The organism is Oligoflexus tunisiensis, from assembly GCF_001748245.1.
In the GTDB taxonomy this organism is placed as follows: Bacteria; Bdellovibrionota_B; Oligoflexia; order Oligoflexales; family Oligoflexaceae; genus Oligoflexus; species Oligoflexus tunisiensis.
This window is the reverse complement of record NZ_BDFO01000001.1, coordinates 2006172-2063842: the sequence shown is the minus strand read 5'-3', so window position 1 is coordinate 2063842 and position 57671 is coordinate 2006172. Positions and strand designations below refer to the sequence as shown.

The following is a 57671-nucleotide window of genomic DNA, read 5'->3' as shown; positions in this document are numbered from 1 at the left end:
AAGGAGTCGCCTATGGTGCCCGCCAACAATCTTTCGAAACTACAAGAATATTTAGGAGAGCAGACAGCGACCAAGAATCGTCTCGGACAAGATCAGAATTTTTTCTTAGTTGGACTTTTATTTGCACCACCGCAGGAACAAATTTCAAAATCAGAAATAGTTCCGATGCTAGATCAGTACCATCATTCGTCAGGGACTCATGCTTATTTCCTCTGTGCTGGATATTCCGCATATGACCCTGAAGCTGAACCAGTTGCAACAGTAAACAACGAGCCGTGGGGATTCTCGGCAAAGAATTTTGCATCTTTCGTCGATGAAGTAGAGAAACTTACAAAATGGAGATATGGCGGGGGGTCTGAGCTTCTATTATTTGACTCGTTTTCAGACGGCAAGACTTTCAGACTTTACACAAAAACCGCGTTATGCCTCGACTTAAACGCAATTTTAAAAGATGGCTCGTTCGACACAATCTCAGGGCTTTTTCATCATATATTTAACTTCAAGAAGGACCGGGGTCATGCTGTTTGCTCTGACTTGAGCGATAATTTGGGACTACTTATGGGTAAAGACTATTTTTTATCACAACTGGGCGCACTTTGGAAAACAGCCAAACACTTTGCAGTCAGGGACATCACAAAGGACGCTCAGGTAAACGTCATTAGAGGACGTCGTAAAGGCAAAGCTTCCTAAACTAGCTATCGATTTTGGGGGGGCGCCGCTCTGTTCTGCAGTAACACATCATCAATCACGATTAGGTTTCGGTTAGCGTTGTTGAGGGAACGAGGTTGCGAAGTGGCTGACCACGATAACCGGATTAATCCAATTCCCCGGTCGCAAATGATTTCAGCCTCATCAGATTAGCGCCATACAGATTTGTGCGGCAAAGGCTTGGGAAGCCCGATGAAGGATCAAGATTCCTTTACTGGCCAAGTCGTCTTTCCATCCCCAGAAGCAATATTGTTTAGCTGAAAATCTCCACATAGCCCTCCCCTTCTGAACTGAATTTACCTAGACGCCTCAGTCTCCAATCCTTCTGATGCTCGGATCCAAGTTCCAACACAATTTCTTGTCTCGATGGCGTCCGTCTATAGGCTATCTTGACACTAAAACTTTGTTTTCAAGAAACTTTTACCAATAAAATTTGTAAGTTAAGAGAAGTTTCTCTCATGCAATATTTTGAATGGAAAGCTGTCTTTGCGTTGTCAATTACAAGGAACTGCAAGAGATGAACTGTCTCCTTGATATAATTGAACTCCGCGGGCGCCTGCTGGCCATCGTTCCGTTTCTGGCCAGTATTAAGCCACCTCCTATCACATGAGGATCACCCTTAACAAAATGGAATGCAAATGCAAACATACAGTAAACTTCGAACTGTGGGCTTGATTTCAGCGTTTTTTTCTGTCTTGATGATGGCGTTTCATAGTGCCGAAGCCCTCTTGCTCCGGTGCGCATTTTTCATTCTCGCCATTTTCTTTATCAGAAAGGCTCATTTTGAAGAGAAAATGATGCGTGGCGACAATCTAGAGGAAGATAAAAAGAGAAAGCGTCTCGCCTATATTATCGTAGGTGTCTTATATGGCTTCGTTATCGTTGTATTCATTGTTTCACGATTTCTTGTTAAGAGCTCGTAATAGCGTTCGAGACTAGAACCGCGCTCTTTTTCGAATTGGAATTGACAACTGCGAGTTAGGGATAGGGACCGCGGCATTTTAAGGAAGTTTGTGAGTTTAGTATGCAGTTTCTGCTCTAGCCCCTTATATAGTCTGCGATTCGTAAGCAAAGCAGGAGAATTGCACATGCGATCATCAAGAGAAGGCTGAAATCAACGAGGGCCTGGCCCTTCCTTTTACGCGCGTTTACGATAAACGCTATGAAGGTTGTATACCCACCAATCATCGCCCAATGCCGAAAGCTCTCGTCGATGAAGCCCCAGGCATAAAAGCTAAGCAGATTACAAACAATATCTTTTCCAGATGTGTCACCACGCACCTCCCAGACACTATATGTTGCAAACATTCGAACTATCCAGTCCGTTCTGGAGATGGGCAGCCCCCAAAGTATCACCAACCGAACGAGTGCGATAAGGATGCAAAGAGGCTGCTGATGTTGGTCACCCAGTCGCAACAAATACCAAGCTCAACATTCAGAATGGAGCGGCCCTGCGTGAGAATTCCGGTTTACATTTAAGATTCCTTTGCTGGCCAAGGCGACTTTCAGCCCAAATGCAATATGAGTCTTGCTGGAAATTTCCATATACCCGTCCGCAAACTGAATCACTTAGGCTGGTGCCATTTCTGGCTTTTGATAGGAACTCCGTTCGCTTACTTTGCAACTTCTCCAGCTTGTTCTTCCGGGGATAGCTTGAAATCAATTACAACCCTATGATTTTCCTTCGAAGAACCTTGTTTGTATTTCCATTTTTTCGCTGCTTTTATCGCTTCTTGGTCAAAGAAACCGGGAGGGTCTGATTCCAAAACCCGGATATTATCGGTAGCACCAGACTTGTCGACATCCAGCAGTATAACTACCCTGCCTGATATCGGGGCGTCTGAATTTGTCGTAGAGCACGACGCAACCAACAGCAGTAACAATAAGATTCTCAACGGCATCTCCGTCAAAGTCTCACAAATTGATTCCAGCAAAGGAATGGTACGACCGTGCTCTACTCTTCCTTGCTCTCCGCCCATTTTCCACTTCCCACACCAATCACGCCATTCTTAGTGATTTCGATGTAGCCCCTGTCATCCTCAAAGAGAAGTTGCGTTGCTGGGCAATCGACCGGGGCATCGTTCTTATCTATGTTGTTTTTGTCCATACCTACCTCCGGGAGGAACTCTCGCAGGGTCAAGCTCTGGAATGCAATCCAGGAACTGCTACAAGTTAGCCGTACGGCTCTGAATTCAAAATATCTGTTCGGAAGTGGCAGCCAAATTAGGAACACGGACTAAGACAAGACCAGTTCTGCAAATTACCGGACCAGCCCTCATGAATGGCGTAGCATGCAAAGTTGACAACATTGACCAAAAATCTAATTTGCCTTATATCCATTCAAATGTATGGATAAAGGAAGAGTCCATGAATGCTACGACACAAAGGGAATTGTTGAGCAGGGAGACCCGGGAACTGTTTGCACTTGGGGCGAGACTTATTACCGAAGACTGGGTGAAATACAAGGTAATGTGCGACCTCGCAGGGATCGCCACCCTTGACGAGGCTCTGCATCGAAGTTATGCCAAAATAGACTGGAACAATCGGGATGCGATTCTGCCTATCATTCCGACTCTGGAATTTATATACAGCAAAACCCCAAATACCATGATACGCCTCCCTCAAAAGCTGGATGAAGCTCTGGCCAAAGACGGCTATAGGATGAAGAACGGAAAGCTGGTCAGGCTAAAGATATGAACTCGATTTGGAAGGCCAATGAATCCTCAGATGACCTCGACACCCCTAATGCACCTCAAATCTGCTGCGGATTGTCTTGAGCACGAACTTAGGCGGCAGAATCACACCCATCCATTGCTACATAAGGCGAAGAAGAAACTGGATATCGAGCTGGAGCGATACCTGAATCGACAGTGGTGTACCAGCGTAATCTTTTAAAGGCGCAGAATTAGTAAGGAATGCTGGGTTATGATTGAACTGTGACTTTACTACTGCAAGCCTGACTGGAGCATAGCGTCCTTCATGCGGAAACTTCCGCTGGCTAACTGGGGGGGAACCCAGGGCTCCGGCCTTGCCCTACCCGTTATAGTCAAAGACAATCCGCATACCCTCAATCTAGACCTTCCGCGAAGGTTCGCAGCGTCCGCCGTAAGGCAGACGCGTTAGAAGGAGAATAAATATATGGTTTCAATTAGTTAAACCTTAGTTCGTTCTACCTTTCACCAGCAATCTCTGTAGGCTGAATAATCGATTGAGTACCATATCGCCCACTTATTGCGTTGGTCGAGGACATATTTGCAGTGAGCAGCAGCCCTCTCATAGTAATAGTCAGAACTAGTGGACCCACTAGCGTCTTTAACGGCACTGTCCTTGATCAGTCCCCACCAGCCTGGCAACTTTTCTACATTCTCTAGAAGCCATTCGCAATGGGCTGTTGCTCGCTTATCATGACAAACGGGGTTTGCAACGATACCTCTGCTTGAGACAGAACGATCGTATTTCGGAGCAGGCAAAGTCTGAATGTTACATATACCCCTAACATTAGACGGCAAATTACCAATAATTCCTTTCAGGATTCCGCTCCCGACCCACTTATTGAAAGCCTGTTCATCTGCAAATCGACAATAGTTCCCATCACCATAAGTGTAGATATAGACGTCAGTGTTTGATCGATATGATCCTTGCGGGAGCGGATTTTCTTTAGGGGGAGGTGGGCAAGAATTGGTGTGAGTCCTCGAAACAACTTGCCACTGAGATGAATTATCGCAATTCGCTGTACCACCTTGATTACAAGTAGCATTAACAGAGTTAAAAGCGTCAGTTTTTGAAAGGTAGTAACAGCCGTCAATCTTGTCCCTCCGACCTGAAGATTCCACGGTGGTTCCAGCAATATACTTATAGAAGGTATTAGTCCCACATGGAATTTCTCCTGCTATCTGATCATTGCAGTAACTTCCAGCCGGAGAGTTTCCGAATAAGGTCGACTTCTCTTTTTCAATTTTTCCGCATGAAACGCTTAGGCCCACAACAATGGAAGCTCCGCAGAAAAACACCACAGCTGAAATGGAAATTTTGGCATTCATGTTCATCATTTGGCCTTTCTGACAGCTAATTGATATCCAACTTTATCTACGAACCGAATCCCTTAAGCATATTGCAGGCCAATTTTTGGTTCAATATTCTACTAATCTTTTCAGATAGTTATACTAAACCCAACAAACCGCATTAGCACACCAAGCAATTGACGCAGACAGGTGTCAAGCCGCTTTGCATCTCTTTTTGAGCAATGATATGGTGAGCGGAAACGACGCCTGATACACCTAAAAACACCGTAGCTGAGTCTCTTGAGTGCGAACTTAGGCGACAGAATCACGGCCACCCCTTGTTACATAAGGCAAAAAAGAAACTGGATGTCGAGCTGGCGAGATACCTGAATAGACAGAAGGCTTTGGATGCTTGTGGTGTACCAGCCCAATCCTTTGAAAACGCTGATTTGGTAAAGGAATGCTGGGTTATGATTGAAACTGCGACTTTACTCCTGCAAGCCTGAATGGAGCGTTGCGTCCTTCATGCAGAAACTTCCGCTGGTTATTTGGGGAAGCACAGGCCCCGAGGTCTTACGCACTCTCTGTTATAGCTAGGCACAATCTGCAGGCCCTTAATCTAGACCTCCTGCGAAGGTTCGTGACCTCCGACTAAATTCATAAAAGCAGCCAACAGTGAATCCTCTTTGGCTGCAACATTTTTTAATGGTGCTGTGTTTAAAGATTGCTATTGCAGGACGCCATTCAGCAATCGGTCAAGTTCGCCTTGTGAGCCAGCGATGAAACTATAATATTTCGGCCCACACGTTTTATCAAAGTAGCATTCATTGTAGACGACATAGGTCATGCGCACCTGATTTTCCAAGACGCCGTTATTTCTTTTAACGACCTCGGGCTGTGCTTCGACTTCAACACATGGATCTTCATAGTTTGGATTCGGTGTTCCCATGGATCCATGGGCGGATGCACACCAGCCCTTTTCATTCTTAACCCCGCCGTTGTTGGGATAATAAGATCGCTCGTATGTTTCAACCCCAATTCCAATATCAATTGACTTGGAAAACCATTTCTTCACAGCCGCAATTAAATCTTGTGTTGCCTGAATTGCCTGCTTGACTCTTCCGTCTGACCTTGCCTTTTCCTGGTTCTGCTTGTTTTGCTGGTCCTTTTGAGCCTGTGTTATGGCTCCGCCCCCCGATGGATCCTCAGGCGGCTGCCCACAGTTCGGTTCTGCGCATGGCATGTCAGGATTTGGTCCGCCTGTGCTACCGGCAATGGGACCAGGGGTTGTGTAGGGAAGACGTGAGCCTGTGACAGTCACTGTCTCACTTGATGTCTCTTGTCCATGAAGCGTTGGAGCAGCGAGGAGTAGCAGCGCAAAAGCGATTGAGTTCCACATTTAGAATCTCCAAATACTGATTGAAACATCAGCCCCCGAAGACAATTCTTCGAAGACGAATCGTACGTGAGAGGAATACCCAGAGTCCCCAAATCGAGAAAATTGCAACGACTAAGGCTACAATGTTACTTGCCTCAAAGCTTTCTGTCATAAGCTGGCGAGAATTATTTAGCATGTGCATGGCGATGGCCCAGGGAAGGCCAAGAAGTAAGAACGTAATTCCTTGAAGCACTCCCAGAATGAACATTGGCATGAGCATCACGGGAGGATAGACATCAGCATGAACAGCAGCGAAAACAATCGACGATATTAAAAGTGCCGGAGCCCTCCCAATGAAGTAGGCAAGTGTTCCGAGCACGGCCATTCGATAGATGATTTCCTCGACTGCTGGGCCCGTGACCATGACAGCCAGATTTAAAAGGTACGATCGTTCGCCTGGAGGCGGCAGGACTCCGCCCTCCATTACCTGTCTTTGCGCGGGCTGGGCGGCAGTTACGAGTTCCGCCCATCCACCGGCCAGAAGTGTGGCAAGCGTGATGCCCCCAAGAACAAAGAGGAATGCCCAAGGTGGACTGAACTTCACAGGCTCATGCTCCAGGTATCTATAGAGACTCAGAACGCTTATGGCAGCAATTCCGTCGATCGTGAGCAGCCACGGGAGAGGAAGGCCCGAGAGGAGGGGACCAAGTAATATGTAAATACTCGCAATAATAAGAATAAATACCATGGCGCGATCTTTTTTCATTTCAGCTTTCCCTTTTCTGTGCTGGCATTCGACCTGAAATGTATTGTCCACACAATGCCTCGTCAACAAGTAGCATCCCTCAGCCACAGATAGGTACCAACCATGCGGAAAATACTTATAATCAATTACATCAAAACCACATAGAAATGCAGAGTCCGCTTAAGTAAAAGGCTGCGGCCCCGAAGGGCTGCAAACAGAATTGTAATTCGTTTTGGTGGGAAAACATGAAAGACCGAAATCAGCTCTTCTCCACAACTCAAAATCGAATCACTCAGTGAAACAGGTACAACTCAGAATTTGATAAAGCGATACCCGATCACCAGAACGAATCTCCAGGATCAAAAGACTAGCAGAGTTTCTTGAATCACAGAAAACATTCACCACAGCGGATAAGCGAGGAATAGCGAAGTCAATTCTTTCTGCCAAGCTTCCAGTGGAGTCTGATCGAAATTGATTCATTGATGAATCAGCAATTAAGGATGACCGAGATTACTTTCTTCAAAATGAGATTCCAAAAATAAGGTGATTCATTGAATCAAACAATCCGCGCCATCTTGAGGCTAGCCGTTTCAAAAACACATAATCTGAATCGACTAAAATTCGGAATATTTATATGCAGAACGCCCATCTACACTGATTTTCATTCGCGGTGATCAAGAGTTTTGGCTATAGATTCACCTGATAAGATATTCAAAGGTGGGCGGGAAAAGCAAAATGACGCTTAACATTTGCGATTATTTGCGCGATAGAATAAAGAGCTTTCTTGCAGCAAGAGGCGAAAGTATCCGCTGGCTATGCAAACAGACGGGCGCTGACTACTCGACTATTTACCGCCTGCACAGTGGTGAACAGAAGAGGCTGTCATTTACCAACGCAAAGAGAATTCTATACGTTATTGAGCCAGCAAACGCTGACAGCATATTGCATGATTACTTTCCACGAGAGACGTCAGAAACGCGGGAGCTGGGCGCCAAGACTGAATCCGACGCATTATCAGCGATTCTTGCCGAAGATCTGCAATTATATAAGGTCTATGTATTCGCAGAAATGGAAGGGATCGAACGCTGGCACATAAAAGAACAGTTCGGTAACGAAGGCCTGAAGCATCTTGATAAATTGCTGCGTCTTGGAATTTTGGTAGAAGGTTCAAACTTCAAGAGCACCATGGAAGGACGCTCCTATCCACCAGAGGATGTCATCAAGAAAACTGCGATTCATCATTTCCACATGGTTCCGCTGAACGTCCCAGGTTCGATTATAGAAGACATCCGGGGAGGATTGAGCGATGAAGGTATTCGCGACTTATACGAAGCTGTCGTCGAGCTCCGGGAAAAAGCGCTGAAGATCATGAAAGAAAAAAAGGGCAATCGACTGGTGGTTATGTCTGCAATTGCTGGGCCGGGAGAGATTCTATGAAGTTTCAAAAAAAATGTATCATCCCTTTCCTTACGTTTGCCTCAGCGGCATTGGCAGGCGGCAGCCAGGGTGGTGGGACTCCACCAGCGTTGTCTGATTTGAGCAAGGAAATAATGATGGCTGAACCCGGAAGGGCTGGGCTCTTCGACAACGGGGCTGGTGACATTGGATTGCTTGCCAAAGGCGAATTACTTTCAACCCTAACCGTCAGCAAAACGTCTTTGCATTCAAGAAGCATTTCCGCTGGCAGCCTCGCGGTGTCCGACGAAGATTTTTCCCTGCTTTCTATCAGAATAAAGGCCTTGGATGCGATCGGTATTAATGGTGAAAATTCCAGCTATAGAATTGAAGCTGGGAAGACACTGGATGAGATTATTTTGAAAGACCGCCGTGAAGTCGCACGGGCAGCGGCTGGACAATAGAGACCTATGAAAGTGCCTCGTCTGATGGCTAATACAAAGGATCTTTCTGCTATAATCTTATCAAAGTAGCATACAAGCCCCTTGAAAATCGCAGGGGGCCTGTAAACTTTGACTGTTACTGCCTACAAATCCAAAATCCATTCGAATCCATATAAGTTCCGATTAGGTAGCCGAACGGGCAAGAGTTCCATGAAAATCCACCCCAATATGTAGCGGAATAGCTCTGAACCTTATATGCAGGACCACTGTTATTTGTGACGTCGCCCACAAAAAAGGCGCTATTTACAAAGTCAGGCCGTGCACACAACCAAAACCCGTTTGAATGGAAATTCGTACCAACCAGCTGATAGCCAGCTGGGCAATAATTCCAGCCGGCAGTGCCTGCAAATCCCACAGAGCCATTTGAAACCGAATATAAATATCCTGTGTTAAATCGAACGTCGCCTATGTAAGCGTCAGGGCCAGTGTAGACAATATCTCCTTTACATATCCAAAAGCCATTTGAGTGATAATCGTTCCCTACAAGGGCGCCTGTCGGGCAACTATTCCAACCCAAAGAACCCATGCCGGTTGCACTGCCATTGTATAGCTGAAAAGCAAACCCAGTATTGTTAACAACGTCCCCAACTATGAATCTTCGATTACTCAAGTCATTTCTGACACACAACCAAAAGCCATCAACGGACATGCTATTGCCGATGTAAGAATAACCTGAAGGGCAAGAGTTCCAGCTTGAAGTATCAAGCAAAAGGCCCTTACTACCGCTGACGACGTAACGGTAGCCAATGTTATTTCGTACATCACCAATTATTGCTTCTGGTGAGGATGGCAATGGTTCACTCAAGCAGACCCAAAACCCATCAGGATCCATTTTTCTAAACGAAAAGGTCCCGACTTGACAATGGTTCCAGCTAGTTGATCCGTAAGCTACCTTGTATTGCTTATTGATAATGTATTCACTAGCAACATTCTGCTCGACATCACCGATTACGATATTTCGATTACTGTACAGGTTATTCAAGCATGTCCAAAATCCAGAAGGTGTAGACTCCTCTCCAGCCAAAGTTGAATTATTTGGGCAAGAACGCCAACCAGCACCTCCCAATGGAACATATTCAGAGTTGAAACTGCCATAGAGCTCACCAAAGTTATCCGTCACATCGCCAACGAAAACTGGCGAATTAGCGAGAGCACTACTAATTATAGTGCTCAGCAGAGTTTCGGATCTGGTGCCAATGTTAAAATTAAACCACAAAAACTCCGCAGGACTTGGAGAGTTTCCGTTCAAAGAAGCAAAGAAGTTTTTTGTTCTTTGGAAAATGGCAAGGATCCCTTCCTGGCTTATGCCGGCTGCCAGTCTGGAATTAATAAAATCCTTTTCTCCAATAGAAGGGCTTCTGCCAAACATTGCAAGGAAAGATTGACTAAGAACGGTAAGCTCCTGGGCATGTCTGTGTCCCGCCAACTCAGTTATTATGGTCGCAATATGGTGAGCAACATAATCGTCATCCAAGAGGTCTTGATGTGTGGTTCTTTGGAGCTTCCACCCTGGTTTCGCTTCAAGGGGATTTTCGACACGTCCTTGGCAGCCAAACTCAGCCCATGTGCAGTTCTCAGTCAAGTTGGTCCCATCGGCATTGCGACGGAAGTTGTTTTCTCTTTGATCGCAGGAGGAGTATGCATTGCAACTGATTGTTCCATCTTCGTCAAAGTCGTCTGGGAAAGGTGCATTCAACTGCCAAATATTGTGGAAATACTCGACATGATTACCTACGGTGTGCTTACTAAGAGACGCTCGCATTCCTGCTGATGAGACCGGATCTATGACAGCCAAGAGGCGAATATTAATTCGAGGATCATTATAGGTAGACACCAAGTCAAGGAGGGAATCCCCTCCCCAGCTGTGTCCTATTAGATAAACGTCCGTTCCATATGGCAGACTATTGAAAAATTGAATCCCTTGATTTACGAAAATGGAAGTGCCAGAAAGGGTGCCGATACCTGTCTCCAAACTTTCACTCTCAAAGCTATCCCAGGAAGTTCTGCGAAAAATCATGTTTAAGTTGCTCGCAGTTTCCGCCACTTCATTTCCAATCGTTGAGAAGTTCCATGCACAGCAGTCCTGCCATCCATTAACGAAAACAATTACTGGCCGGGGTCGGGCCTGCGCTAGAAGTCCGGTCGACCAGAGCACAGCAATAATGCTGAGAAGAAGCAGATAGACCGATTCAAAGCGCGTTCTCATTCTAAGCATCTCCTTACGTTTACACTTATTCCTTGAATGTTTTACGAGTATTTCAAAAAGAATTTCAGGAGCAAGAAACAACCACCCATACAATCAGCAGGCCAATCGATACTTGGGCTCACCATTGACGAAGTCTGATAGACTAGGCTAAGGTTGTAAATTTAGAATGGAGAATTTTCGGCATTTCTTGGCTTGACCTTCAATTGTTTCTTTTTTGGCTATCAATCCGCCTGCTTCTTGTCGCTATTTAAATTCGTTACATTGAGTAATAGATCACGAAAACGGCTTAAACAATCCAGATCAGAACAGGTGTCAATTTTTCTGACACCTCAAGCCTATCACAGACCCATTAACACACTAATTTAACTAACTTATTTTAAAGAACCCGGCTTGCATATTGAACCTGCCATTTGCTGGAAGGTATTCCTGAATTGCCTGATGGCACTATACTTTGGTGAGGTAGAATTACATGCTAAAAAATAAGCTTAGTAAGGAATGGGGTTCGTGCACACCCCAGGAATTGGAGTCCTTTGAGAGAAATATAGGCTTCCGTTTCCCTGATGATTATCGGGCCTTTATTCTGGAATCCAACGGTGGAACACTAGATTCCGCGATGGTCTTTAAGTGCGACAACAAAGGCAGGATGATTGAAGAGGGCATAGAAACCTTTTACGGGCTTGGAGCACCAAACTGGGCTGACATTCAACGAGCCTATCAAACCTACCATATTAATCAGAGAAGGATGCCGGATTATCTGATAGCTATTGGAAGCGATGCAGGGGGAAACCAGATTGCAATGCTTTTGAATAATCTGGCCTTTGGATATGTGGTCTATTGGGATCATGAAAATGAGGTGGACTTTGACGATCCTGAGGATGCGAAAAACCCGTTGAGAAATTGCTCACTTATAGCAAAGTCGTTCACTGATTTTGTAGCCATGCTCCAACCTCAGGTATTCGATTGATCTGAAAGCGCTAAAAATGAAGGGATCGTGGATACGCGGTCCCTTTTTTTAGAGCCAATGCGGGCGTCGTGTGGCTCCGTTCAGACTTCATAGTCTCAACTGATTGCAGAATGCATGGATAACCCTGTCCGTGTTCGGGGTATTTAAAAAGTCCTGAACGTTATGTGAAAGAGAGCTATCCACCCAAGTCGCGAACCCCAGACAGAGGCAGTCCCAGCCTCTGTCTTTTGATTGGTGGTACAGCTCACTATACAAATTCGAACACGCCGTTGCCCTCGAAGACAGACATCATTCTGTACTTTCTGGAAGTTTGTCAAGCGTGAGGCGTACTGTAATGCTGACTCCCAGCCGGACAAGTGGCATCAATTAAATTAGATGGAGTGGTTCACTTCATCTTAAAAGATCGTATATGCCGCCTAAACGATAAGGCTTTTAGGCGCTTTTGTACGCCAGGCAGACATCATCCGAAAAGCATCTAAATTTGCTCACATCAAATGCCTGAGGATGTCTGTGAGAACCATTCTTACGTCCGTCATTTTCCTGATCGCGTCTCTGTCTTTTGGTAATAATGCAGTCGCATGCGGATTAAGTCCGCAATTCGCACTAAATGGTTCGTCGCCTGCGAGTGGCGGCAGCGGCTACATGCCAGTGGGTTCGGATCAGGCTATGAGCTGCACTGCCATCCATTTAACGTGTGGATGGAAATTGAATTTCTCCAGCCCAGATGGCAATGGGACAGGCACATCCGACTGCGGCGTCTCGAACTCAATAGATGGGACAGAGGGTACTGGTTACTGTTCAGGCATCGGCCAGGTCCAGATAACGCGACCAGGAGTCACCCTCGCAGATTTGCAAAGTGCCGTGGAACAAACGATCAATGAACTCAATGCACGAAACTGGGATCATCCACCGGATGCCGGGACCTATTCGGGATCATTTGGTGGATATTTCGATTGCCGCGCCCTTTCCGAATTCGCAGTCCCAAGTGCGGCTCAACAGGATCCTGACACGTCCAAGGATGAGTGCGGGGGAATAGGAAGCACCCAGAAAGGATCCATCATCGGCTGCAGGGATCAAAGCCTTGCGCAAAAGGTTGAAATTTCTGGAACACCGTTTCACCTGAGCTATAACTCACTACGGATCAACAAGTTCAAGCGTCCAACAAAAAAGCTCTACTTCAAGGTCCCCCGGTTCCCAACCGGATTTGAGCAGGACAACCGCTGGAAGGTTGTAGGTGTATCAGGCATCCTCGAAATAGCTGGCCGGCAAATCACAGTGCAAGCTACGGATCCGGACGCCACGAGCTGGGATCTTGAATTTTCATGGGATCGCAAGGATGCTCTAGGGAATGATGTCACCACTTATGCAGAAGGTGAGGTAACGATTAGTTACCAGTACGTTTCCGGCTGGGTTGCAGGCAGCCCTAATACCATCATACAGAAACATCCCGTGCGGCTGGCGCCTTTCGGCTATCCTTCAGACACTAAAATGGGCCATTGGACGATCAGCGAAGTCCATAGTTATGACGCCGAAACGGGCACCATATATCTTGGCAATGGGGCCGACATCACGGATGCTACAACATTTTTCCAAAAAAATCCGGACAGCCAGGGCTATTTCATTGTCCCTTCTCATGATGGCGGCAGCATCTATAGATTTGACTCAAATCGGAAACATGTTGCTACGATTGACGTGCTTACTGGTGTGATTCTCTATAGCTTTCAGTATACGGACGGACTCTTGAGCCGTATCGTCGATCGGAATAACCAAATCACGAGAATCCTGCGCTATCCGGATGGCAATGTCTCAGCAATCCGAAGTCCATATGGAATCACTACAGCGCTCGCCTATGACAGCAACGGGAACTTGGCAGAAATAAAAAATCCTTTGGGCTTCACAAACACCTTCACCTATTACGATGGCAATCGTGCCCATCTCATGGCATCGATGACGGACGCTCTTGGAAAGACGAAATCCTACATCTTTACCGAACATGGCAAACTCGCCGAGGCTATTGATGCCAAGGGATATAACAAGAGGATTCAGGCTTCAAAAAGCGAAACTTCCCAGTCATATTCTGAATATGCGACGTTTTCATCACCTATGGGTTTTGTGACCACTTATGAATCGACCTATGGCTGGGACAGAACGAAAAAGAACATAAATCTCCTGCCATCTGGCTACTCGGTGCAGGAATCCTTCAACGGCGACCGCTCGCAATTGCAAGTGCGGGATAATCACGGATATTCATCGACCACCCAGTACACGTCTCATCCTCTGTTTGGCAATCGCCAGGTCGAACAATCGAAGTACATTGAAGGACAGGGTGGCGGTATTGTGAATTTTGAGCGCCAGTATACTGTGACAGATCCAGCCAATCCCTATGACATTGCAACGATGATAGAAAACCAAACGTTTGACGGGATTGGCACATACAGCACAGCCTTTGACAAGGCCACTCGCACTTTCACGACGACAACACCCATGGGGCGCCAATACAAAGAAATTTTGAACGCCAAAGGCCGGCCGGTAAAAATGAAGTCACCGGGGATTCAGGCGGTAGCATTGCAGTATAATACAAAGGGTCAGCCTACTTCGGTCACCCAGGGGACCCGCTCCTACTCGATGACTTACAATTCCCAAGGTCTTCTGGCGACCATTACAAACCCGCTGAACGAGGTGACAAATTACTCCTATGATGCTGCCGGCCAGTTGACGACACTTACGCTGCCCAATAATCAGAGCTATCAGTTTGCCTACAATGGGAACGGGGATCGGAGCGGAATAACCACTGCCGCCTCCGGCACCTATTCCTATGGCTTTGATGACAACAGAAACCTTGTTTTAAATACCGAACCCATGATCCGTTCTCGTACTTTTGCCTGGGCATGGACATACAATCTTGATGATCAGCCCACACAGATGACTAGACCGAATAACACTACGGTTGATCTTACCTACGATGACAAAGGCAACCTTCAGACTTTGACAGGTCCCGGCGTTAGTCGCAGCTATACCTGGAGCAATGGGGCACTGCAATCGATCTCAACCAGCACGAACGTTCAGGTTTCCTTCGACCAGGGACGCCTTCCGAACTCTACAACTTGGTTCGGGCCAGTTAATGGCAATCTGTCATACGAGTGGAACACCTTCGATCGTCTCTCGAAACTGCGGGTAAACGGAAGCGACGAATCCACCATATCTTATATGTACGACGCAGATGGCGATCTCACGCAAGCTAATAATCTCGCTTACACCAGAAATCCAAACACGGGACGTCTGAGTCGGTCGGCACTCAATGGGATCGTAACCACGCACATATATGATACGTATGGTGCTGAGGCGGAATCAGTCCTTAAAGTCAAGGGTAAAGAATTCCTCCGGTTTCAGTACAGTTATGACGAATTGGGTCGCATCGCAACACGAACACGCGTGGCCAATGCAACAAGCTCTGTGACGCAGTATGCCTATGACGCCATTGGTCAGCTCATAAGCGAAGTTAAAGATGGCATGAGTCAAACGTATTCCTATACGAGTACCGGCAACCGGCTCACAGGGGGCGGGCAGGAAGTATATGATACCCATGATCGGCTGGTTTCAGATGCAACCTGGACCTATACTTACAATTTGGGCGGACATCTCAAGCGAAAAGACAATAAGATCGACGGCAGCTGGGTTACATACCGATACGATGCACTTGGAAACCTGCTGGGGGTTAACTTCTCCAACGGCACAACGGTTAGATATCTCGTAGATGGTCTGAACCGAAGAATTCGCACAAGGACCAATGATCAGTTCACCGCTGCATTCATTTATCAGGATGGCTTGAGACCGGTTGCCCAATTGAATCCAAATGGTTCGGTCAAGGCAATTTTCGTATATGGTCAAAAGAGAAATGTTCCCGACCTTATGATAAAATCTGGCGTAAGCTACCGCATTATTTCAGATCACCTCGGGAGCCCCATATACGTGATCCGGGCTGGCAATGGTCAAATCATGCAGGAAATCGAATACGACACATGGGGGAACGTGCTGTCGGATTCTAATCCTGGGTTCCAGCCATTTGGGTTTGCCGGTGGTCTTTATGATTCGACAACACGTCTTCTCCGGTTCGGCGCGAGGGACTATGATCCTTCCATAGGACGATGGTTGAACAAGGATCCAATTCGATTTGACGGTGGTCTTAACTTATATCGCTACGTCGAGAACGATCCTGTGAATAATATTGACCCAACAGGCTTATATACTGAAGTTCAAATTTGGAGTCCGGGAAAAGATATTGCGTCAGCATTCGGCCATGTAACCGTAAACGTCAACGGTAAGGTCTATAGCTTCGTCCCTAGTAAAATGTATACATATCCTGCTGACTTGTTCATAAATGCAAGAGTTGGAAATGGCGGAAACGCAGTTGGCCTTATACTTGGCCTAACTCCTGCACAAGAGTCTCAATTAGTTGACGACCTTGGCTCTCAAAGTACATACAATATCTTTACTAACAATTGCTCGCAGTCTACTGAACGGAGCCTAAAGAAAGCAGGCGTGAATATTGGTGGTTCTTTGTTAAACATGTTTCCGGCAGGGCTGGGCGAAACTTTGTTGAATTCACCTTCTCTCATTGGAGTCAAATTTTACGGTATTGGTGGACATTAATGGTGAATAATACCAGGAAAATATACATAGGAATCGCGCTGGCTATTATAGTAGCAATTATCTTTTGGTATTCGAGCAAGCGTGAAACCAGGATTATTTTTATTAATGAAGTTAAGGTCATGTCAGAGCCTCAACCTGAATTTTGTTCAAACTGCCCTGGTAACATTGTTGTTGCAAAGATATCGGCCGGCGAATCAGCGATAATTTTGGATGAGGATCATAACAAAGACTGGCACGTTTTGAAGATCAGGACTAAAGACGGGTCAGAAGGATATATTTTCGGTGATATAGATTACAAGAGAGTGAATGAATGATTTGTTCTAGAAAAACACGTCACTTTTGCCATGAATTTACCATATGACATCAAAAGTGATAGCATCGGATATCTCAGATTGCTTCAGTTCATTTCTTGAGGTTTGTGGCTCCAGTTCCTCAAACCTCTTACTCAATGCCTTTATAAAATCGTTCGAAATACTCGTCAGTCGCCTCCTCCACTTGGCTATCAAAATGCCACGCTGGCTTTGTTTTCTTCTCACCTTTGAGAAGGTATAGAATTCTCAGATGCTTTCCGTTCATCACGCGCTGAAAGATTCCGACATGGGGATACGGCTTCCAAGAAGGATTCTGCGAGAAGTCAAACTTGAACACATCCTTCCGACCGCGCAGGGCATTGGGGAACATCCCACGCGGGATAAGAGCCCGGGCTGATGCTCTTGCCCCCCTGGGGATTGCAACATAGCCCTTGGGCTTCCACGTTTCACCGTCCTGCTGCTTGACCATGTATTCATCCACTGAATACACACGCGCATCAAGGTCATCGCCTGACGCCTGATCCACTCGTATGCCTTTTCTCGTCCACTGGTTCCGCATCGTGAACCGCTGAGAAAGGTCGGCTTTCACTGCGGATGCCGCCTTGTCAGCGGTCCGGTTCAGCGCCTTTTGCAGGCGCTTGACCTCCAAGGTCATCTCAGCCACCGACCAGTTGGCAGAACGATCGTCGTCAATCACATCAATGATCAGCATATGGTCTCAATTCAGCGGATCGTCCAGAAATCCCCGGAAAGCTTCGGCTCCTCGATATAGCGGTATGGGAGGTAACCATAGCCTTCTTCGCCCCAGTCCTCACCCCAGCTGTTTCTGATGATCAGTGCTTCCTTCGCGTCGTCATAGCCGCACACGAGAACAGCATGACCACCCTCACGCTTTTCGCCAGCCTTGGGCACCGGGATATGTCCGGTCTTCTTCACGTTCCGGTCATAAATTGAAGGGTAGACCGCAAAGCCGAGAATAATGGGGTGGCCTTCGGCTATGACTTCCCGGAAATGATCGAGATCCCGGCCGAGTCGCTCATACGATTTGATTCTTTCCTTCGCAGCAAGGCTGATAACCTCCTCCGGAGGACGGATCGTGAACTTTCGGATATCGTAGGGCCATTTATCCTCAGGCGGGTAGCCCCAGGTGGCAATGGCCTTGATCGTATTGCGAAGAGTTGCACCGGAATCTGAGTGCTTCGTTCCTTCAAGAGTCCGGGTTGCATAATAGACAAAAATCCTTGAGGGCACGACTACCGGCATGTCCCTGTCATAGACATCAAGGAACATGCAGGCGGCGCTGGCAGCATGGGCTGTGCATGATCCAAGATCGCCCTGGTCCCATGCCCTGAAGTAGCGCTTTCTATGGTCTACCACGCTTGGGAATTGCGCCGAAGTTTTCTTTGACTTGTATACGAAATCTCGTTCATCAAATTCATCGGGCAGCCAGCCCAGGTTTTTGCGTTTGCTCATGCTATTATCCTTCTTAGAGAGCCCGACATCAGGCTTTCGGAAGGATAGCTCCAAGTAGTGGATAGGAAAAGCAGGCGGATATTCGCAAAACAAGCGAACGTCCAATTAAGCCGAAAACACTTGCTTCAGCCAAACACGCTTTTAACCAAAGTCTCCATTGTCCGAGAATCAACCTTCTGATGAACGATTTCAAACACAAAACCTTGATTTTTCAAAGCCTCGATGCGTTCTATCGCGTCTTCATAGTTATCTTTTGTTGAATGATAGGAACTGGATGTATAATCAACGCTATGTTCCGAGTAGGGTTGAATGTACTTATAGTCTTCCCCAATGAGCTTGAATGCGTCAAACCCAAGAAGCCTCTCACGCCCATCTTTCAAATGCTTCAATACGGCAATTGCTTCATCTGGATCAAAAAGCACCATTTGACCTCGAAGGTAATATTTGGGGAACTTTATAGTGTTCATTAAAGAACTCCCATCGGATCGTCATCATTTTTTCGCATCATCGCAAATGGCTTCGATGAGTGCATCACAAATCCGCCAAGTCAGAAGGAACACTCACCCACTTTTCTATTAAGCAGCGCTAGATTCTCGAATAGCAAATTGCTCTTGTATAAATAATAAATCTCAAAGAATTCCTGCCTTTTTTCATGCGCCGCAAGGGCCACAAGGATGCACTCAAGAGCAAAGACTCGTGGCAGCCGCCTTCCGGACTCTATATCGGCTATGTAGCCAGGCGAATATCCAGACTTTCGAGCAAGTTTACGCAGCGAATATCCACGATCCTCGCGAACCGATTTAAGCAAGGTACCTGGGTGCATACAAGCCTCAAAAGAGAGGTTTAACTTTGGATAGGATCAGCATCAAAAGCCCTATTGCAGCCACTACGGCAAGGGCTGTGGACAACAGAGGGCGAGGCGGAACCAGAGCCCGTCCTCGATCCTTGAAAATCAAAGGCTGGCTCTCGGAACTCAAAAGGACATTGGCAAAAAGTTTCGTCTTTAAATCACGGTTCATATCTTCCCTCAGGCTGAAATGGCGATTTCTATTATACGTTTCTGCCAGCCAAGGCCAAAAACGTTGAAGTTCTCAAGTCCCTGATAGAATCGGAGCCTCTCAGTCAGGAAAGCCACGAGAACACGACGAGGAGCATAGGACTTTGCAACCGCCACCGTCTTCCCGCCAATGATCCCGTCCACAACCAGACCCGCCCCAAGTCTGTTCAGAGCCATCTGCAAAAGTTCCCCTGCCTTCCTTGGACCATGGTTTACGGCGGCATCAAAGAGCGGCAGCGCCAGCCGCGGAGAGAACCGGCTGAGCTTCAGCGGGATCCAGTATTTGGACCGGTAGATCCCGATGGCCTGCTCCTCGGTGAGATTTCGGATTCCAACGGGCCCCAGCTCCGGATGAGCACCCAGGGAGATTCCATACTTGGTCAAGCCGCCCGGATCATTGGGGTGGGAGACGATCTGCCCCCCACCCTCCATCTCCAGAACGAAGCGGACCGCGTTCTGGAAATCCATCAGGCGGCCCGCCCGATGTTCAAGAGAACTGACTTCGTCGCGCGAAGTGCAAATTCTGCGAGGTCAATCATCTCAATTCCGGACAGGTCCTCCACTTCGCCTGGGATCGCGGTGAAGCCAGCCAGGGCCCTGGCAAGCTTCTCCTGGAATTCCGGCGACATCACCACTTTGACGGCATCCGTCCACTGAAGCCCATCGCCCTTGATTTCGGCCGCCAGCAGCTCGACCAGGGTGAGCACGAGCTGAAGAACCTCGATCGTTTCCTGTGTTCCTTTTTTCTCAGACATAATTGTTTCCCATCTTTCGAGAGACTGACCAGATTCAGCCTGCCAAACCACTGGCAAGCCTTGCCTGGATATTTTCCACGGTCATTGTTTGCTCTGCATCTCGGCCAGGACGATCCCGGATCTCCCGGTTCATCGTGCGGATGTCGGCCTTGATCTTTTTGATAAGGCTGCCAAATGCGTTGCTGAATGCCTTGCGGTTGTCCTCGGCCTCCTCGAGCTGGACAAGCGCACGGGACATACGCGTCTGAAGGTCATCAATGCTCATTTCATAAAGTTCATCCGACGTAACGTTTGTGTATTCATGGGACTCGCGCTCGATCTGTTCAAATGCTGTCATTGGTTTCCACCTTTCCCGGTCATTTGGTTTTCAAGTTTTGTGATTCTTGCCTGAAGGGTTTTGATTTCGCCCTGGTAGGTCAGCTCAAAGACAACCTCAAGCTTCTGGAGACGAGCTGATAGGTTTTCAAGCTGCCCCTTGAATGCGTCGAAGCTGTCTCTGAGCGATTTCATTGAGTTCAGTAGAAAGAGCGTCAGCGGCACACCTCCTGATGCTCCTATTGCCAGTGATTGCAATGCGTCTGCGTTAAATTCCATCCCATCCTTTCATGCATTGAAGTTTGTCCCGCAGGGCTATTGATTCAATTCAGGTACGAGATACTCTCTCCATCCTTTAGTCCGAGCACCCTCCCGGCTTCCGGGATCAGCCTGTGATAGGCTTCATCACTTGCAGCTGAAAGCTGCTTCAGAGCTTCCCTGACCTCAGGATTGTTGATCCCCAGCCGCTCAGATCTTTGCTCCATTGAGCCGGCGATTCCCCGAATTGAGGAGATCCCCTTCTGGAGACCAAAGACGTCCTGCTCGCGCTCGTTCATCTCTGCCCTCTCCAGCTTTTTCACCCTGGCTATATACTGAGGGCCTTCGAAGATGTTCACGCCAGCAAATTCGAATTCCACAACGCTGTGCCGGCACTTGCGTCTGCCCTTGCCTTTGTTTTCGATGAAGTCGATTGAGGCCTGGAGTTTCGCCTGAGCTTTGATCAGCTCCTCGTCTTTTGACCTTAGTTCCTGGATCAGGGCTGTGTTCACACCGGCAAGGCTCTCATTTTCCTTTAGGGCCAAACTCAATTCCGCGATGGTGATTTCGTGTTTGGCTTGCAGTTCAATATATTTTGGCTTCAGGACCGCAAGCTCCCGGGCATCATTCCAAAGCTGCCGGTATACTTCCCAGGCTTCGTCGGTGTCGATGACCTTTACAAGAACTTCGATTCCTTCCCTTGAGACGAAAAGGCCTCCGTGAGACTTGATAGGGATGACATTTGAATCCTTGAGGCTATGCTTTATGTGCGCAGACAGTGTGCGCGCACATACGGCATGCTTCTTAATATGGCTCCGGACAGTACTTTCAGCAACATTCAATAATTCGGCGATCTGGGTCGTGATCAAACCCTCCTCTTCCCCTAGCCAGATGATCCGGGCAAGTCTGGTTTCGCCATTGACCAGGATCTTTCTTTCCTCGACCTTTGGAGGGGTCTCCAGAGCAAAGTCACTCATATTCAATCTCTCAAAGAAATATTGTTATCCGACCGCCTCAACACACGGCAGAACTTCAAGCTCAATCCATCCCGGCACTCCTGCTGGCGCATATTTTTTGATGCATTGCCCGTCCACGATCCGACTATCGTTCACCCAGAGGATGCCTTCGAGGGCATCGCCGATCAGCTTTTCAATATTGTCATAGTCGGGCTTGGTATCCGCCCAGACCTCATGCTTTTTCGTCTTGGGTCTTGTCCGCCATGCGGTGATAAGAAGCCGCAAGGGACAGTCCAGTGGCGCGTCCTGGTATTGGAGACGAACTGAGTCGGCAATCGCTTCCATTGCAGCCCGGGTTCCCGGATCCTTGTGGACTCCAAAGCGGGTCCGCCGAGCTTCTTTTTTCCCTTGCGGTTCAATCGGTATGATAAACTTCAATGGCACTCTATATCCTGTCTCTTGACTGAAGCAGCGCCCGACCAATCGCACGGGGCGGGCGATTTCAATACGGGATGTCTCCAAGATCGCCGTCGCCCATCTTATCCGGAACGTTGAGAGGTCGCCGTGCCCGGCTACGGGATTCTGCCGGCGGACTTTCTTCGCGCCCCTGCCGACCTCCTCCCAGAAATTTCACTGTCTCGGCGACAACATCTGTCGCATACCGCTTCTGTCCGTTCTCTTCCCAGGAGCGGGTTTCCAGCCGACCTTCCACATAAATGGAGGAGCCCTTTCCGCAATATTTAGCGGTATTTTCAGCAAGCTTTTTCCAAACAGTGACATTGTGCCATTCAACCTTCTCCTGCTTTTGTCCCTTTTGGTCAGTCCACTGCTCCTTGGTCGCAAGGCTCAGCCGACAGAAGGCAGTTCCGCTTTGCGTGTATTTCAGCTCAGGAGCTTTGCCGAGATTTCCGACCAGTATGACTTTATTGACACTGCTCATGCGTTTCGTGCCGCCTTCCCGCTGAAATACCCAATCACAAATCCACTCGCAAAAACGGCGAATGGGATAAGGAATAGAAAAATGAGCGTCGCAATCATCCAGCCTCTCCTCCGAAATCGACGTTTAATGCGTTTTGAGCAGCGGCAGCGGCCTCATCAACCCTGGCTCGCAACTCACCGCGCGGACAACCATCGAGCGTCTTCATAATAGCCGGCCAAAGTCCTTCGTCGATCTCGAGCTGCTGGAGGCGCTTTTCGATCCAGGCCTTGATACGTGGATCTGCCACCGATACCGGTGAATCGTTCGATACAGATTGCCGCTCGGCTTCCGGCTTCAGCTCCTCGGCCCGCGACCAAGCGAGCAACTCCCGTCCAATTGCCTCGGAAGGGACGAACTCGGGGCGGCCGTGGAAGATGCCGGCGCGATCCTTTTCAATGGTCGCCATGTGGTTTCGATTGAGTCCGATGTTCACGTCCAGCTCATATTCAAAGCCCTCGCGCATCTCGGACTTCATGCCGACCTTCTCTACGGTTTTTCGCCCTCCGGATTCATTCAAGGCGTATTCGACCTTGCGCCTTGTGCAGACGATAGTGTGCATCGGGCATTGGAGAATGGCCCGGATGAACTTGTTGTGGTGCGGCGTGATCTGCTTCCAATCGTGGATCGACTTATTGATTCGCTCTTTTTGCTCAAGACACCACTGCCACTCGTGGCTCGCTGAATCGAGGATTACAACCTCCATCCCGGCATCAGCGGCCAACTTCATGGCCTCAATCCAGCGCGCAGGGGAGAAGTGGTACTCGTCATCACTTTCGAAAAGGTTGATCACCTGAAATGGGCCCAGAGCCTTGTGACCAGCATATTTGTCACCCGACCCTTCGGTATCAATCAGACAGACCTTTTCCCAGGAGCTGGCGAGGCCTCGGGCGATTCGGAGGCTTGAAAAAGTCTTTCCATGGCCACTGGGGGCAGTAATACCGATTTTTACGTGGACTTTTTTTCGTTCCGCTTTGCGAAGTTTCATCGATTATTCCCACCATTCGCCGGCTGATTCATTTGAAATTTCATCCTGAGCATCTGAGCTGTTTTCTTCCTCTGCGTGCCGCCGCGCATAACGCTGGACATCGAGAGCTCGAATCTCCTCGGGCAGTCCTGGCCATGTGCCATTCTCCTGGCAGCGTTTGAGGGTGGAGAGGCTTCGGCGGATGAACTCGCGTCCAAGCTCGATGTCATCCTCCGTCGCCTCATAGGCGGCTGTGAGGTAGGGTGATTGAGGCTCAATGGCGAGGAAAATATAGCGCTCAGGCTTGATCCCGGTTACGGCGTGAACTCCGTCAATAGTCATCGCGGCCGAGACGTAATAGTGATAGCGCCTCGCTGATCTCCGAAACTCGTCTTCGGTAGCGTCCGCAGCAGTTTTGAAATCGATTATGGTAAGTTGATTGGAGGAAATCCAGTCAGGTCGGCATTTGCAAAGAATCCCTGTGGCCTGATCAATCCAATAGTAGGATACCTCAAAGCGACCCGGCTCCGAGAGAAGGTCACGCGCAGGCCCATACTCAAGGAGTGCCTGCCGCATGGACTGAATCTCTGCTGCTTCTTCCAGGGCCATGCAGATTTTTCCGGGATGAGCTTTGACAAATTCCTTCCACTCTTTCTGCCGCTTGTCCTTCACCGCTGGACCAACACGGCACTCGTCATCAAACGCACCTTCCATGGCAATATGAAAGATGCTGCCAGTCTGAAGGGATTTTGTTGGTTTGGACACGCGGGGATTATCGATAAAATCCCGAAAAGTCCGGGCCGAACGGCTCAGCCTGCAGGCTCCGGTCTTCGATAGACCATCCGACAGATGATATTTTTTGATGGGAAGGTTCGGATAGACCCCGGGCTCGGCTTGAAATTCTTGGTCGGATCGCAATGGTCATCCTCATACCCGAGGCGAGCAATGCGCTGATGATAGGATTCAGAAGCATTTGTCCTCGGATGAAAAAGCGATCCCGGGGACGGACCCCGGGATGCGAACTACTGAAAGGCATCCCTTGATGGGAACTTTGATTGCATTGATTAAAGTCATATCGCTTTCCTTTCAGTAGTTGAGGGCCTTCCCCAAACGGATCGGCAAAGGGGAGGCCCGGGTAGCGGCGGCTCAGGTCGGCTTGCGTCGCTACAGAGTGAATATACAGTCGACAATGAGTCAGGTTCAAAGTGATCTTAGGGGTATAGTTACTTTTCATTCATAGATTGAACGATATTTTCTCACCTCCTGAAGTTTCGATTGAAAAATCTATTTACCACAAAAACGTGCGAGACACATTTTGATAAGATGATAAGATGATAAGATGTAAAACATAACCTGAAACGGAGGCCGCATGTCAGTTGATAAGATAGTTATCTCCGATCCACTCCATGAACAATTTCGAATATGGTTATCTGAACAAATGAGTGCAAAAGGACTTACAGCCGAGCCGGCCTACATTTTCAAAGGTTTCGAGACAATTTTCCTGCCTTATAGGGCTGATGAACTGGAAATCTGCTTTACTCATAATCAAAAGATGGAATCAAATAATGTTCGATTTTCAGATGGCAAGATAACTTTTTTCCTAACCGACTATCTCGCATTTCATTCGAATGATCCCTCGATTGATCCGTCTCACATATTAAGGTCCCAGAAATTGGAGGATGGCGTCACTACAGCACTTGGCCTTTTCGACGAAAACATTTTGCACGCAATCGGAACAAGACAGCTTCCTAACATTCCCTCATGCATCGATCTAAAAAAAATCGCCGAATTGAAGCTGCAACCGTTCCTGCAAAACCTTGGATTTTCCGGCTCAGAGGTTTCGGCTTATGATGTCGCCAAAAAATATGTTTTTAAAAAAGGGGATATCGAACTCATCCTAACTACAGCCGGACGTCTCGACGATGGTTACGTTGGCATAAAAACACCCAGCGGGTTTTACAATTATGATGATCTGGTCAAAAAGATTTCTTCCGAATCCGAGACAGCTGGTCACTTGGTATCTCGCTGGGCAGAGGGTGGTCTTTACCTGGGCGACTACTACAGGGTATCAAATCTGATCAAGCGAACTCTGCCGGAAATATTGGAAAAGGTACTGCCATCATTCTCCAAAACCTAAATGGCATTTCCTGATAGAATTCTGTCAAAAAATTTTTGATGCGCTCTATTGGAGCGGGACACGATCTCGACTATGGCTTCGACCGGAAGTACTGATCCTAAGCGGGCAGCAACATCCAATGATGGTGTGTGTCCGCGAAGGATTGCAGAGATCTCTGCCGGAGAAACTTCCGTCAGCTTGGCAAGGCGCGCTGACGTTCTGGACGGATGCGCATCAAGCCAGTTCTTAATCAGATCAGCAAACGACATGGGTTATCCTCATATGAGAGAAGGCCTATGCAGTAAATGCCTTGACCAGTTGGTCTTCATAAATGCCGAACCTCAGGAAGGATCGCCTGATGCGCGCCATCGAGTAGCCGGTGGCGACCCGATCTTCATCGTGGAGGACCCAGCAGCGTTGGGACGTCACATGACAGACGACTCCCCTGCGACCATTGATCTCGACCAAATCGCCCTTTGAGATGTGATGTTTCTGATCATTCATACTTATATCCTATGATCTTCGTCATGCAGCGTGGCTGGCTGTCCGCCTCAAAACTTTGCGCTTGAACATCAGCTCATGGTTGAGCACGAGAGCCTCGCAGCCCCTCTCGGTCTCTTCAAAGGATTGAGGACCAAGCCATTCCAGCTCCTGAATTCTTTTCCATATCCCTGGGCTTTCCTTTTCCATAATCGGCCACTCCTCGGACGCGATCCGGTATTCCTTGATCAGAGCGGTTATTCTTGAGCAGGCCTCGTCGATCACATCATCAGCTGATCGGGTAATTATGATTTTCGCCTGCTTCGCTTCAGTCATGATTTGATTCACTCAAGGACTTACTGATCAGTGGATTCGAGGAATATAGGCAATCCGAAAATACTCCTCATCAAAGAAATAATCAACATCATGGCAATTAGCTTTCTATGAGAATTATCAGGGATATTTACGCTCTTTTATTAAAACAACAATTGCCAGGATATCCCTGAATGAGGGAGGTTTGGTGCATGCATCTCAGTTCTGATGAGCGATTCACCCGATTTCGGAGAACCTCTTCTTTGAAATTGGTAAAAAATTCCTGTGCTTAGTGATCAGCTTCGCAGGCTGTGGCTGAAGGTTTATGATTTTCCCGGTCCAGCGGGTGACTTTCCGAATTTTGAACGCAAAAATCCAGGGCCCTTGTATTGGACCCTGGAAGAAGGAGAGGATCAAATCGCTGGCTAAGGTGGAGTCGCCACCGCCTTCGGTGATTGTTTTATGAATTCCTGCCCATGACTGCGGCGGGCGTTTACGACCTCGAGCATTTTATCGAGTGAAGCCTTGTCAATAAACCTGATCATCCGGCCGTTGGATTTTCTCTTGCCCAGTTCGAGCCCGAGCAATGACAGAATTTTTTGAACAAACTGCGTGGCTCCACGCGGCGGGCGTGCAGGATCAATAACGCCTTTGAAGAGGTGGTTCAGATGATCAGCATTCTCGATGGACCACTGAAGCACTTTACGTGAGTCAGCCTGCGTAAATTCGCCATCAAACGAGGGGGTGATACCCAGGTCACGGAACATCCGGCCGAGGACGGCCTTTTTTTCTGCCGCCCGGTAGCGCTCTGTCGGGTCCTCGCCCTCCTGGCTCCACTCAAAACGCTCGACATCGCGATCCGATGAGGTGACAACCTCCATGAGCTTCACTTTCCCGAGTCCACCGTTGTCGAGGAATTCAATATTTTCCCGGGTCAGATCAACACAAAGCCGGTTTCTCACCTGAAAGGCGGTCATGGCTGCGGCTTGCTCGTCCGTCGGGAGCCACTCCCGTCTGAGCCCTTCGTATTCACTCTCGCTGATCCCGGGCTGCATAAGTATCCGGTCCATGCGCTCATCGTCGATCTTTTTTCCGAATTCAGTGAGGGCCGTCCTGATTTCCTTTGCCGGTTTCTCAGGATCCTTCTTCATCCTGACCTTGTGACATCCGAGCTTCAAAAGGTTCAGCGTCAAAAGCAGGAGGTTGTCCCGTGACTCGACCTCGTGCCGAGCGGTCGCCATTTTGAGGTCAGAATAAAGCGTGGCTCCTTCGATAAGTTTTCTCTCTGCCTCGGCCGCCAGCTGCCGCATGCGGACCGATGAGCCGCGCACCGAGATCAGCCAGCGCCGGGCTGTCCGGTCACGTGCCATCATCTGAAGAATGTCGGTCACCTTCACGGCACCGCAAAAAATTCCAAAGTGCCTTGTGAAGTGCGGCGCCGTAATCGATACCCCGGCCGTGATCACTGGCGTATAAATCAGAGCATCGTATTTCACGCATTCCCGGTTTGGATTTGAGAACGCCGTGGCCATGAGGCGCTTCTGATCAGGATTCGGATCCCGGTGCGCGTTCAATAGGCGAACCTGCGGGAGGCGCTGGCGGATAAGTCGCTCGATCTTCATGGCCATTTTTTTGTTATCGGTTGCAAGCAGGCACTTCTCCCCGGACTCAAGGCAACGAAGGAGTTCCTTGCAGACCTCTTCGGGCGACTCTGTAACATCGATGTCCCAATGCTTCTCGACTTCGGGCGGGTGCCTTACCTCAACGACTACAACCTCCCTTCCATGATCCATGTTCCTTAGCGCATTGACTGTGTACTCGCTTGCATAAGCATCCGCGACCAGCACGGCCTTGGCTGTGCTCACGGCCTTGATCATGGCACGAGTATTGCCCTTGCGCCGCTCGATTTCGCCGAGCTGGACCATCTGGGAGATCGTCTGGGCTGCTTCATCAAGGCAAAGAAGGTCGAGCCTTTCAAAAAAGTTCACACCGTTCGAGTTGAACCGTGGAGCATCCAGGGAATTGACGCAGGTGATGAGCTGATTCTGCCAAACCACGTCCCGCTTCCCCACTTCACTGTATTTCACCTTCGAGAGACGGGTCGATGCATCATCCACAACGGATACCCGCGGCAGCACGAGTGCCGCCCGCTGAACTCGTGCCATGGCCTCCTTAATCACAATCTCGGTTTTCCCGGTTCCCATTGGTGATACCAGGACCACCATGGCTCCTTTCGCCAAATGCTCCAGAACTGCCTCTGTCGCTTCTTGAGGGATGATATAATGCCCTGCCGGATGCCGGACCGTTTTAAAGCTCAGGCGCCTGTCTGCGGTCCGGATACTCATGAGATCCCTTGCCGCCTTCTCGCCGGCCCAGATCACGCCCGCTATTTTCCTGGCAACCATGCCAGGACTAGCGCGGCCTTCGGTGGCTTCGCTGACCGCCTTCACAAGCTCATCCTTCGAAAACTTCCAGCCCGCTTTCGCAGCGTTGGCGAGCTTTCCAACAAGGGCGTCATGGTCCTGGGTTCTGGCATATCGAAGGAGCTGCAATAGAAAGGCGGATCGATTCCCTGCCGGTTTCAGCCGGCATTTGGGAGACTTGAGAACTTCCGCCAGCCGCTCGAGACCTTCGTTGAGGTGGATGTCATTCGCATCGGTTGGGTGGCCTCCATTGGCCGGCGGCACGATAATGGACGTCCGGCTTCTGCGGGCAGCCTCGAGCGCCTTGAAAACGCCCGGGTTCCCCTTGTGCTCCTCGCCAGTCGGGCGGACGTCGTTATCCGCCACGATCACGATGCGCTTTCCTTCAAACCTTTCCCGGATATGACAGGCGACCGGCTCCAGGTTCCCGGCGCTGATGGCAAAGACCACTGCCGATCCCGTAGCCAGGTGAACGCTGGCGGCGGTTGCAAAGCCTTCAGCTATATGGATGACGGCCGAGGCCTCGGGATCGCCAATGATGGCGTGAGCGCCTTTGTACTGTCCATCCCAGGCGCTGGTCGAAAGCTTTTTGGACCCGTTTGCCCAGATCCGCTGGATGCCGACATATTCCCCGTTTGGACTTTGCAGCGCGAAAGCCAGCCACGGCTCGACCGATCCACGACCAAATACCTTATAGTCACTGAGCACGCGAATATCAAAGGAGGTGACAAGATCCGCAATGCCTTTGCGTTTCAGATAGGGATGTGCGGCATCAGCACGCGGCGCTGCGGCGAAGGCCGTTTTAAAGGCGTTGAAAAGCTCGATCCGGCGTTTCGCACCATCCTCCGGATTCTTCGTTTTCGAGGAAATCGCGGCAAGCCTTGGGCCTCTTCCGCGGCCATGCGAAACCCAGGTCCGGGAAACCCCGCCATGCTTTTGCGTGTGAAAGGTGATACGTATGAAGGTGCCGCCAGTGGCCGATGTTCCTTCATCGATCCACATGACACACTTGCCTTTGTATTTGCTGGCAATGACCGGCAGGCGTTTATGGATACCGGGCCGAAGGTCTATGACCTGGTGCCAGTCGATACCGCATTCGGCAGCGAGTGCTGCGAGCTCGGAAGAGTGTTCAGATAGAATATGGCTCACGGAGTCACCTCCAGACCATTGCAGCTGCGCGATGAAGTGCAGCTCAGGAGGAGTTTAGCATCCGTAAAAGTGCCAGAAGGGAGTATTGCCAAAGCCAGAGTCCCATATGAAAGGTGTTCTGTGAACTCAACGCTGCGAATCTCTGTTCCGTGAAAACATTTTCTTCGCGCGCCAATCCATTGAGACGACAGACGTTTGCCTGCCGCATCGGAAGAACGGCTTCTATTGCTCTTAGATTTTTCTTGCTTTGGAAGGCGGGGCAGGAGATACAAAACCTACTTGTATTTAGGTTTTTGCTTCTGCACTCGCAGAACACTTCAGCGGCTATTACCAGTAGCCGCTGAACCTCTCTGCTTTATCCTTCACTTTCAACGTCAATCCCTCTCTCTTTCAAAGTTATTCACGTCTCTTCAGCTTCAAAAAGCACCCTCCTGTAAATGAAGAAAACCTCCAGCAGGATGGTTTCCAGGACTGACCCTTTCTCTTCGGTTTCGAAGCAGCACCTTCTTTGCTTAAGAAGAACTCGCTTGCAACGCACACGAAAGCGTGACAAAAGAATGCATCGATCCATCTCCAACCTCTTGCGTACCAGTAGCTCCGATCACAGATCGTGGCACCACCCGACACCCTATACTGTTCGTCTCTTTTCACAAACATCATTCTTTTGTTTGATGTCGATTTTCCCATGATGGTATAAAAACTTGGACATCATGGGGTTATATAATGGCAGAAAAAAAAGTTAAGGATCTGATTAAGAAGTACATCCAACGTTGGCTGGGACAGCCTGGAAACAAGCTGGGGATGCTAGCTGAGCTGACTGGACTGGAGTACAAGACTCTGCAAAGACTCTCCCACGGAAAGAACGTACCAACCTCTGACTCCGTTCTACCTCTCTGCGAGGTCATTTGTTCAACTCCAGAGATGCTGGAGATACTCGACGTGTTGTCACCACACGTCGCCTCACTGCTGCGACTCTGGAGGAAGCACGAGGGAGCTCCGGCTACGGGCCAGCTGAATCAAATTGCAGAGAATTCCATTGAATTCTGTATCTACAGCTACTGCACGAAACTTATAGGAACAACCCACTCCGAAATAAAAGATCGGTTTGGCTCACTTGGCCTGGAAGTTCTCGACAAGTTGATTAGCATGGGCCTTGCATCTCATAAGAATGGAAGGGTTATCGCGGCTGATAATGACACCGTGATAAACGAGCGGACAAATCGCTTTGCCATTAAGCATCTGAATGATATGTGTCCTGAGAAATGCAGCCAAAACAAATACGCTACAAGGTGCTGGCAGGTTCAGGGTCTAAATGAGCAGACCACTGCGAGGATAACCCGTTTGATCCGAAAGCTTGAGCGGGATATCAAAGAAGAGATCGAGAATCCGGAAAATCACGGCGACATAACCTGGGTTTTTACGATGGTATCGGAGTCGTTTTTAAATTACTCTGCCCAAGATCCGACTGAAGGAGCATTCAAATGAAACATGCTGGACCGATGTGTGTTTTTTCCATACTGCTGATATTCACTTCCTTTGATGGAACGTTTGGAGGCGGGATTGGCGGAGGCGCGCCACCAGTTGTAAAAACCGATCAATCCAAGCTCATGACGCTAAAAGACGCCGCGCGAAATGGCGAGATAATACGCTACTCCGTGCCCGGATCAGACCCAATTTACCTGCAGCCGGATATTGCAAATATTAAAAGACACAGTCTTTCAGCCGTGAATATCGCTTCTGGCAATTCAACTGTCTTTTATGCGAATACTGAAGCTGATACACTACAGCACGCCTTCAGTCAGAACCTCGCCAGGACAGCAGTCTCCACTATCCCTGGGGTTCTGCCCATCATGAAAGAAGATGCGAAGATAATACTGCAGCCAAAAATCGAAGTTGTTTCGGCAGCATTTTTTGAAGAAGGGTTACGGACAAGTCAAGGCCCAGAGAATTGAAAACGTAGCTAAACCTGGATCAAGATAGGCCGCCCAGCGGTGGTGTTGGTGGAGGCAGTCCTGTTATATACCTTTGTCCAGGGAGTGGGCGGCGGTGGTGGCCCACTCCCTGGACACAGTTCACTCATATTGATGAGCTAGGCGAGGCAGGAAACCGCATACATGGAACGGCAAGGCAAAGACCGCTCGCATCCCTTCTAGCTTAGGAACAGGGCTCTTTCGCTCAGGGATGGCAGGGTGCAGTGGCTCTTTCTTCCAAATAGACGATAGCGGTTGCGGGCGAACCAATCATAGGCGCCGTCGCGCATGCCGGCGGGGAGCAGCCTGAAGAAAGCTTTCAAAACCTTCATATCGAGGATCTGAAGCATCTGCATCAACGCCGCCGAGCGCACGTATGCCTGCCCCTTCCAAATCAAGACGATACTTTTCTTTTCAGACGCCAGATGCGGGATCAAGGCCTGCGCGGTCTCGCCTTGCAGGGTCGAGAATCTAAGCCTGTGACGCTTGTCAGCCCTAAGAAGCCAGCGTATGAAGCCATCGCAAAATGAGCAGACGCCATCGAAGAAGACGAGGCCGCAGTCTTCAGGCAAATGTTCCAGAATGGGGAGTGTGCTACGATCCAATTGGTTTATCCTATGTGAGGTTGAAAATCACAAGGGCCAGAAGTAGCGAGATAACGGGGGCGACGAGTCGCCCAAACGCCAGCTTCTCGGCCTTTATCGCCTGCGGATGTTTTCTTCGCCACAGCGCAATGAATATCCAATAGAGGACTGCCGCCGAGATCACTGCCACACTCTTCGTCGATGGTAGCGAAAAACTATTAAAAAGAAAAATCGTAGCAAAAAAAGCAAAGGTTAGCACGGTGAAATGGCTGTCCGCCCGACGTCGAAAAAGGACGATACATGAGAGCAGGCAGCAAAGGATGTCGAGCTGTATCTTCGAATAAGTGTAGAACATCATTGGCTGAATTTTGATATCCTCTGCGAACGCAGGCAGCGTGGAGGAATCGCCGGATTCCAGGTACTCGTATATGTGGCGCGCGATGTTCTGAGGCTCCATACCCGCATCCATGTTGCCAAGTACGATGATCAAGCTACCCTTCTTGTCCATCACGAAGTCCGAGTTATATCCGATCGGTGAAAGCATCCCATTGTGCCAATAGACTATGTCATCGCCCGATCCAATGTTCTTGATACCGGCGAAATAGCGAAAGGACACCAAGTTACGATCGAAGGCATCGACCTTCACCAAGCCACCTTCGCCAAAGAGTTTGAACCACTTCTTCAGATCGGTCACGCTCGACACCAGCCCTCCATCGGACGCGGACGGCCAGTCATAAGTCTTGAAAGAAACGATCGAATACACGTCTTCAGCCGGTATGCTCTTGTCAAAGATGAAATGATGTCCATACGCTTTGTCTGCCTCGTCCGGGAAGCCCATCGATATTGAGTTCAATCCGAGGGGTTTGAAATAGGTGGATTCCATATAATCGATATATGAGAGGCCGGAGAGCCTCGATATGATCTCGCCCAGAAGGAAATAATTGAAATTGCAATAGTCGTAAACCTCGCCTGGTTTGGAACGAAGCCCAAAAATATCCAGCAAGCCAAGGAAATAACCGACTCCGACCGGCGAACCCCAATGGTAGGAAAACGTAGTCACATCAGGAAGGCCTGAGGTATGCGTCAATAGATGGCGGATCCGTAGGACTTCCCCCTGGTATTCCAAGGAACTCTCTTTGATATTTGGAAAGAACTTCGCAATGGGATCATCCAACGACAACTTATGCTGATCAGCGAGATTGAGAATGGCAAACCCAGTGAAGAGCTTGGTCATTGAACCGATCTTGAACAGAGAATCAGCGTCGGGAGCCTCACCGGAAGGCCCGTGCCTGTATCCGTAGCCATGCTCCCACGAGTTCTCGGACGTCTCTATTGAGACATATCCTGAGAAGACGCCTCGCTTTTCCAGATCTTGCAAATAGTCTTGAACCACCTTGATTCTTGAGGTATCTGCAAAACAGGTAAAAGAGAGACAGCCGAGGCATCCTAGGATAAAGTTCAAAATTCTCATGTGGCTTCCTTCAGTCGAAAGGGCAATGATCGAGCCATCAATTTAAATCGCCGTGCCAGAAAATTCCACTCGCTATCGATGATGAAAAACAGCTCAGCTCCGACCATAATCAATGCAAAGGGAACCAGGCCCATGTAAATCGCAATGCCGATATGAAAGATGATCCCGATCGCCAACCAGACTAACTTGAGTCGGCTGAAGATTGCGACGGGAAATGTACACTGGAAAAATATTGTCACGTAACATGCAAGAGTTGACACCAAGGGGCTGTTGAAGATAGGCCTGATGCTCGGAAGCGAGACCCAATCAACCTGGCTAACATTGTAGAGGGCAATCCCCGAATACCAGTCCAACCCTTGTGCCTTGAGAAATCCCGATGTCATATAGAGAATGGCGATTTGAAAGCCAATGGTCATCACCGCAAGATTATGCACCCATATCTTAACACCACGCAGCCAAAGATAGCGGCTCGAGCCCGAATTGGTCGTGAAAATGAGATAGATGAGCAGCAGGGAAGTGAGGTTATCGCCACCGTCTTGAATCTCTGCTAGCCGTGTTTGGAACATGGTCGAGGAGATAAAAAGCAGAGCGCAGCACAATCGATGCGATTTGCCTGCAATAAGCAATATGGCTAGCGCGAGGTTAGCGATCAACAGTACCACGACTGAAGCATCAGCTTGAAAGACCTTGTCCAGGATGGGGCCGAGCGCAGAGCCAAAATATACGACCGCAGATCCTTGTCCAATGCCGTTCGGACCCCAGAAATAGGATGCAAAGGGTAGCTCGGTCGCTATGCGTATCACGAAGACGAGGCCGATGACTATTCTCAGAACCTTGACGGATTTGACCTGCATCGGACTCGTCGAAAAAGAATGTAAGAAGGTATCAATCATTAGAAAACTCGTTGAATATTTTCGGCGAGGCCACGCTTCTATTGAAGACGTATAGGCCGCCGAACACTGTCTCGGGTTCCATGGCTTCGTGCTCGTATCGCTTGGACCAAGGGACTTTCTTGTGCATCCTGATCATTACGGCGAAGTGCGAGTATTCAGGGTTGAGCGGAAACATATCCATCAGGATGGAAGATCCTATTCGAGCAATCATCTGCTGGCGGGCCATCCTGTGGACCTCGTTGACGCTCTCGATGTATTGCTTGACGTCCTCATCACCGTTCTTCGCGAGCTTGTCGAAATATTGCATCCCCGATGGCATCGAGACTAAGGATCGAGCTGTGCCGGAAATGACTCGCGAGAGCCGGTCATAGGCTGAAAGCCTGTTTGCCTGCATGGCCTTCCAAAGCGAACTGGAGACGTCGAACCATCCATCCTTGAACTGCTGGTCGCTGAATAGGAAACGATCCATCTCGGCTTTTGTTAGTGGTTTGATCAAGAGGACGATGTTGTTGTTGATCGGGTTTGGCGCGAACAGACTCCAATTCTGATTGAGATATGCCCCGATCGTTCGGTTCAGGATTCCCTGCATCTCGATCTTCAGTGGATTGGCGGGCGTGTTCCACATGAATATGAGGATCCACAAGGCCAGAATCGCCCCAGCGCTCGAGGCTTTTCCCGCTATGGCTATGCCTTCAGTTATCCTTTGATATATCGTTGTCATACTTAGCCTTCAATTCGCTGAGTTCTTTAGCCATGATCAACTTGTTCCTCTCGAGGTTCTGGACGACCTCTGCGGTGATCTGCATGTTGATCGCTGGTAGCTTCTGTGTCAGCATCCGACCTGATTCGGTTTGGTTGAAGCGGATCATCGCGATGATTTCGCTTGGCTCCAAGCTTTTCATGTATCCATCTTGCACAATGGGCTTAATAACGTCCCAACTGTAATATTTACTGAAGATCTTCTCGACGTCTTCCTTCATCCCAGGAGGGGGGTTGATGGTCGACCTCAGACCCGAGTCAATCGTTTGCTTGAAGACGTCATCAATGTTGGAAGAGACAAAGTACTGCTGCACTAGTTCTTTCTTAAGGTCGGGGTTGTTGGGGTCGGCTTCAACTTTCTGGAAGAATTCGTCCTGCTCTTTGAATTTACCGATCAGGGTGTTGATCTCATCACGCGCTGTCTTTATCTCCAGGTTCCTTTCCGCTATGGATTGCTTCGAGTTAAGGAGATCATCCGTTATCGTCTGAATCCTGTCGCTGAGATTTTCATTGAGGTTTCGTGATGTCATGAGTTGCGATTCACACTTCTTCCAACCAGCTTCGACCGCCTTCATCCTGCCTTCTGCTTCACTGGACATGTCCGTGAGTGTTTGGATCCGCGAACTTTCTATGAAATGGATAATCGCGCCTCCTGTCAATGCGGACGCCAACGCAAGACCAATTGTTTTGTTTCTGGGCATTCGAGAAATTATCCTTTTATCCTATGTGTGTGGCTGCATAACTGCATGGATATGCAGAGAACAAGACTGAGACAACCCGGTGACAGGACACCGTAATTTCAACTCCGGCGCCCTGTCCGCGAGGATCATTAATAATCGAGCGCTTGCGCCGGGATCGCGAGGCGTATATCTGCACCGCCCACAGCGACCTTTGCGGCGTAAGTCACTCCGCCCGCTACGGCGCCGCCCGCGGCCCCTGCAGCCGCGCCTGCCGCCATGCCAGGCGTACCCCACGCTGCGCAGACAGCGCCTCCTACAGCGCCGCCGGCTGCACCCGCACCAACTTCAACGCCGAATTGTCTCCATGTCCACGGCTGCTCAGGCTTAGGCTTGTCTACCGCGAAAGCGCTGTCCATGAGGCCCAGCGACTGTCCGGAGGTCGCCGACACCTTGTGAGTGAAGGGGAATTTGAAGCTGATGCCGCTGACCAAAACTGTTAATCCAATGACATGATTCAGTCGCACAAATAATCTCCTATGTGGATGCCTAACAAACTGCCTGAGGCAGTATCCTGTTGCAGTGACGGATGCTAAAAACAATGGGATCCAAACAGTAAACCTACGCTATCAAAGTTAACGCATAAGCCACGTTACCTTTCGCAAGTGGGCATTCAACTGCCTGTACAGGGCGCGTAAGCAACCGTCATGCCAGAAGGAAAAATTCAATAGTTATAGATTGATAAGATAATTAAGGGCTGGTTTCGGGAGAATTTTCTTTCTTCGGTTAAGAAGATGCCTGCTTGATTTCGGTGATGTTATGGTTAATGAATGTCCAAAAATCATGTAACCACATCGACATTACTTTGGTTCATCGCGCCAGTCGATTCTCCGAAGTCCACTTGTTTCAAGAGGAGCGCACAAAAGAAAGTGCGGCAAACCATTAAACAATAGAGGACTGCGTCCGTGATGCCGCTCAAACCTGAAATAGGCCTGTGTAGTAGGTGGAAAAGGCGGATAAGTGAAATCTATTTCCCCTCGGAGCTGGACCATATTTGGATTAATAACAAGTTCCGGCGCTTGATTCTCTTTTGAGAACGGCCTTTCCTCAAGGAGTGGTGGTGGAGTATGGTACACTGCATGAGGCGAGATCATAAGTTGTTCAATCGGCACTTCAAAGAAAATTGCCGGCTTTCCAAGCTCATAGCCAGCATCTCTAAGTTCCCTGTATATTTCATGAGGATGTATAACCGTGAAATGCAGGACATCATTCCAGTGACAGTTGAGCCTGGGAATGATCATCTCAAGAAAGGATGTACGCCATTGATACTTTTGAACAGCACAATTATAGGCTTCCGAATGAATACTACGAAGTGTATTCATGGGATAAAGCTTGGTTCCGAACATCGGGTTTGGAACCAGGTGATAGACATACTGCACTCTTCGCGTTTCGCTCATTTTGCCTTCACACCAAGTTGTATTTCCTGCGTTTCGCATCCAAAGTCGACCGGGGTAGATTTATGGCTTTGCAAAGTGCACTGATTGTGCCATGCCGATTTATGGCATTGCTCAGAAATACACGTTCAAAATCCGACATAAGTTGGTCGAAGTCCCGATCCTCATGGACTGCCTGATTAAAATCCGAATCCCCTGACGTGACTGCAGATGGTTTAACCCTATTTTGAGGCTCAAGATCCTTGAAAACTGGAAAATTGTCTGCTGCCGGCTGTACTCCATCAAGTTCACAGTAAAGCAGCCAAGCGTCCATGCATTTGAAGAGCTGGCGGATATTGCCCTGCCATTGATAGGTCTGGAGTTTCGCGGTCAAAGCATCAAGAGTATCAACATTAAGTGTGAGGTTCTTTCGCGAGAGGAAGAGAGCCACAAATGCCGGAATATCGGCCATACGTTCCCTGAGAGGAGGCATGTGAAAGTCGAGCCCCATCATCCGCATATGGATATCAACCAGGAATCGCCCTTCCTCGACCTCCCGACCGAGGTCCTTGGTGGATGCTACAAGCAGCTGAAACTCGCTGCGATGGGTCCTGGTCTCTCCCAGTCGATGATAGGTGCCGTCATTGAGAACACGAAGCAGCTTTTGCTGCACAGGGATGGACAGTGTCTGGATTTCATCAAGAAATAGGATTCCGCCATCGGCTTCAGTGATGTATCCGGTCGCGGCTTCGTCAGCTCCGGTGAATGCGCCCTTTTTGTGACCAAACAGAAGCGACTCAGCAAGGTTTCCGGTAATGGTCGCGCAATTCACGGCCACGAAAGGAATGGGTCCTTCATCCTCGCAACGCATTCTGTGGATGAGCTTTGCCGCCTCTTCCTTGCCAGTGCCTGTTTCGCCAGTAATGATGCATGACGCCTTTTTCTTCGCCGCAAGGCGGGCGACCTTATGCTCGCGTTCTCCCAGAATAATACCGTAAGGATATTTTTTTGAGTAGGCATCCCAAAGGCCGGACGGGTTTTTGAGGCGACTACCCCTGGCGAGGCGACGACGCTGGTCGGCGAGCCCGAAGGCAATCTCAATTTCGTCGGCCTTGGACAGGGGCTTTCTGACAAAGTGGTGGGCACCGGCGGTCAGGGCTGCACTGACAATTTCAGTCCTAGGATCGCTCGAGGTCGCTACAATTATAATGTTCGGCTGCTGCTCAATCGCGGCACGGATCACAGTCAGGCCATCGGGCTTTTCAAAGCCGGCCTTGGTTTCGATATGAAGATCCGTCAGAAGATAGTCGTATGGCTGAAGCACGAGCTCACGCACAGCCTCGCTCACGGTTGCGGTATGGGAGAAGTTCACTCCCAGAGACTTGAGAAGAGCCGATATATTTTGGATTTCAAAGCCGTCGTCCTCGACAAAAAGGATTTTTCTCTTCTCAAACACTGATGCCACCTTCGGTTTCGAGATTGAATTTTCTTTTCAGCACCTTCATGATGGCCCTTTCATCGCCTTTCAAGTGGGCAGTAGATATGTACTCTTGATCATCGCGTTCGAGGACCTCAAACATGACCTCATCGCTATTGGAAACGACAATACAGGCGCCTTGGCGTTCTTCGGTAAAGAAGAACTCGTCCGAATTATGGGAAGCCAATTTTGCCAGAATCGATTGCGTGAGGGCCCAGGGCTCAAGGCAAATTGCTACTGGTCGCACCATTTTTTGAACGAGCTGAATCTCCATAGTAGCAGCATTTTCCACAACTTGTTCCTTCTCGGGTTCCACTGCGTTGGGCAATCGGCACTCGAATATGGTGAGATTGTTTTCCCTTCGATAAGTGACATCACCGCCATGCCCCCGCATGATTTGCCTTACGTATGCAAGGCCTAGGCCAGTGCCATCTGACTTACCATGGGTTGCTCCACGCTGAAAAAGTCGTGGCAAAAGGTTCTCAGAGACGCCTGAACCATCGTCGATCACTTTAAGGACTAGCTCATCCTCAAACTCATCAACATGAATCTCGACCATTGACGCTGCGAAATCAATTGCATTGGCAACAAGGTTTATCCAAGCACGCTCGAATTTCAGATCGTCCAAATAATAGGTAGTATTGCTACAACTATTTCTAATCGATAATTTCACATCTTTTAGAGCAGCCGTCTCAGAGATAACAGACAGCCCAGAGTTAAAGTCCATTTTGCAAAAGCGTCGCGAAATGAATAGCTCCAGGTCTGCATGCCGCAGAGACTCGATCATTGAGCTAAGTCTATGCAGTGATTTTCCAATTGACGACTTTTGACTTGCGATTATTGAATCATCGGGCAGGTACAGCAGCCGCTCTATCGCGTTAAGCGGGGCCCTCATGTCGTGTGATATTTGTGTAATAACACGCCCAACTACAGCCTGCCTTTCAGCCTCCCGTTCCTTTTGCGTCAGCTCTTTGATCTCAGCTATCTTCTCTAAGTAAAGCAAGAAAAGAGTATTTATCTCGCTTATCATCGAAACATACTTACCCTGCGTTATCGCATCTCTCATAGTAAAGTCTAAAGCTGCGATATTTAGCTTCAACGGTTTGATAATATCTTCTTCTATGCTATTCCTAGCTTTTCCGACCAAGAACAATACTGGTATGGCCAGAGAAATTGTTAAGAGCATAAAGCCGAGGGTATTATATATGTCTGGAAAGCGCGGAACCAGGAGCACCAATTGAACATTGACCATACCGGGAACTTGTATAGTTTCCATTTTGGTTAATAACGTCGAGGCAATTGCACATTCCCTCGATTTTGTGAATGGGTATTGAAAATGGGTGGTGCCATCAATAACTACACACAAGGATTTCATGCCAGATGAATTAGCAGTAAATCCAGATGCAATCTCAAGGAGAGATCTGTTCTTCTGGATAAGAGCAACATTTACAACATTAGATAAACTTTGAATTGACTTTCGAAGCGCCTTATCCTTCTCGTTTATCTCATTAAAAATCACGATCACCTGAAACAATAAGAGAATGAAGAATGAGACCAGCAAGGGAAGCGATAGTTTTCGATGATACCAAGAGGACAATGGTTGCGGGGAGTCTTGCACTTTCATTTCATCAAGCTCCCCATTTATAATAAAAAGTCATCCCCAGAATAACTTTTCTTGTCTAGTTGGGTTTGGTCGGTTGAAATATTTTCCAAATCTTGTCGTATTTACGCTCAATAAATTCTTGCCTTACACGAAGCCTATCGCTCCTATATGTAATATTGTTTGATATATATCCCAAATGGATACTGGGAACTTCAGAAAATATAGCTTCAGCCACTTTTTCATAATGAGCTGGCAACAGCTCTGGCGTCTGAATGATTCGACCTTCTAACAGTAATTTGTCTACATTTTCACGATATATTATTGGCGATGTGATCGCTCCGTCTTTACCAAGAAGATGATACAATCCATCAGAATCAATCACATGAACGCTTGCTCCAGCCAACACAGCATCACAGGAATGAATCTTATAAAACTCCCTTAGACTGTCTTCCGGCTCTCTGTTCTTAAAATTCAAACCTGATTCTTGAATAAACGGTAAAACCTTTGTCAAGAATCCCTTCAGGCAAAGCTCTAAAGGGTTATCTTTAGAACGTGCGATTAGCTCTGAAATCAGAGTTTCATATTTGCGTGCGATTGTTTCAAATGCGCTATCAGGCAGCCTTCCTGCTTGAAATGGCAGATATGGTTGGAAGTCAACCTTAAATCTCTTTGGAGAATTTTCGATTTCACTTCTATTTTCTCGAAAAATTTTCCAGATTAATGCTTGAAATGCTTGGCGCATCCTTCTGTCTTCAAAAAATCGTCCTTTTAGCCCATTCACGTGTAACCAATAGGATATGTCTTCAATGCCTTTTGTTTCGCTAATTAAATCGGTCTTATCATAGTTCAGGCTATTAAAGGCAATAACATCGATCTCGCCATTCAACATTCTAGGAAAAGGATCTGATTCAGCAATAAACCTGATTGATTCGAAACTGGTCAGCTCTTTACTGTAAGGATTCAGACCGAGAAGTACCTCCGCCTCACTTTGAGATTTAATAACATAGCGACCAGTACCGATGTATCGCCCATCTACAAACCTGAATGGAGCAAATCGTGCGCCGCTAAGATAGGCCAACGCGGTCCTAACTGGCTTTTCAAATCGAACTATTAGTGTTTCATCATCAGGAGTCTCAATTCCAGAAAGTGTGACATCAGCGGTGTTACCTTGGTCCGCCTTCCTATTTGACAAAAAGGCCATTACATCGAGAAGGGCTTTGTTCCATGAATTTTGCGGCAGAAGAAGGCCTTCTTCCCATGACCTTTTAAAATCTTTAGATGTTAAACTTGCTCCGTCCGAAAATCTTCGAGACGTATCAATTTTGAATTCAAACTGGGTGAAGTCGTCGTTAAACTTGTATGACTTTGCAGCCAAAGGCAGAATAAGACCATTCTCACCTATTTGGACAAGGGCCTCAAAAACGTGTGTCATGATTGCTTCTTCAATCATGGCCCTCTGTGATGCAGGGTATAATGGTATATCCCACGTGTGCGGGAGAGAAACAGCAAGAGAATTTTCAGAAACAATGTTCATATCATATCCCTCAGGCCTCTCAGAAAAAACGACGATTGCCAGCAATAGGCTGGCAACCGCTAGCGAAGAAAGAGCCACTGTTTTCTTATTCAGGCGTACCTTCTTCAGCATCCAAACTCCTGGTCAAATCCAGCTTAATTTTCTCAAGCTGAATCTTTTGGTCTACTTCAATCTCACCCAATTCCAACTTCTCTTCTACAAGTCTCTTAATAACGAGAACTTGCTCGTTTGTAAGACTACTTACAGCGGGGTTTATTCCACTCGTAGTACCCCCGGCAAATGAACGTCCTGCTGCCGCAATTGATGCAACTACCAAAGTCGACTTTGCTGCAAATGAAAATGAATTAATTGGGAGATTTTTTGCAATTTTTGCAATGAAAACTTTCATATCATACTCCAATTGTTTTATCGAATTTCCAGCAACCAGGATCCCTGGCTGCAAAATCACCAAACTCAGCATATGCAGCGTTACGGTCACCACCGCATTGATTGAATAGGCTGCACCTGCCACACACTTCTATGTCCTTATTTCGAACTTTGCGAAAGATATCATGATTGATATACAAATTCTCAAGCCCGTCTTTAAGGACGCTCCCAAGAACAATATTTGCCCGGCTGGTTGCCTTCAGATTGCCTTTGTAATCAATCACTAACCCATCAAATCCATATAATCCACTTTGCCCAAAAGCATTGTCTATTAGAGCAAACAGCGGTTGATCAGTATTAGTTGGCACTCCACTGCGATAGGAATGTATGATTATCGACTCAAAAGCTTTCTTTAGATCTTCAGGAACAAGGGAACTATCACCCTTACTATCTACCAAGTTTTTGCCTGCTCCCTGAGCAATTAAGCGCGTAAAGTTCTGAGAATCAACTTTTAAAGATTTTGCCAGATCGAAATAATCAGATATCCAGGGAAATGATCTTTGTGACAAGATTGATAAAATAGAAACTCTGAATCCCTTACTCTTAAAGAGCCTTATACCTTCACAGGACTTTTCAAAGTTTCCAATCCCGCGGACTTGGTCATGACGCGACGCATCTGGGCCATCCAAAGAAATTTGAAATTCAACATTAAATCCACTCAAATAATCCAATATCTCTGACTTTTGAATAGTGCCATTCGAAAGAATTAGTATGCTGGAGTCTGGCCAAATCCTTTTGATCTTCTCGATTATTGGCTTCAATATTGGGCTGATAAGTGGCTCTCCGCCACAAATCATGAAATACGGATTGAAGGAGTATTTTCGAAGAAACGCTTCTATTTGATCCAAGATATCTGACCACTGCGCGATGCTAATGAATCCTTTGTTAGAATGGTGTGGGTGATAACAGTGGGTGCAAGCCAAATTACACGCATTTGTGATGTCTAGCTGAACACTCATACGTCGAGGTTCAGAAATTGATCTTAATATCCAGTTTTCTGTTAGACCTTTAATTTTCGCAAGAAGGGACATTGCTTAGCCTTGCTCTCAAATCCGTGGTTCTGATTCTATAAACAGCCGGCAGAAAATCCTGGCTGTCCCTCTACGCAATTGGAAATCAATCACCAACTTCAAGTCGCTCCCGGGAAGCACAGTTTATGCCATTTTCAACAATCACTGTCAATCAGGCCAGACTGGTCAAAGTTTAGCTGAAAACGATATTTTAAGCCCACAATTCCGGTCCACAGAGGCACCCGAACACTGTCACTTGAACAGGATGCCCAAAATCAGTTTACTCGTTTACGGGAAACAAAGAAGCCCTGTGACGCTGAGCGTGTCTGGCAGTAACTTTGAAAGTTAGTCTCGATTACGATCCAGGAAAGGGCGCAAAACCGCCTGGGAATTGGCTTCTTTCTCCCTGGCGGTTGGCTGGGTTATGCGGAAAATGTGAGGACTGGTGGTGGAGAAAGCCGGAAGGAGATGGATGCTAAAGCAAATTGTTTGCCACTTGTTTGTCGTTGCATGAACCGATTGAGCATAGGATATGGCACGTCGGATTCTGGCGAATTCCTTGCCTGATTTCGATGTGGCCTGCCTAAATCGGCTGGATGGAGAGCAACGGCGAACTTGCTCAGAATGGCCCCCATTGCACATCCCGATCGAGGCTGAAAGCCCCACCATCGCCGTTATCAATCCGACGAATCCGATATGGTGCTTAAAGCCCCTATCTAAAGACCCCTCCAACGAGAAGAGAGGTCAAGGCGAAACAGAGATACAGCAACCCTTCGTAGTTGACACGCTTCTTTTCGCATCGGATTTTTAGTCCACGGAACTGATTCACCCAGGAGAGACTTCTTTCGACAACCCATCGGTATACGTCACGCTTGGTGACAGGTCGACCCCGTCCATCTCTCCTTTTTCTCTTGAGCTGGGTCTGCAAACGAACAGTTATGAGAATACGTCCGATTGAACTGTTTGTGGACCGTTTGAAGGCGGGTTACGAGGCAACTTAACTTTAAAAGTAGTCCCTTCCTCTTCAGTCGATGCAACGCTAATTTCCCCGCCGTGTGACCTGACGATTTCACTCGTGATGAAAAGGCCCAACCCAAGTCCATCTTTGTTCTTTTCGCGGTCTCTATCCTCAGATTGAAGACGGGTCATCGGTTCAAAAATGCACTTTTGCGCATTTTCAGGGATCGGTGAACCATCGTTATGGACTTCCAGCACGACATCCTGATTTTGATCCTGTGCAGCAATACTAACTGGTCTTATGTTTGATCCATATCTTAAAGCATTGGTGGCGAGGTTTGTGATTACTTGAGCGAGCCTATCGCTATCCCATTCTCCATGAAGATCGCCAGCCGATTCGAACACAAGGTGGTGCTCAGGATTGGATGCCTGAAGTTCCTGGATGATCTCCTGGCACAAGGCCCCCAGGTCCATTGGCTTGGGTGTTATTGGAATTCCACTCCCAAGACGCGTGCGTGCCAGATCAAGGAGATCATTAACCATACGATTCATACGTTTAGAGCTATTGATGATTATATCAACTATCTCCTCCCTGTCGGTAATTTGAGGATCCCTCAATAGCGTTGCTGCCATCGAAATCGCACCGATTGGATTGCGAAGATCGTGGCTAAGGATGGCCAGGAACTGGTCCCTGGTGCTATTTACTGTTTCAGAGTACCGCGATATTGAGTTTGCAAGAGCTTCATCAATGGCCTCATTGAATCGTGTCACTTCCCCTGGTTCAGTTCCTTTTGCTTCTTCCCACTTGCTGAGGACGCTTGCGCGTAGCGCTCGAAATTCTGATGCTAGCTGGACAAGGTCGATTCCAGTTTCCAGGCGGGCTGATGCATGACTTTTTCCTGCCTCGCCGAGCTTCCCAGAGGGTTCATTGCCTTTTGATTTCTCTGACTGCTCACTTTTGCTCTGCGAAGTTTCCATGTCTTCAGCAATCTCGATAAGAAGTTGCTTAACGTGATCCTGTAGCTCTTTGTGATTTAAACCATCAGCCCATGGTTGCATGCTGCTGGCGAAATTCACCCACGAGTCAATTATATCTGTATGGTTTACTTTTATGAATTGAGCCAGTTTCATTGTGACCCTGCCTTTTTTTATCGCTTTTACCAGCTGTTTATCGTTGAACGATGATAAACATTGACCATTGTCGAGCGCAATGAATAAGCGATTTTATGAGAGCCTATGCTTGCGTAGCAATCTTCAGTCATAATTAATCGACGTGCTGACCTCTGTCTGATAATGAGACAAATCTAAGTTAAGGTTTTTGAGGTTTTTGGATAGGCTCAAAGTGCTGTACCGAGAACAACTACCATGACGCTCTCTTTGTCTTCGGTTTTATATAGCGACCCTGAGGTTACACCCATATCGTTACACTCTGACCATTACAGATCTGTTACCGTGTGTCATTTCGCAAACCTGATCTCTCAATCTCAGTGCGTTGAGCGCCGATGCAGCCAGAAGCAGGGCGCGGAGCAGGATGAGGAGGACTGATTCTATCCATAAAGTCTGATCCAACGATGTGCCAAGGACCTGAGCATTTGGGGTTGCACTGATCAGCTTTCTCAGCCTGAAAACTTCAGCCCCAAATATTTCCATGTTCCTCCATGCACGTCCCTTTGTTGCCGCATCAAGAGATCGTTCAGCCTGTTTCAGTTGCTCTCTGATTCCAGTCAATTCAGGAACAGTAAGCATTTGCTCTGAGGCAGCTTTGGATCTTGATTTGGCATACACGTGGAAGGAGAGCGCTGAAACGAAGTACCCAAAGAAAATCAGATGAATGATGATCCTGAGCCATTCAAGCGATCGGCTGAATTTCATGCTTACCAGCGAAAGAAATGCAACCTCACTGGCCAGAGCCAGCGGGACTGCATATTCAGGCAGGATGTCGTGCTCTCGATAGAACTCCACCTGCATTGCGGTCATGAGCAGTGTGAGGCAAGCAACAAGGAGCAACCTGAGTATGAATGAAAGCGGAATCTTACTGAAAAGGCGTCCTTTCCTCCTGACAGAAGGATTTTCGGCCGCATTGTCAGAATCTGAAGCTTTCCGTTTCAGAGGCATGCCATCAACCAGTTTCAGGGTTTGTTCCATTCGAGTGCCCTTACCTTTGAAAAAGAATGTATTATCGATGCTACTGGGAGAAATTTCATATGCCACATCAAATAGAGCCAGTGCTCCGTCCGCTGCAATCGCACTGCCGGGAGCGGAGTTAACTCTCGACCGATCCTGTAAAGTGCTTGAAAGTTGATGAATTTTTTCAGATGGCCGAGCTAAACCTGAAACAGCCCCGCTGGAATTTTCAGACTGAGCATCCTCACTTCTGAGATTGGGCACAATCTCAAGATGGTCACGCCGCTTGGAATAGTTTCGTTCCCTGGCTCTGCTCAGGATTTTTTCCCGGTTTTTGAGATAGTATTCCCGGTTCTTTTGCTTCTTTACTGCCGTGCTCATTGCGAAGCCTCCGCAGTCAACCTGGATTGGAGCCTCGCAAACATTTCCAGACAATAGCCAAAGCTGAGGCGCGCCAGGGCATCAAGAATGGTTTTCAGCTGATCTTTTAGCGGATCACTGAGATCTGTCCTGAGCAGCCTCTCAATTTCCAGCCTCAGTCGACGCTCATCAGCCGGCAGCCCTGGGTCGGTATTGAGTCCTAGGCGTTGTTTTGCCTTGTTGATGGGATCCTGGAGAAGGTGACTTACTATGGCACCGGAAACCTCTCCGAAGTTTCTCGAAGTCCGCTTGATGAAGCCAGGAATGTCTTCAAGCAGCTGCTCCAGCTCCTCTTCGGTCTGGACTCTCATGAGAGCCAGTCCAGCCTTCTCAACGATGTCCGCCTTGTTTTTCAAAGCACAATCGAGGCCGCTGAACAAAAAGTTGATGCTCTTGGCCCTGGAGGCAATATAGGGATCCGAGGCAATCGGGAGCAGACGCTCCATGAAGTAAATCTCATGGCCCCGAAGGCGAACGTATTCACGGAAGAACCGATCCTTCTCACCCTTCGAAACAGGAGTCTTCACCAGTTCTTCCCAGGCCGCCACGATGCGGTCCACTTCGCCCTTCATTGTGAATATGTCCCGGCCGGAAAAAGAACCGGGTTCATCAGGATTTTCGGTTAGGTCTTTGGGAAGGGAATTAGGGGACGCCTGGACCACAGGGGCGGTTTGCTCTGCGGCCGCCTCCACGGTTTTCGGCTGGAAGGGAGGGCTGTACGGGACGCTGGGATAAGAGTGACTATCAAATGAATCACCCACAACTCTTTTGCGGATGCCAACGATATGGTTTCGGCTGGCCATGATGTCAGCGAAAAATTCAAAGGCCAGCGGGGCAAAATAATAGTCGTTCGAGCTCTGCTGAAACCTTCCCTGACAGTTGAGAAAGCGTACTGCCTTGACTTTGATGTACCCTTTCTTCTCCAGCTGCCTGATCTTCTTTCTGACCGTGGATTCACAGATCTTGGTCGCCCGCGATATCGTGGCGATCGATGGAAACGCGGGGTGGTCCACGAAGCCCTTATCATAGGGCATGAGGGAACCCAAATACGTCAGAATACTGTGCTCAAAGTGATCGATGTCGTGGAGATGATCAAAGGCCCTTAAATAACGGCCGCCAGCAAAGACAGGGTGATTCGGAGGAAAGAACTCGAACAGATTTGACATGATTCCCTCAATCCTTGAGGGAGCAACCGGCAGGTTGAAAAGCGGACGCAACTCGCCTATGATCCGTACAAACGGAACGACGGGGTCTGCTTTGTAGCAATTGCCAGGCTCCATTGTTTCGGGAAGCTGGAGGTCGTAACTCCGGCTTCCATTCAAAGCCACTGCCGCACACCATAAGCATCCACCCGCTAACTTGAAAACTACTTTTCCGGGCTCAACCGCGTTCGAGACTGCTGAGTTTATTTATTTTGAATACGGCGAGGGTCAATGAAAGGCGCGGAAATTCAGCGAACACATCAGGGACCGGCTTATGAAAATGGATCGAGTGTTTTCAGTCCCTGCGGACCAAACTCGGACCAGAATTGGTCTGTCTAGGTACAATTCCATACCAAAATGATTTGGATCGCTCGATGAGACACAGGGTGAAAATATCAATCAGTACCACTGGATACCAACAAAAGGCTCCATATTATCAGACACTTAATCGAAGGCGGCATGGGCGGGATGATGTGATATTCGCTAGAGATAGCGGATAGTTACAGCACCTGCAACGCTGGCCGGACAAAGTTCCGGACAAGACTCAGACAAGAAAGAAGGCCTTGGGATTCGCTCCCAAGGCCTTCTGTCATTGAAGGGTGCGGCACCGTTGATGAACCAAGGCTCTATCGGCTACTCATCGCTGGAGTATCCGATAGAGCTCATTCTTGAGCTCATCGGGGGGCCGCAAACCCAAAATCAGGGTTGCTTAACGAGAGTAAACATGAATTTACGAGTTTTACCTGCACCATACTCAGCTACGCAAGCTGGTTTAGGTGAAACGTTCGTTGAGTTCTCGATCATCTCTCCGTATAGAACGCCAGAGTCATCGATCTTTTTCAGACTAAATGAGAAAACTTCTTGGATTTCGCAGTCGGTCCAGTTGTTACCAACCTGGATGCCTTCAAAGCGACGATCTTCACCGCGGAGTGAACCCGAGGTGGCAGAATCGTACTCAAAGAGGTCCATTATGAACTGACCGCGTGCCTTGCTTGGACCGTCAGAGTCGAGGAGAAATTCTGCTGCCGTGCTTGCGGACCAGTTGGTATTGATTTCCCGGATACAAGCCGTGGGTTCTTCATCCTTGCCGCCGCCATCGCCATGGAGAGCATCAGCGTAGCAACGCAATTGAGCGAGTTTGCCACCTTCTGTTGTCGTAGCGATGCTGGAGCACAGTTCGCCTTGGGTTATAGTTGTACCACTGTTGCAAGACTGAGAGTTGCCGTTCCACTGTGGCCATTCATCGCCATCAAATACTGAGTTACCATTGTAGTCACAGTAGGCGCCTTTGGCGTAGACTTCATAGTCATCGGGATAGCGAGTCATGGCATTGGAGAGGCTGGTGCCGTCTGCTAGAAAGGTTCCCATGATATTGGTACAGGTATAGACCACTGAGTCCACTGTTTTCTTGCAAACATTTTTGTGCAGGCCACCCGTCAGTTCGGTGTTCGTGCATTCCATGTTGCTCCAGTCAGAAAGCTGGACTGGTTTGCCAGCGCCATCCCTACAGCCGGATTCCTTGGTATTTGCGTTAAATGTAAAACCTTCAGCTACAGTAGGCGCAGATTCCACGCAAGGTTCCCCGGGGTTGCAAGTCCAAGTCCGATATTGTTTAAAATATTGCTTCATGCCCGCATAGCCATTGAAATCGTCTACATTTTCCATCTTCATCATGCCGTTCCGAGCGCGAGCGGCGGGATCTTTCCAACCATCGACCAAACCAGTTTTCCAAGTAAAATCGCCTTCTGCGATGCCTGAGGCGCTAAAATCGATGCCATGTTCCTTACCCTCTGCATAGGTAAAGCCCAGTTTATTTCCGCAGAGGTCATCAGTTGCTTTGCTTGCCCAGATAGACAAGGCAAACATATCGCTGCCATCTGCAGTCGATTTACCCGCGAGGCGCTTTAAGTAAATAGGCATATCGATCACTGGACCGGAACATGCGTCCCAATCCTGAGCGGCTTCGGCAGCTTCGGCTTCTGCCTGGGTACAAAGGTTTTCGTAACCAACAGGTGCATCCAGACCAGATGCAGCGAATTTATAGCTTCCGGTGAAGTCAAAGGCTTCTCCCTCTGCCGCAACGGTAGCTGCGCTTTTGGTCTTCAAAACAATTTTAGAGATATCGACTTCAGCCTTACCCGTGTCCAGGTTAAGGACGATAGCGCCGAGATCAGACTCGCCACCTTCGAAGGCCAAGCGATCGCTGGACTTTTCGCCACCTTTGAGGTCTGTTTTGGTGGGATCTTTAAACACCAGAGTACCAAGTATCTCTTCAGAGCTATCCAAAATAAAGCAGCCGACAGAAACCCCAGTGGTATCCAGAGTTACAGAAAACTTACCTTCAGAATCAAAATCGCCGGTACCAGCAATGGGCGGAACCGAAAACGTAACACAATACACGGAAAGATCTGTAATGGCAGGAGCTGCCAATCTCAGCGCGCTTTCCCCTCCTGTTAACGACAACTGACCTGTCAAGGTAATCGAAGTGTCGGTTTCCGAGGTGGATTCCGATGAACTCTTCTTACCGCAAGCACTGGTTAAAACTAACCATACTCCCAGACTCAAACTCCAACCAAGGCGATGGAACCTCATACAAAACTCCTACTCTTGCGCATAATATGATAGGCAATGAGCAGTGCTCCATGCCGACCATTCAAATTAACTATAACAACCTTCGGTGGCGGGTTTCAGAAGTTGAGGCCTGCTAAAAAAAAAGACCCCGGGTTGAATGTTGCCTGGCATTTCTTCGACTTAGTTGAGGCGATAAAATTTATTTAAATCCGGAACGCTTGGTGATACGTGAAGGGTAGGGGGCCGGAATAGAAAACACCCTTCTAATATTGCCGAACTAGACAGAATTCTTCAATTCGTTCCACCATTCGAGCTGATTGCCCTCGCATCTGTTGCTTCCCTATGTGAAAGTGCGAAGGCCCATGTATTACGTTCCAGTATGTTTGAAGGCTCCCGGCTTCGGCGCTCGTCGCAAGGCCATGGGCCAGAAAGCCAACTCTACCAGGGGCCCTGAGCCTTTGCATTTCCGAACGGCCGCCAAGCCCCGCTATGCCCATGTCACCCTCGCAGCACCCTCGTCCGGACCAGGATTCATGCTTCCACGAGCTTCTGAACAGCTTATATTTTAAATGATTTCAACATACTAAAGTTTTTACTTTACTATTCCCGGAAAGCTGCCGATACTTAAGCAGTTGCTTGAGTATTGACCAGAGGAGGCCAGGAATGACAAGTGTCGATCGTATCTTTCACGCGCTGGGAGACCCCAACCGTCTGGCCATGATTGAGCGCCTCAGCTCGGCGCCTATGTCCGTTAGTGAACTGGCAAAGCCGTTTTCGATCTCTTTGGCCGCCGTGGTGCAGCACGTTCAGATCCTTGAGGATTCGGGACTGGTGAAAACGGAAAAGCAAGGTCGCGTTCGAACCTGCCGCCTCGTAACGGAGCGGCTCAGCACAGCTGAAAAGTGGATTTCAGAAAGACGGGCTCTTTGGGAGCACCGTTTCGATCTATTGCAAAAACTTGTTGAGGAGAATGATTGAGAATGGAAACGAAGATGCCTTTTCACGACACCTTCACGTTGGAACGCACGTTCAAAGCCCGAGTCTCCAAGGTTTTCGACGCCTTTCGGAAAATCGAGTTAAAAGGCCAGTGGTTCATCGCTCCGGCGGACTATAACGTCAGCGAAAGATCCCTGGACTTCCGCGCCGGGGGCCGCGAAGTTCTGCGGGGAAGCTTTCCGAATGGCACGACCACTTCGTATGACGCGACATACTACGACATCGTCGAGAACGAGCGCATCGTCTACGTCTATGATCTTCTTATCAACGGAACACGCTTCTCGGTGACGCTCGCGACGATCGAAATGAAAGAGGAGGGAGGTACGACGAAACTTCTCTTTACCGAGCAAAACACCTACATCAACGCTCCGGCCGATGCAAATGCATCCCGGATCCGCGGCGTGAGCTGGCACCTCGATAACCTTGAAAAACTTCTTCAGGGTTAATCCCGTCGCCTTCATTGGAACAGAAGCGGTCTATCGGGATGAACGGATAGACCGCTTTATCCGCTTTCATCTCGTCGGCCGGAGTCATGCTGCGTTCAGCCCCGGTCGCTCGGTCCCATGACCTGGTTTTCCACCCCGGCACCCCCAATTACGTCCTCAAACACGAGAAGCACCTTTGACTGTTGCTTGACCTTTGTTATAACCACCCGATGTAGCAACCATAACGAAAGGAGCACGTTATGCACAGAGGTTCATGTCTCTGCGGGGCAGTAAGGTTCGAAGTTAACGGTACGCTTCCCGCCCCCGACGCGTGTCACTGTTCGCAATGCCGGAAGCAGTCGGGTCATTTCTTCGTATCCACTGACGTTCCGCGCTCCGCTGTGACGATCCACGGGGCCGACCATATCACCTGGTTTCACTCCTCTGAAAAGGTGCGGCGAGGTTTCTGCAATAAGTGTGGTTCTTCCCTACTCTGGGATAAGCCTGAAAAGGACTGGATCGGCATCGCCATGGGCGCATTTGATGGCCCTACCAACACGAAAATTCACATTCATGTCCACGTTGCCAACAAGGGCGATTACTACGACATCGACGATGGCTTGCCGCAAAGACTTCACTGAGACTTCGTCAATAGATGAAGTTCGATGCACTGACGAGGCGGCAGTTGGAGCCCTTAAGATTCCTGGTCGTTGCCGCCTGGCCACTTCTCATATCCTGCCCCATCACCCACAGCTGGTATCAATTCCGCCTTCCAAATCCTATTTTTTGGGGTTTCAGCCGCCTAACCGGTCACTAAACGACGCGATAACAACCGAATATTGCTGCAAAACAAATAAATATTAAAGTTTATACCAACTTCATCCGAAAAGGCCCCCAGTTTTATCTATATGCTAGGAGAATAGCTATGCAAGGCACGCAGAACCGAATGGTTTTTTTAACCGTCTTTTTAGCTCTCATGAGCTGCCAACAATCACAAACAAACCAGAGAATACCGCGCGGGCAAACACCAAACGCCGCGAATCCTCAAACAACCGGAGAACCATCTTCTTCAACCCCTGATGCTGATGGCAATGGAGATCAGACCAGCTCGAATCCTGATAGCCAGGTCAAACCTGGTGACGAAGGACCGGTTCCTGACTATCTCTTTTCTTTGCAGCAAGCACAGGCTATTGAGGCCTTGGTGGATCCGTATCTGCAGCCGCCATTTCCAGAAATGGCACCGCCAGGACAAGTTTCGACGAACTATGCTCAGCTACGAACTTTTATTGAAGGGTTTAGCAATCGAGTCTTTGCCCTGCCGAACTTGACGCCTGGGCGGACGTTTAAGGTCACGATTATGGAGGACGATGTTTTTAATGCTTTTGCTGATGGTTATCAAAACATAATCATCAATACGGGTTTCGTTAAAAATTCAGGAGTTCTCGGCAGCCTCGAAATTCTTTGTCATGAAACGGCACATTCTTCCAAGAACCACGCTTCCAAAAATCCTGAGGATAGCCTTTCCGCGGCTCAAAAAACTGCTATGAATCAGTTCTATAATGAGCTCAATACATACATGAATCAGGCTTTCAATCCTAATGGTGGCGTTTATACGCACAATAGGAATCAATATCTCCAACTGAGGCAAAAGTGGGACCAGATCGGACCTGCAATTGGCAAATCCTTGAAACGACACGAATCGGAAGCTGACGTTGTTGGCGCCATGATATGCGCTGAATTGGGATTAACGCCGAACGATTTATTGAGCGGGATGAAAGACAATAATAAAGTTCAAGAAACCCTCGTTGCTGGGCAACCGCAGCAGGATCCAACGAAGATTCCCGATCAAGAGCGGATTCCTATGACGATGGAAGAAGCGCAAGAATTTGCTCAGTTTTTCTTATTCCCGGTTGTATCTCACCCAACCAATGCGGAGCGGGAAAAACAGATTGAACGAGTGATGCCTGCCATCCAGAAGAGGTACAGATCGAATCAGACGTTTGCCAATGAATGGAAAACAGAGTTTGCTAGCCAAAAAGGACTTTCACTCACTGGCGGACCTGATCTTGCACAACTTGAGAAAAGCCAAGTTATTAGCCTGACCTCGGCATCAGGTCGGACGTTCAAGATCGTGAAACCTCTTGGTTGCAAGCACGATTGGTTGCGTAACTGAGTATACTTACTTTGTCAGGATCACGAAGGAGTGAGGAGTAATCGCTCGTTCGTGGTCTCTTCGTATTAAGAGCTTATCAAACCTATCATGCCGGACTATCCTGCTCGTCCAGGGTCAGAAAGAATTTTTGGGTCTAATCGTTGACACACACCCGTTGGCAACTATTCATGACAATGATATTATGGTAAAAACTAGCCATTGTCTGATGAAGGCGGTGATTTGAGCCACAAGCCGTTATCGCCGAACTAAAGGTAAAAACCATGAAAGCAGTACATTTCTTGTTGGTCGGCACCCTGCTGCCTTCCGCATTGTTGTCATGTAAATCCAAATTGCCTCCGCCGTGGTCGGTAAGAGCGGTCATATCAGGACCATCCTGTGCGGATAAGGACGGTCATTACAAATTTGGGGTCCACAAACTGGAATGCACCGAAAACAAATCAAAGAGCACAGGACCTGTCTTAAGCCAGGACTTTACACATTGCTATGTGTCCTTCCAGGACAAGCCGTTTGCCGAGGTATCGACCTTCGGGGTGCACGAGACCTGTGAAGTTAGCTTTGAAGGCAAGACTCACGTTTTCAGTGGCTACACAGGTGAAAAAGCGATCATGACTCAGGGCGAAACCGCTGTTGAGCTGACCTGCATTGAGAGCAGAAGTGTGAATGAGCGATCTGATGTCGACAACTGCCAGGAGTACCTCAAGATCCATTTCGATTGATTTCGGTTTCCGCGGAGCACGGGTCAGTCCCCGTCTCCCTACCACTTGCTTTCACCTGCCATAGGCTCTGCCTGATCTTCATACCCCAAGGTATTCGAAAACGCTTTCTACACATGACATTATATTTTACTCGCACCCACTGCCACCCTCTGCTATATGGGTCATCGTAAAAGGCTAGTGCTGGACTTGAAATTATTCCAAAATCCCGGATAGCTCCCGAAAAAGACAAGAAATTTTATTTACCTAGGCCGGGGCAAATGCGGTTCATTTGTAAGTCAAAACAACTTGATAAGACCGGGGCTTCCGTCATATTAAGGCGCCCTAGTCTTAAAAAGCCGCTCCATGACTTTTAATGTTATTTTCTTCAACCTCTATGGCGGTCGTATGAAATTGAACTTGTTTGCAAAAATCCTCTTTCTTCTGGCTATGCTGCTTTGTGCGCAGGCGGTCTTCGGGCAGAACAATCTTTCTGAATTAAAAGCCGAAAAATCCCTTTGGCGGGCCATAGTCGAAAAGAAGGTCGAGGGGGTTAAGGGTTGGAACGCTGGCTTTCCAACAGAGCGCGATGTAGATCGGCTCAGGGAAGATAGTTTTGGAACAGGTGGCGACACCATCATGTATAACGCTCTACTGTGTGGCGCAGGCGAAAAGCAGGCATGCAATGTCATTCCCCAGTCCCTGGAAGATACGGGTCACTTGCGGCGTAACCCCTTGCTTCTGGGAAAGGCCCAAAGCTCAAAATATGGTGCACTTTCCAAAGACCATACTCTGGCGACTCTCTACTGGCTCTCTCTGCCTGATCACATCGTTTCAAAAGATGTGAAGAGAAGTTTTGCCAGTCAGTGGCAGAGATCGTTTAGCACGCCGCTTACAACAGCACTGGAATGTGATGAGAAGGATGTGGCCTATTGTTTGGTCGGTGGCATGGATCCCTTCGATCGCGTCATCGATAATAGCGGATATGATCTGAGAGCGTACCTTCCAGGAACGGCCCCAGGCTTCAACCTTAATCTTGAGCTTCCCAAATTGAGCACGGAAGACGTGAAGAAGGCGGTCTCGGATCTTAGCGCAAACGGTCAGAAAAGGATCGACGAACTAAGCAACAAAGTCGAAGGCCTGGGCAATGTTCTGGACTCAGTTGCAACATATATTAAGCAAGGCACCAAAGGCCTGCAAAGCTGTCTGTCTTCAGGGAAACAGGTGGAACACTGCGTTCGCACAAATATCGAAGGCGGGGAAAACTACGTAAAAGGTATTATTGCAGCCGTATCGCTCTGCGCCGAAGGAGTGAAGCAGGGTGTTAATGAAAAAGATCTGGAAGAAGCGCAACTTGGCCGCTGTGTCGTTAGCTTTCTGACAGCCTATTTCGGAATTCCTCGCTTCTGTAAAGACGTCAACTGTATCCTGCCACCTATTCAGATGGCTTATGTGAATAGGATTTGGACGGATCTCGGTCTGCAGCCGCCGTTCCGCTGGCCACTTGTTTTTGATGCGCTCGGACTTGATTCCGAAGAGATGGCACTTTATTTCTCGCACTTTGACAACACGAACGAAGCCAATCTTGTTGCGATCAACATCCTGCTGCGTAGAAATTTAGACATGAAAACCTCCAGGATTGCTAGCAAATTGCTGAAAAAATATCCTGACAACCCATTCTTCCAGTCGATTGGTATGCTTTATGATGCAAAGAAATACACCAAAGAGTCAATCGCTGGTGTCGTGGTTGACCAGTGTCGTTCGATCAAAAGCCTGCATAACAATGAACTCCAATACAAGGCGGAGCGTAGCGAAAATTTCAAACACCCCAGTTTCTGGAGATGGAAAACGAACGAACAGGAAGAGTTCGTCCCCGATGCCAATAATCGGAGCGAAAGAATCTCGCTCGTGTGGGATTGTATCTTCATGGCCAACGTATTGGGCGTCAAGGAATATCCATACCTAACTGCCTCCCCCAACGTCGGCTTCACCGTCAAAGTGAAAAAGAACGACAACCCCACCGTATACGACACCGTTGCCAGAGGAGTATCGGGCGGCGTTCCTCCTCTGAGCTATGAATTGCTGACAAAGCCTGCGGAATATACTTACTTCACCTTTGACGCGAAAAGCGGCAACTTTATCTTCCGTCCGGTGAACTCTTACTTTGGCGGTTCGT

56 protein-coding genes (1 of these 56 only partly in view) are annotated in these 57671 nt (G+C 48.4%); 17 read left to right on the top strand and 39 right to left on the bottom strand.

Features of this window, described 5'->3' with window-relative positions; genetic code table 11:
• Nucleotides 1-12: 12 nt before the first annotated feature.
• Both OLTU_RS08950 and OLTU_RS08945 read left to right on the top strand, forming a co-directional pair.
• Nucleotides 13-690, top strand: coding sequence for a hypothetical protein (locus OLTU_RS08950; RefSeq protein ID WP_141732414.1), 678 nt, complete (start codon nt 13-15; stop codon nt 688-690).
• 656 nt (nt 691-1346) lie between these two features.
• Entirely contained in the window at nt 1347-1631 is a 285-nt protein-coding gene (locus OLTU_RS08945; RefSeq protein ID WP_141732413.1) for a hypothetical protein, read from the top strand.
• A gap of 690 nt (nt 1632-2321) precedes the next feature.
• Here OLTU_RS08945 and OLTU_RS08940 read toward each other — a convergent pair.
• Both OLTU_RS08940 and OLTU_RS31830 read right to left on the bottom strand, forming a co-directional pair.
• Entirely contained in the window at nt 2322-2687 is a 366-nt protein-coding gene (locus tag OLTU_RS08940) for an energy transducer TonB (RefSeq protein WP_141732412.1), read from the bottom strand.
• Nucleotides 2663-2815: a hypothetical protein gene (locus tag OLTU_RS31830; protein ID WP_176736460.1), complete on the bottom strand. Its 153-nt coding sequence runs from the start codon at nt 2813-2815 to the stop codon at nt 2663-2665. Before OLTU_RS31830 ends, OLTU_RS08940 begins: the two co-directional genes overlap by 25 nt.
• Before the next feature lie 170 nt (nt 2816-2985).
• Between OLTU_RS31830 and OLTU_RS08935 the strand changes: the two genes are divergently transcribed.
• Nucleotides 2986-3405, top strand: coding sequence for a hypothetical protein (locus OLTU_RS08935; RefSeq protein ID WP_218109933.1), 420 nt, complete (start codon nt 2986-2988; stop codon nt 3403-3405).
• A 479-nt stretch (nt 3406-3884) separates the two neighbouring features.
• On the opposite strand, the gene OLTU_RS08930 is transcribed toward OLTU_RS08935, so the two are convergent.
• The 3 genes from OLTU_RS08930 to OLTU_RS08920 form a co-directional block, all read right to left on the bottom strand.
• Nucleotides 3885-4757 (bottom strand): hypothetical protein, encoded by an 873-nt coding sequence (locus OLTU_RS08930; RefSeq protein WP_141732410.1) that lies wholly within the window; start codon nt 4755-4757, stop codon nt 3885-3887.
• 679 nt (nt 4758-5436) lie between these two features.
• Nucleotides 5437-6108: a hypothetical protein gene (locus OLTU_RS08925; RefSeq protein ID WP_141732409.1), complete on the bottom strand. Its 672-nt coding sequence runs from the start codon at nt 6106-6108 to the stop codon at nt 5437-5439.
• 28 nt (nt 6109-6136) lie between these two features.
• Nucleotides 6137-6853 (bottom strand): CPBP family intramembrane glutamic endopeptidase, encoded by a 717-nt coding sequence (locus OLTU_RS08920; protein WP_218109932.1) that lies wholly within the window; start codon nt 6851-6853, stop codon nt 6137-6139.
• Between the two features lie 714 nt (nt 6854-7567).
• Between OLTU_RS08920 and OLTU_RS08915 the strand changes: the two genes are divergently transcribed.
• Together OLTU_RS08915 and OLTU_RS08910 are read left to right on the top strand one after the other, a co-directional pair.
• Nucleotides 7568-8269: a helix-turn-helix domain-containing protein gene (locus OLTU_RS08915; protein WP_141732407.1), complete on the top strand. Its 702-nt coding sequence runs from the start codon at nt 7568-7570 to the stop codon at nt 8267-8269.
• On the top strand, nt 8266-8691 hold the full coding sequence (locus OLTU_RS08910; RefSeq protein ID WP_141732406.1) for a hypothetical protein: 426 nt from the start codon (nt 8266-8268) through the stop codon (nt 8689-8691). The genes OLTU_RS08915 and OLTU_RS08910 overlap by 4 nt, the downstream gene beginning before the upstream one ends.
• A 115-nt stretch (nt 8692-8806) precedes the next feature.
• Here OLTU_RS08910 and OLTU_RS08905 read toward each other — a convergent pair whose 3' ends face one another.
• Entirely contained in the window at nt 8807-10936 is a 2130-nt protein-coding gene (locus OLTU_RS08905) for a hypothetical protein (protein WP_141732405.1), read from the bottom strand.
• A 469-nt stretch (nt 10937-11405) separates the two neighbouring features.
• Between OLTU_RS08905 and OLTU_RS08900 the strand changes: the two genes are divergently transcribed.
• Together OLTU_RS08900 and OLTU_RS08895 are read left to right on the top strand one after the other, a co-directional pair.
• Nucleotides 11406-11900, top strand: coding sequence for an SMI1/KNR4 family protein (locus OLTU_RS08900; RefSeq protein ID WP_141732404.1), 495 nt, complete (start codon nt 11406-11408; stop codon nt 11898-11900).
• 510 nt (nt 11901-12410) lie between these two features.
• On the top strand, nt 12411-16550 hold the full coding sequence (locus OLTU_RS08895) for an RHS repeat domain-containing protein (protein WP_176736459.1): 4140 nt from the start codon (nt 12411-12413) through the stop codon (nt 16548-16550).
• A gap of 441 nt (nt 16551-16991) precedes the next feature.
• Here the strand turns inward: OLTU_RS08895 and OLTU_RS08885 are convergent, their stop codons facing one another.
• From OLTU_RS08885 to OLTU_RS08825, 13 genes are all read right to left on the bottom strand, one after another.
• Nucleotides 16992-17573 carry a hypothetical protein gene (locus OLTU_RS08885; protein WP_141732401.1) on the bottom strand — a complete coding sequence of 194 codons (582 nt, stop codon included), beginning with the start codon at nt 17571-17573 and terminating at the stop codon, nt 16992-16994.
• An 11-nt stretch (nt 17574-17584) separates the two neighbouring features.
• Nucleotides 17585-18439, bottom strand: a complete 855-nt coding sequence (locus OLTU_RS08880) for a C1 family peptidase (protein WP_218109931.1) — start codon at nt 18437-18439, stop codon at nt 17585-17587.
• Between the two features lie 20 nt (nt 18440-18459).
• Nucleotides 18460-18801 carry a hypothetical protein gene (locus OLTU_RS08875; RefSeq protein ID WP_141732399.1) on the bottom strand — a complete coding sequence of 114 codons (342 nt, stop codon included), beginning with the start codon at nt 18799-18801 and terminating at the stop codon, nt 18460-18462.
• An 80-nt stretch (nt 18802-18881) separates the two neighbouring features.
• Nucleotides 18882-19157 (bottom strand): helix-turn-helix domain-containing protein, encoded by a 276-nt coding sequence (locus OLTU_RS33150; protein WP_141732398.1) that lies wholly within the window; start codon nt 19155-19157, stop codon nt 18882-18884.
• Nucleotides 19158-19361: 204 nt separating this feature from the next.
• On the bottom strand, nt 19362-19859 hold the full coding sequence (locus tag OLTU_RS08865; RefSeq protein WP_141732397.1) for a glycoside hydrolase family 108 protein: 498 nt from the start codon (nt 19857-19859) through the stop codon (nt 19362-19364).
• Nucleotides 19859-20146, bottom strand: a complete 288-nt coding sequence (locus OLTU_RS08860) for a hypothetical protein (protein WP_141732396.1) — start codon at nt 20144-20146, stop codon at nt 19859-19861. Before OLTU_RS08860 ends, OLTU_RS08865 begins: the two co-directional genes overlap by 1 nt.
• A 34-nt stretch (nt 20147-20180) precedes the next feature.
• Nucleotides 20181-20483 (bottom strand): hypothetical protein, encoded by a 303-nt coding sequence (locus OLTU_RS08855; protein ID WP_141732395.1) that lies wholly within the window; start codon nt 20481-20483, stop codon nt 20181-20183.
• Nucleotides 20480-20740 carry a hypothetical protein gene (locus tag OLTU_RS08850; RefSeq protein WP_141732394.1) on the bottom strand — a complete coding sequence of 87 codons (261 nt, stop codon included), beginning with the start codon at nt 20738-20740 and terminating at the stop codon, nt 20480-20482. The genes OLTU_RS08855 and OLTU_RS08850 overlap by 4 nt, the downstream gene beginning before the upstream one ends.
• Nucleotides 20741-20784: 44 nt before the next feature.
• Nucleotides 20785-21696, bottom strand: coding sequence for a helix-turn-helix domain-containing protein (locus OLTU_RS08845; protein ID WP_141732393.1), 912 nt, complete (start codon nt 21694-21696; stop codon nt 20785-20787).
• A gap of 24 nt (nt 21697-21720) precedes the next feature.
• Entirely contained in the window at nt 21721-22119 is a 399-nt protein-coding gene (locus OLTU_RS08840; protein ID WP_176736458.1) for a RusA family crossover junction endodeoxyribonuclease, read from the bottom strand.
• A 58-nt stretch (nt 22120-22177) separates the two neighbouring features.
• Nucleotides 22178-22615 carry a single-stranded DNA-binding protein gene (locus tag OLTU_RS08835; RefSeq protein ID WP_141732391.1) on the bottom strand — a complete coding sequence of 146 codons (438 nt, stop codon included), beginning with the start codon at nt 22613-22615 and terminating at the stop codon, nt 22178-22180.
• A 94-nt stretch (nt 22616-22709) separates the two neighbouring features.
• Nucleotides 22710-23639: an AAA family ATPase gene (locus OLTU_RS08830; RefSeq protein WP_141732390.1), complete on the bottom strand. Its 930-nt coding sequence runs from the start codon at nt 23637-23639 to the stop codon at nt 22710-22712.
• A gap of 3 nt (nt 23640-23642) precedes the next feature.
• The gene (locus tag OLTU_RS08825) at nt 23643-24536 is read right to left on the bottom strand and encodes a PD-(D/E)XK nuclease-like domain-containing protein (protein WP_141732389.1); all 894 of its coding nucleotides are present in this window, start codon (nt 24534-24536) and stop codon (nt 23643-23645) included.
• A gap of 451 nt (nt 24537-24987) precedes the next feature.
• On the opposite strand from OLTU_RS08825, the gene OLTU_RS08820 reads away from it, so the two are divergent.
• Nucleotides 24988-25755, top strand: a complete 768-nt coding sequence (locus OLTU_RS08820) for a hypothetical protein (RefSeq protein ID WP_141732388.1) — start codon at nt 24988-24990, stop codon at nt 25753-25755.
• On the opposite strand, the gene OLTU_RS08815 is transcribed toward OLTU_RS08820, so the two are convergent.
• The 4 genes from OLTU_RS08815 to OLTU_RS08800 form a co-directional block, all read right to left on the bottom strand.
• Nucleotides 25752-26003, bottom strand: a complete 252-nt coding sequence (locus OLTU_RS08815; RefSeq protein ID WP_141732387.1) for a helix-turn-helix domain-containing protein — start codon at nt 26001-26003, stop codon at nt 25752-25754. The two genes, OLTU_RS08820 and OLTU_RS08815, sit on opposite strands and share 4 nt — an antisense overlap.
• 25 nt (nt 26004-26028) lie before the next feature.
• Nucleotides 26029-26238, bottom strand: a complete 210-nt coding sequence (locus tag OLTU_RS08810) for a hypothetical protein (protein ID WP_141732386.1) — start codon at nt 26236-26238, stop codon at nt 26029-26031.
• A 21-nt stretch (nt 26239-26259) separates the two neighbouring features.
• Nucleotides 26260-26550 carry a hypothetical protein gene (locus OLTU_RS08805; RefSeq protein ID WP_141732385.1) on the bottom strand — a complete coding sequence of 97 codons (291 nt, stop codon included), beginning with the start codon at nt 26548-26550 and terminating at the stop codon, nt 26260-26262.
• Between the two features lie 401 nt (nt 26551-26951).
• Nucleotides 26952-30098, bottom strand: coding sequence for a toprim domain-containing protein (locus OLTU_RS08800; protein ID WP_141732384.1), 3147 nt, complete (start codon nt 30096-30098; stop codon nt 26952-26954).
• A gap of 723 nt (nt 30099-30821) precedes the next feature.
• On the opposite strand from OLTU_RS08800, the gene OLTU_RS08795 reads away from it, so the two are divergent.
• Nucleotides 30822-31583, top strand: coding sequence for a hypothetical protein (locus tag OLTU_RS08795; protein ID WP_141732383.1), 762 nt, complete (start codon nt 30822-30824; stop codon nt 31581-31583).
• Entirely contained in the window at nt 31580-32050 is a 471-nt protein-coding gene (locus OLTU_RS08790; RefSeq protein ID WP_141732382.1) for a hypothetical protein, read from the top strand. The genes OLTU_RS08795 and OLTU_RS08790 overlap by 4 nt, the downstream gene beginning before the upstream one ends.
• A gap of 197 nt (nt 32051-32247) precedes the next feature.
• Here the strand turns inward: OLTU_RS08790 and OLTU_RS08785 are convergent, their stop codons facing one another.
• The 5 genes from OLTU_RS08785 to OLTU_RS08765 are packed head-to-tail and all read right to left on the bottom strand — an operon-like array spanning nt 32248 to nt 36374.
• Nucleotides 32248-32640: a thiol-disulfide oxidoreductase DCC family protein gene (locus tag OLTU_RS08785; protein ID WP_218109930.1), complete on the bottom strand. Its 393-nt coding sequence runs from the start codon at nt 32638-32640 to the stop codon at nt 32248-32250.
• 43 nt (nt 32641-32683) lie between these two features.
• Entirely contained in the window at nt 32684-34123 is a 1440-nt protein-coding gene (locus tag OLTU_RS08780) for a serine hydrolase domain-containing protein (RefSeq protein WP_141732380.1), read from the bottom strand.
• A complete protein-coding gene (locus tag OLTU_RS08775; protein WP_141732379.1) occupies nt 34120-35016 on the bottom strand; it encodes an HTTM domain-containing protein in 897 nt (298 codons plus the stop codon). Before OLTU_RS08775 ends, OLTU_RS08780 begins: the two co-directional genes overlap by 4 nt.
• Nucleotides 35009-35737: a DUF5819 family protein gene (locus OLTU_RS08770; protein ID WP_141732378.1), complete on the bottom strand. Its 729-nt coding sequence runs from the start codon at nt 35735-35737 to the stop codon at nt 35009-35011. Before OLTU_RS08770 ends, OLTU_RS08775 begins: the two co-directional genes overlap by 8 nt.
• The gene (locus OLTU_RS08765; protein WP_218109929.1) at nt 35709-36374 is read right to left on the bottom strand and encodes a DUF2059 domain-containing protein; all 666 of its coding nucleotides are present in this window, start codon (nt 36372-36374) and stop codon (nt 35709-35711) included. Before OLTU_RS08765 ends, OLTU_RS08770 begins: the two co-directional genes overlap by 29 nt.
• Before the next feature lie 245 nt (nt 36375-36619).
• On the opposite strand from OLTU_RS08765, the gene OLTU_RS32270 reads away from it, so the two are divergent.
• The gene (locus OLTU_RS32270) at nt 36620-36955 is read left to right on the top strand and encodes a hypothetical protein (protein WP_218109928.1); all 336 of its coding nucleotides are present in this window, start codon (nt 36620-36622) and stop codon (nt 36953-36955) included.
• A 357-nt stretch (nt 36956-37312) separates the two neighbouring features.
• Here OLTU_RS32270 and OLTU_RS08755 read toward each other — a convergent pair whose 3' ends face one another.
• From OLTU_RS08755 to OLTU_RS08705, 11 genes are all read right to left on the bottom strand, one after another.
• Nucleotides 37313-37909, bottom strand: a complete 597-nt coding sequence (locus OLTU_RS08755) for a hypothetical protein (RefSeq protein WP_141732375.1) — start codon at nt 37907-37909, stop codon at nt 37313-37315.
• A 7-nt stretch (nt 37910-37916) separates the two neighbouring features.
• A complete protein-coding gene (locus OLTU_RS08750) occupies nt 37917-39341 on the bottom strand; it encodes a sigma-54-dependent transcriptional regulator (protein ID WP_141732374.1) in 1425 nt (474 codons plus the stop codon).
• Nucleotides 39334-40986 (bottom strand): sensor histidine kinase, encoded by a 1653-nt coding sequence (locus OLTU_RS08745; RefSeq protein WP_141732373.1) that lies wholly within the window; start codon nt 40984-40986, stop codon nt 39334-39336. Before OLTU_RS08745 ends, OLTU_RS08750 begins: the two co-directional genes overlap by 8 nt.
• Nucleotides 40987-41041: 55 nt before the next feature.
• Nucleotides 41042-42610 (bottom strand): ABC transporter substrate-binding protein, encoded by a 1569-nt coding sequence (locus OLTU_RS08740; RefSeq protein ID WP_141732372.1) that lies wholly within the window; start codon nt 42608-42610, stop codon nt 41042-41044.
• Nucleotides 42585-42887, bottom strand: a complete 303-nt coding sequence (locus OLTU_RS08735; protein ID WP_141732371.1) for a hypothetical protein — start codon at nt 42885-42887, stop codon at nt 42585-42587. The genes OLTU_RS08740 and OLTU_RS08735 overlap by 26 nt, the downstream gene beginning before the upstream one ends.
• A 1-nt stretch (nt 42888) precedes the next feature.
• Nucleotides 42889-43884 carry a radical SAM protein gene (locus OLTU_RS08730; protein WP_245676863.1) on the bottom strand — a complete coding sequence of 332 codons (996 nt, stop codon included), beginning with the start codon at nt 43882-43884 and terminating at the stop codon, nt 42889-42891.
• Between the two features lie 763 nt (nt 43885-44647).
• Nucleotides 44648-44863, bottom strand: coding sequence for a transposase (locus OLTU_RS08725; protein WP_176736456.1), 216 nt, complete (start codon nt 44861-44863; stop codon nt 44648-44650).
• 8 nt (nt 44864-44871) lie between these two features.
• Entirely contained in the window at nt 44872-46023 is a 1152-nt protein-coding gene (locus OLTU_RS08720; RefSeq protein ID WP_141732369.1) for a sensor histidine kinase, read from the bottom strand.
• Nucleotides 46024-46314: 291 nt separating this feature from the next.
• A complete protein-coding gene (locus tag OLTU_RS08715) occupies nt 46315-47397 on the bottom strand; it encodes a hypothetical protein (protein ID WP_141732368.1) in 1083 nt (360 codons plus the stop codon).
• On the bottom strand, nt 47394-48602 hold the full coding sequence (locus OLTU_RS08710; RefSeq protein ID WP_176736455.1) for a helix-turn-helix domain-containing protein: 1209 nt from the start codon (nt 48600-48602) through the stop codon (nt 47394-47396). The genes OLTU_RS08715 and OLTU_RS08710 overlap by 4 nt, the downstream gene beginning before the upstream one ends.
• A 735-nt stretch (nt 48603-49337) precedes the next feature.
• Nucleotides 49338-51230, bottom strand: a complete 1893-nt coding sequence (locus OLTU_RS08705; protein ID WP_141732366.1) for a hypothetical protein — start codon at nt 51228-51230, stop codon at nt 49338-49340.
• A 642-nt stretch (nt 51231-51872) separates the two neighbouring features.
• On the opposite strand from OLTU_RS08705, the gene OLTU_RS08700 reads away from it, so the two are divergent.
• The 6 genes from OLTU_RS08700 to OLTU_RS08675 form a co-directional block, all read left to right on the top strand.
• Nucleotides 51873-52187, top strand: coding sequence for an ArsR/SmtB family transcription factor (locus tag OLTU_RS08700; protein WP_141732365.1), 315 nt, complete (start codon nt 51873-51875; stop codon nt 52185-52187).
• Between the two features lie 2 nt (nt 52188-52189).
• Complete coding sequence (locus OLTU_RS08695; RefSeq protein ID WP_141732364.1) at nt 52190-52651, top strand: SRPBCC domain-containing protein; 462 nt, start codon at nt 52190-52192, stop codon at nt 52649-52651.
• A gap of 239 nt (nt 52652-52890) precedes the next feature.
• Nucleotides 52891-53271: a GFA family protein gene (locus tag OLTU_RS08690; protein WP_141732363.1), complete on the top strand. Its 381-nt coding sequence runs from the start codon at nt 52891-52893 to the stop codon at nt 53269-53271.
• Nucleotides 53272-53555: 284 nt separating this feature from the next.
• Nucleotides 53556-54803, top strand: coding sequence for a M48 family metalloprotease (locus OLTU_RS08685; RefSeq protein WP_141732362.1), 1248 nt, complete (start codon nt 53556-53558; stop codon nt 54801-54803).
• Nucleotides 54804-55063: 260 nt separating this feature from the next.
• Nucleotides 55064-55519, top strand: a complete 456-nt coding sequence (locus tag OLTU_RS08680; protein ID WP_141732361.1) for a hypothetical protein — start codon at nt 55064-55066, stop codon at nt 55517-55519.
• 342 nt (nt 55520-55861) lie between these two features.
• On the top strand, nt 55862-57671 hold the 5' portion of the coding sequence (locus tag OLTU_RS08675; RefSeq protein ID WP_141732360.1) for a hypothetical protein. 1397 nt of this gene lie beyond the right edge of the window; 1810 of the gene's 3207 nt are visible here — the first part of the coding sequence; it begins with the start codon at nt 55862-55864; its stop codon lies off the right edge, out of view.

What these genes read in the sequence shown, in the direction of transcription:
- OLTU_RS08765 (WP_218109929.1), bottom strand. Translation starts at nt 36,374, where the DNA reads ATGTCCAGTGAAGCAGAAGGCAGGATGAAGGCGGTCGAAGCTGGTTGG.
- OLTU_RS08905 (WP_141732405.1), bottom strand. Translation starts at nt 10,936, where the DNA reads ATGAGAACGCGCTTTGAATCGGTCTATCTGCTTCTTCTCAGCATTATT.
- OLTU_RS08685 (WP_141732362.1), top strand. Translation starts at nt 53,556, where the DNA reads ATGCAAGGCACGCAGAACCGAATGGTTTTTTTAACCGTCTTTTTAGCT.
- OLTU_RS08865 (WP_141732397.1), bottom strand. Translation starts at nt 19,859, where the DNA reads ATGGATTTCCAGAACGCGGTCCGCTTCGTTCTGGAGATGGAGGGTGGG.
- OLTU_RS08940 (WP_141732412.1), bottom strand. Translation starts at nt 2,687, where the DNA reads ATGGGCGGAGAGCAAGGAAGAGTAGAGCACGGTCGTACCATTCCTTTG.
- OLTU_RS08795 (WP_141732383.1), top strand. Translation starts at nt 30,822, where the DNA reads ATGGCAGAAAAAAAAGTTAAGGATCTGATTAAGAAGTACATCCAACGT.
- OLTU_RS08740 (WP_141732372.1), bottom strand. Translation starts at nt 42,610, where the DNA reads ATGCTGAAGAAGGTACGCCTGAATAAGAAAACAGTGGCTCTTTCTTCG.
- OLTU_RS08720 (WP_141732369.1), bottom strand. Translation starts at nt 46,023, where the DNA reads ATGAAACTGGCTCAATTCATAAAAGTAAACCATACAGATATAATTGAC.
- OLTU_RS08680 (WP_141732361.1), top strand. Translation starts at nt 55,064, where the DNA reads ATGAAAGCAGTACATTTCTTGTTGGTCGGCACCCTGCTGCCTTCCGCA.
- OLTU_RS31830 (WP_176736460.1), bottom strand. Translation starts at nt 2,815, where the DNA reads ATGGACAAAAACAACATAGATAAGAACGATGCCCCGGTCGATTGCCCA.
- OLTU_RS08930 (WP_141732410.1), bottom strand. Translation starts at nt 4,757, where the DNA reads ATGATGAACATGAATGCCAAAATTTCCATTTCAGCTGTGGTGTTTTTC.
- OLTU_RS08695 (WP_141732364.1), top strand. Translation starts at nt 52,190, where the DNA reads ATGGAAACGAAGATGCCTTTTCACGACACCTTCACGTTGGAACGCACG.
- OLTU_RS08920 (WP_218109932.1), bottom strand. Translation starts at nt 6,853, where the DNA reads ATGAAAAAAGATCGCGCCATGGTATTTATTCTTATTATTGCGAGTATT.
- OLTU_RS08715 (WP_141732368.1), bottom strand. Translation starts at nt 47,397, where the DNA reads ATGAGCACGGCAGTAAAGAAGCAAAAGAACCGGGAATACTATCTCAAA.
- OLTU_RS08705 (WP_141732366.1), bottom strand. Translation starts at nt 51,230, where the DNA reads ATGAGGTTCCATCGCCTTGGTTGGAGTTTGAGTCTGGGAGTATGGTTA.
- OLTU_RS08850 (WP_141732394.1), bottom strand. Translation starts at nt 20,740, where the DNA reads ATGGAATTTAACGCAGACGCATTGCAATCACTGGCAATAGGAGCATCA.
- OLTU_RS08790 (WP_141732382.1), top strand. Translation starts at nt 31,580, where the DNA reads ATGAAACATGCTGGACCGATGTGTGTTTTTTCCATACTGCTGATATTC.
- OLTU_RS08860 (WP_141732396.1), bottom strand. Translation starts at nt 20,146, where the DNA reads ATGTCTGAGAAAAAAGGAACACAGGAAACGATCGAGGTTCTTCAGCTC.
- OLTU_RS08835 (WP_141732391.1), bottom strand. Translation starts at nt 22,615, where the DNA reads ATGAGCAGTGTCAATAAAGTCATACTGGTCGGAAATCTCGGCAAAGCT.
- OLTU_RS08770 (WP_141732378.1), bottom strand. Translation starts at nt 35,737, where the DNA reads ATGACAACGATATATCAAAGGATAACTGAAGGCATAGCCATAGCGGGA.
- OLTU_RS33150 (WP_141732398.1), bottom strand. Translation starts at nt 19,157, where the DNA reads ATGCACCCAGGTACCTTGCTTAAATCGGTTCGCGAGGATCGTGGATAT.
- OLTU_RS08700 (WP_141732365.1), top strand. Translation starts at nt 51,873, where the DNA reads ATGACAAGTGTCGATCGTATCTTTCACGCGCTGGGAGACCCCAACCGT.
- OLTU_RS08745 (WP_141732373.1), bottom strand. Translation starts at nt 40,986, where the DNA reads ATGAAAGTGCAAGACTCCCCGCAACCATTGTCCTCTTGGTATCATCGA.
- OLTU_RS08710 (WP_176736455.1), bottom strand. Translation starts at nt 48,602, where the DNA reads ATGTCAAATCTGTTCGAGTTCTTTCCTCCGAATCACCCTGTCTTTGCT.
- OLTU_RS08945 (WP_141732413.1), top strand. Translation starts at nt 1,347, where the DNA reads ATGCAAACATACAGTAAACTTCGAACTGTGGGCTTGATTTCAGCGTTT.
- OLTU_RS08830 (WP_141732390.1), bottom strand. Translation starts at nt 23,639, where the DNA reads ATGAAACTTCGCAAAGCGGAACGAAAAAAAGTCCACGTAAAAATCGGT.
- OLTU_RS08780 (WP_141732380.1), bottom strand. Translation starts at nt 34,123, where the DNA reads ATGAGAATTTTGAACTTTATCCTAGGATGCCTCGGCTGTCTCTCTTTT.
- OLTU_RS08690 (WP_141732363.1), top strand. Translation starts at nt 52,891, where the DNA reads ATGCACAGAGGTTCATGTCTCTGCGGGGCAGTAAGGTTCGAAGTTAAC.
- OLTU_RS08810 (WP_141732386.1), bottom strand. Translation starts at nt 26,238, where the DNA reads ATGAATGATCAGAAACATCACATCTCAAAGGGCGATTTGGTCGAGATC.
- OLTU_RS08935 (WP_218109933.1), top strand. Translation starts at nt 2,986, where the DNA reads ATGAATGGCGTAGCATGCAAAGTTGACAACATTGACCAAAAATCTAAT.
- OLTU_RS08925 (WP_141732409.1), bottom strand. Translation starts at nt 6,108, where the DNA reads ATGTGGAACTCAATCGCTTTTGCGCTGCTACTCCTCGCTGCTCCAACG.
- OLTU_RS08805 (WP_141732385.1), bottom strand. Translation starts at nt 26,550, where the DNA reads ATGACTGAAGCGAAGCAGGCGAAAATCATAATTACCCGATCAGCTGAT.
- OLTU_RS08730 (WP_245676863.1), bottom strand. Translation starts at nt 43,884, where the DNA reads ATGAGTGTTCAGCTAGACATCACAAATGCGTGTAATTTGGCTTGCACC.
- OLTU_RS08735 (WP_141732371.1), bottom strand. Translation starts at nt 42,887, where the DNA reads ATGAAAGTTTTCATTGCAAAAATTGCAAAAAATCTCCCAATTAATTCA.
- OLTU_RS08755 (WP_141732375.1), bottom strand. Translation starts at nt 37,909, where the DNA reads ATGAGCGAAACGCGAAGAGTGCAGTATGTCTATCACCTGGTTCCAAAC.
- OLTU_RS08885 (WP_141732401.1), bottom strand. Translation starts at nt 17,573, where the DNA reads ATGCTGATCATTGATGTGATTGACGACGATCGTTCTGCCAACTGGTCG.
- OLTU_RS08820 (WP_141732388.1), top strand. Translation starts at nt 24,988, where the DNA reads ATGTCAGTTGATAAGATAGTTATCTCCGATCCACTCCATGAACAATTT.
- OLTU_RS08910 (WP_141732406.1), top strand. Translation starts at nt 8,266, where the DNA reads ATGAAGTTTCAAAAAAAATGTATCATCCCTTTCCTTACGTTTGCCTCA.
- OLTU_RS08950 (WP_141732414.1), top strand. Translation starts at nt 13, where the DNA reads ATGGTGCCCGCCAACAATCTTTCGAAACTACAAGAATATTTAGGAGAG.
- OLTU_RS08900 (WP_141732404.1), top strand. Translation starts at nt 11,406, where the DNA reads ATGCTAAAAAATAAGCTTAGTAAGGAATGGGGTTCGTGCACACCCCAG.
- OLTU_RS08855 (WP_141732395.1), bottom strand. Translation starts at nt 20,483, where the DNA reads ATGACAGCATTTGAACAGATCGAGCGCGAGTCCCATGAATACACAAAC.
- OLTU_RS08875 (WP_141732399.1), bottom strand. Translation starts at nt 18,801, where the DNA reads ATGAACACTATAAAGTTCCCCAAATATTACCTTCGAGGTCAAATGGTG.
- OLTU_RS08845 (WP_141732393.1), bottom strand. Translation starts at nt 21,696, where the DNA reads ATGAGTGACTTTGCTCTGGAGACCCCTCCAAAGGTCGAGGAAAGAAAG.
- OLTU_RS08775 (WP_141732379.1), bottom strand. Translation starts at nt 35,016, where the DNA reads ATGATTGATACCTTCTTACATTCTTTTTCGACGAGTCCGATGCAGGTC.
- OLTU_RS08915 (WP_141732407.1), top strand. Translation starts at nt 7,568, where the DNA reads ATGACGCTTAACATTTGCGATTATTTGCGCGATAGAATAAAGAGCTTT.
- OLTU_RS08815 (WP_141732387.1), bottom strand. Translation starts at nt 26,003, where the DNA reads ATGTCGTTTGCTGATCTGATTAAGAACTGGCTTGATGCGCATCCGTCC.